This is a genomic window from Domibacillus sp. 8LH, from assembly GCF_038806185.1.
Taxonomy (GTDB): domain Bacteria; phylum Bacillota; class Bacilli; order Bacillales; family Domibacillaceae; genus Domibacillus; species Domibacillus indicus_A.
In genome coordinates this window covers 230,687-287,559 of sequence record NZ_JAVJNG010000001.1, presented here as the reverse complement: position 1 = coordinate 287,559, position 56,873 = coordinate 230,687, and the positions used below count along the sequence as shown (strand labels likewise).

The window sequence follows — 56,873 nt, the reverse complement described above, 5'->3', positions numbered from 1 at the left end:
CGTCTTTCTTTTTTCATATAGTAGTGAAAAAAGAAAGGAGCGGACTGATGAAAAAAAAGAGGCTATTCGCTTTCATCCTGCTCCTGGCACTTTCTGTTATGCCGACAGCTGCAAGAGCAGAACCATCTCTTTCTGCTCAAAGTGCCGTGCTGATGGACATGGAAAGCGGGCGGGTTTTAGCCCAAAAAGATGCACATGTGCGCCGGCCGATTGCGAGCATTACCAAAATTATGACCGCGCTGCTTGCAGTAGAATCTGGACGGCTGAATGAAACAGTGGCCATCAGCGATCGCGCCCGCCAAGTAGAAGGGTCTAGTCTGTACTTGGAAAAAGGGGACAAGTTGAAACTGGAGGAACTCGTATATGGATTAATGCTTCGTTCTGGAAATGATGCTGCCATTGCGATCAGTGAACACGTTGCCGGCACACCAGAAAAGTTTGCCGCTTTAATGAACAAAAAAGCGAAAGAGATCGGAATGAAGAACACTTCTTTTATGAATCCGCATGGACTTCACGATCCGGCCCACTATTCAACCGCTTATGATATGGCTCTTTTAACATCAGAAGCGATGAAAAACAGTACGTACCGGAAAATTGTTTCAACGGATTTGTACAAAACAAAAAGCAAGCCGATTCGTGTTTGGGAAAACAAGCACCGGCTTGTCCGGAGCGGAGGCATCATTACGGGAGGCAAAACGGGCTTTACGAAAAAGTCAGGCCGTACACTGGTCACAACAGCCAAAAAGGATGGCATGTCTTTAGCGGTCGTAACACTGAATGCACCGGATGACTGGCTTGACCATACTTCTCTTTTTGAGTATGGCTTCCATTCGTACAGCCAAACCATGATTGTCGGCAAAACGCCTTTCGCCGTTCCAGGGGAAAAACAGTTATATTATGCAAAAAAACAGGTCCGCTATCCCATGACACCTGACGAAAAAAAGTCTGCCTATATTCGGCTGGTCATAGGGTCTAGCCAAACTGGAAAAGCAGAGTTATGGATTGGGAACGAAAAACAAACATCGATCACGGTTTATAAAACAAAAGAACGGGCGGCCACATCTCTATGGGCAAAGCTGAAAAAGGAGCTGATGGCATGGTAAGCGTCGCTTTTGCTTTTTTAATCCTGGCCGGGTTTCTTTTTGCAGCCATTAACGGAACGATGGCCGAGGTGAATGAGGCCTTGTTCGCGTCCATGGGGCAATCCATTGAATTGGCGATTTCACTCGCCGGAATTCTTTTGTTTTGGACGGGCGTGATGAAAACAGCGGAAGCCGCTGGTATGGTAAAAGGACTGGCGGATGCAGTCCAGCCGCTTTTAGCCCGGCTTTTCCCGGAAATACCGGATGGACATGTTGTATTTGGCTATATTGCCTCGAATATGGCCGCCAATTTTTTTGGGCTCGGTAATGCAGCCACACCGATCGGTCTTAAAGCGATGCGGGAGCTGAAAAAGCTGAACGGGGACGAGGACAAAGCAAGCCGCTCGATGATTACCTTTTTAGCGCTTAATACAGCGGCGATTACACTTATCCCTACCACTGTGATCGCTATTGGAATGAAAAATGGAGCATCAGATCCAACGGATATTATTATACCGGCCCTGGCTGCGACCATTTTGTCTTTTTTCTTTGCCATTGTGCTTGACCGTTACTACGCTTTTAGAAGGAGACGATAATGGCTGTTTGGCTTGTGCCGGCTATTGTAGCAGTGGTAATTGGCGTAGGGATCTTTAAAAAAGTAAACATTTACGAAACACTGACAGACGGAGCAAAAGAAGGTATGCAGACATGGGTGTCCATCGTTCCGCATCTTGTCATTATGATGGCGGCTGTGACGATATTCCGCGCTTCCGGTGCTGCCGGTGAGCTGGCCTCATGGCTCGCGCCGCTGCTTTCGCTGGTCGGTATTCCAGCTGATGTGGTACCCCTGGCCCTTATGCGTCCGATTTCCGGCACGGCGACACTAGCCATGCTGGATCAGATTATGCAGGAGCATGGAGCAGATTCGTACATTGCAAAGCTGGCAGCGATTATGCAGGGCAGCACTGACACCACTCTTTATGTGCTGGCTGTCTACTTCGGGGCTGTCGGAATCAAGAAAACCGGTGATGCTTTGAAAATTGGCCTGCTTGCGGATGCGGCTGCGTTTTTCTTTTCTGTTCTTGCAGCAACCTGGCTCCTGTAGCCAGGTTTTTTTGCATTATACACACAGAACACAAGCCGCTTTTGCATAAAAGCTTTAGGAGTGTGGCAGTGTTAAAGCAAGGCAGGCAGCTTGTTGTCGAAGATTTGTTAGAGCTGAAAGAATTTTATTGTAACCGGATGGTATAACTTGCTTAAAGTCGTTTTTACTGCGTTTTTTTGTTTTCTTTTCCTTTTTGAATATTTGTGCCATAATGCTTAATGGACGAAAAGACAATTATAGAGGTGAAATAGATGGAACGATTGCAAAAAGTAATTGCGCAGGCGGGAATCGCATCGCGCAGAAAAGCGGAACAGCTTATTCTGGAAGGGAAAGTAACGGTTAACGGAAAGAAAGTAACCGAGCTCGGCACAAAAGTAGGATTAAACGATGATGTGCGGGTAGAAGGCGTGCCGCTTGAGCGGGAAAGAAAAGTGTATTACTTGTTTTATAAGCCGCGCGGTGTTATTTCAGCCGTAACAGATGATAAAGGAAGAAAAACGGTTGTGGACTTTTTCCCTGGAGTAGAGGAACGCATTTTTCCGGTGGGGCGTCTTGACTACGATACATCGGGGCTTTTGCTGCTCACAAATGATGGTGAATTTGCCAACTTAATGACGCACCCGCGCTATGAAATGGATAAAACCTATATTGCCAAAACAGAAGGCATCGTGCAGCGCCATTTATTAAAACGGCTTATGAGCGGTATCAAGTTAGAGGACGGAATGACGGCGCCGGCAAAAATAAAAGAGCTGTCAATTGACCGAAAGAAAAACCGTTCCCTGCTCGAAATTACCATTCACGAAGGGCGCAACCGGCAAGTACGCCGCATGTTTGAAGCGATCGGGCATCCGGTGCAAAAGCTTCGCCGGGATCGTTTTGCTCATCTGACGCTGCATGGCTTAAATGCGGGTGAATATCGCGAGCTGACGGCCCATGAGGTGAAACAGCTGCGTACGCTGGCTGAAACAGGTTCTCTCCGCTAAGTCATAAAAATGTCACATTTAAAGATTGAAGCCGTTTTCTTTTACAGCAAAAAATAATGATATAATAAGTGTAGTGTTTATTCCTGCCCGCGTAGTGGAACGGGCCTGGAGGCTGTCAAATGGAAAAAAAGAAAAAACGACTCGTTATACGAACCGCTATTTTAGCGGTTTTGGCTGGACTGGTTATGTATACGCTTTATACGAACTTAACGAAAGAATCCCGCGGCAGTCTGGAAGAAGGGGATGAAGCTCCGGATTTTGTACTGAGGGATGTAAACGGTCAGACGCATCAGCTTTCCGACTACGAAGGAAAAGGCGTGTTTTTGAACTTCTGGGGTACTTGGTGTGAACCGTGCAAAAAAGAAATGCCGTACATGGAAAAACTGGCAAAAGAGTATGAGGGCCAGGTAGAGATTTTAGCGGTAAATGTAGGCGAATCGGATTTTCAAGTTGAGAACTTCGCCAAGCAGTACGGTTTAACATTCCCAATCGCGATTGATGAGGGAAAAGAAGTGATGGATACGTACGGGGTTGACCCGCTTCCGACAACATTTATGATTAAGCCGGATGGCACGATTGATCAAATTGTCATCGGCGGCCTTGTTCAGGAAGATCAGCTGCGTGCACTGTTTGAACGGGTAAAACCATCATCGTAAAGGGAGTTTTTGTATGGGGAAAGTGAAGTGTGAATGCGGCCGTCTAAATCCGGCCGGTACGATTTTGTGTGAATCGTGCGGGCGTGCACTGACGGAAAAAGCAAAGCAGGACAAGCTTGTGGACATGCGCTATGAGGGAAGCGCACGCCGTTCACAAACCTATAACAAAACACTGATTGATAAAGTCTGGAATTTCTTTTCCTCCGTAAAAGTAGGCATCTGGATTATTGTGCTGCTGCTCGTAGCGGCTTCATTCGGCACGATCTTGCCGCAGGAGTTTTACATTCCATCCAACGTTTCTGCTGAGACCTATTATGAGGATGTATATGGCACATTCGGCAAGCTCTATTACATGATCGGTTTTCATGATTTATATAATTCCGTCTGGTTTAGCGCGCTTGTTGCCGCGCTCGGCGTGTCGCTTGTGATTGCCAGCCTCGACCGCGTGGTTCCCTTGTATCGTGCACTGAAAAACCAGCGCGTCGACCGGCATGAAACATTTATGAAAAAGCAGCGCCTTTTTGCCCAGCGGGAGGGTAAGCTTGAGCCTGCAGAGTGGGAAAAGATAAAAGAAGCCCTGATAAAAAAGAGATATAACGTCCGCACAGAAAACGGGGCTCTTTTAGCAGAGAAAAATCGCTTTACAAGATGGGGGCCTTATGTGAATCATGTTGGGCTCATTCTTTTTCTGCTTGGTGCGCTTCTTCGTTCGGTGCCCGGAATGTACGTAGATGAGCTGCTTTGGATTCGAGAAGGAGAAACCCTTCAAGTTCCCGGCACAAACGGAGAATATTATGTGGAAAATAACGGGTTTACTCTACAAAATTACAAAGCAGGGGAAGACCCGGAAGTATTTAATGAAGCGATTGACCGTGTTGGAACCGTTGCAAAAAATTATCAGACGGATGCCGTATTATACCGAAATAAAAACAATGAGCTGCCCGGGGCGGAGCCCGAGCTGACAAAGGTGCAGGAGGACTCAATCCAGGTCAACCAGCCAATGAAGTTCGGCCAGTTTGCCGTTTATCAAACGAGCTTTCGTCAGGATGAGATGAAGGCCATGCACTTTGCCCTTACAAACAAAGAAACGGGCGAAGAGTTCGGGGAAGTGGTCATTGATTTGTTTGACCAGCAGGCCGCGTATGATCTTGGCGGCGGATATAAAGTGGAACTGCTGGGCTATTATCCGGATTTTGATGGATTTACAAAAGAAGGAGAACCGACCTCAAAATCACCGCTGCCGAACAATCCGGCATTTTTATTTAATATGATTACACCAGAGACGCCAGATGGAGAAGTGAGCTTTGCCCAAATCCGTAATACAATGGAGCCGCTCGGTGAAACAACGTTTAAAATGGCGTTTAAGAGCTTGGACACCCGGGACGTTTCAGCCCTGACCATTCGCAAAGACTTAACGCTTCCTATTTTGGCGGCGGGCGGCATTGTTTTCATGATCGGTGTGATTCAAGGCTCGTATTGGAATCATCGCCGTCTGTGGATTCGGGAAAAGAATGGCCAGGTATATGCAGCTGGCCACACGAATAAAAACTGGCATGGCCTCAAACGGGAAATTCATTCGGTTTTGGAAGGGACAAGCGTTCCCGAGCCGGAAGACAGACAAAAGGAGTAAGGGGGCACACGTTGTATGGTCCATTTAGCGGATGCGAGCAGCACGCTGCTTGAAGCGGCTTTTTTCTTTTATTTAGCTGCAACCTTTCTTTTTGGCGGGGCGATCCGTCAAAAAGGTCTTCGTGAAGGGGGAGCGCTGAATCGGTGGGGCAGGCTTGGCATTATCGTAACCATCATTGGGTTCGCGGCACAGCTGGGATACTTTTTTACAAGATGGGCGGCGGCAGGCCATGCACCGGTCAGTAATTTATTTGAATTCACCACTTTCTTCGGGATGATGATTGTGGGTGCCTTTATTCTGCTTTTTTTTATTTACAAAACAACGGTGCTTGGTTTGTTTGCACTGCCAGTGGCGATTATTATTATTGCCTATGCCAGCATGTTTCCAAGAGAAATTAATCCTCTTATTCCAGCACTGCAAAGTCATTGGCTGGCGATTCACGTAACAACGGCAGCAGCGGGGCAGGGAATACTGGCCATCAGCTTTATTGCAGGGATGATCTTTCTCGTGAAAAATATTGATCAGACAACAAGCACGAAAAAAACAAAATGGCTGGAAGCTGTCATGTTTTTTATCGTTTCAGTGATTGGGTTTATTTTGCTTACCACCGGTTTTGCCATGGCGGATTACAAAGCAGAATTTGAGTATGTAAACAAGGAAGAGCAGGCAGCCAGGCAGGAATTTACCCTGCCGGCGCTTGTAGGGCCGAATGAAGGCACTCTTCTCACAAAAGAGAAAATGGAGCCGATCGCCCATGTGCCGGCGTTTATTAATGCGAAAAAGCTGAATACGGTGATTTGGTCGCTTGCCGGCGGTGTTGTCTTATATGTGCTGATTCGCTTGATCACCCGAAAACGGGTGGCTGCTTCTTTACAGCCGCTTGTTCGACAGGTAAGCTCGGATTTACTGGATGAAATCAGTTACCGGTCTGTTTTAATTGGTTTTCCGGTGTTTGCACTCGGTGCACTTATTTTCGCGATGATCTGGGCACAGATTGCCTGGACGCGCTTTTGGGGCTGGGACCCAAAAGAAGTATGGGCGCTTATTACCTTTTTGTTCTATGCTGCTTTTTTGCATTTGCGTTTGTCCAAAGGCTGGCATGGAGAGAAATCAGCCTGGCTTGCTGTTGTAGGCTTTGGCATTATTATGTTTAATCTTGTAGCGGTGAACCTTGTAATTGCAGGGCTTCACTCTTACGCATAAGAAATTTAGCCCTTGCCTTTGGCGGGGCTCTTTTTTTGTATTATAATAGTAGATAATGTGCGTATGGGAGGGAATGTTTTTTGGAAAAAGAAATGAGCATTTTAGTCGTAGATGATGAAGAGCGTATTCGCAGACTGCTGCGGATGTATCTTGAGCGAGAAAACTATACCATCGATGAAGCGGAAAATGGAGAAGAAGCGCTTGAAAAAGCACTTCAAAAAGACTATGACTGCATTTTGCTTGATCTGATGATGCCGGGTAAAGACGGCATTGAGGTATGCCGCGAGCTGCGTGTAACAAAAGCCACTCCGGTAATTATGCTGACGGCAAAAGGAGAAGAAGCAAACCGTGTTCAAGGCTTTGAGGTTGGCACGGATGATTATATTGTGAAGCCGTTCAGTCCCCGCGAAGTTGTGCTGCGGGTGAAAGCGCTCCTGCGCCGGTCCTCTCCAACCACTTATTTACATACGGACACAAAGTCAAAAGATTTGATTGTTTACAACCATTTAACGATCGATAACGATGCGCACCGGGTAACAGCCGATAATGCAGAAGTGAATTTAACGCCTAAAGAATATGAACTTCTTTATTTTCTGGCAAAAGCCCCGGATAAAGTATTCGACCGTGAGCATTTATTAAAGGAAGTATGGCATTATGAATTTTTTGGCGATTTAAGAACAGTCGACACCCACGTAAAGCGTCTGCGTGAAAAACTGAGTAAAGTCTCGGAAGAAGCAGCTAAAATGATTGTGACGGTTTGGGGCGTCGGATATAAATTCGAGGTTGGAAATGAATGAAGATATGGAGAAGCGTTGTCGGGAAGCTATGGATCACCATCCTGCTTCTCGTTTCCTTTGTACTGGCTTTTTTAACGATTTTACTGCTGGAGTTCTTCGAGACGTACAATATTGCCCAAGTAGAACAGCAGCTTGAAAATACGGCCGGAAAAATTGCCACGGTCATTCAAAATTACGGCGATGAAGAAACGAGGCTGGAAGTGGCCTGGGAGCTTGTAGATGAACCGGCCCATATTGTCATTGCCGAAAATGAACAAACCTTTCATTTTTCCCCGCTTGAAGAGGAAGAGTCCAGAATCAGCCAGAGCATCATTACGGACAACCCTAATCTGGCAGCTGTTTTCGACGGTGAGGAAAAAGTAAAAGCTGAAATTAATACAGCTGCGGGAGCGGACGGGGACCGCCGCTTTGAAAATTCCTTTATTGTCGGAGTGCCTTTTAAGCTGACAAATGGTGAGACAGGCGCGGTATTTATTTATCAGTCTCTTGAAGTGATGAAAGAAACGACGGAACAGACAACGAAGCTCATTTTGATTGCGGCTGGGATCGCCATTATTTTAACAACCGTGTTTGCGTTTTTTCTTTCCAGCCGTGTTACCGCACCGCTTCGTTCTATGCGTACAGCCGCTACCGAGCTGTCCCAGGGGCATTTTGATACGAAGGTTCCGATTTTAACAAATGATGAAATTGGAGCACTTGCGACTGCTTTTAACCGAATGGCTTACCAGCTGAAAGGAAACATTCATGCACTCAATCAAGAAAAAGAGCAGCTGTCGAGCATTTTAAGCTCCATGGCAGACGGTGTGATTACGCTCGATCAGGATGGAGCAGTGTTAATTAAGAACCCGCCAGCCCGGCAGTTTTTGCATGATTGGAATTTTGAAAAAAAAGCACTTGGAATCGAAGCGGAAACGCCGACACTGCTGCAAAATTTATTTCAAGAAGCGGTCAAAACGGAAACGGAGCAGGAAGGCGAATTAACGATGCAGGGCCGTTCCTATGTCATGATTGTCAGCCCGCTTTATAATGACGATTCGGTGCGCGGAGCGGTCACGGTTGTGCGGGATATGACAGAAGAACGCCGCCTGGACAAACTGCGTGAGGACTTTATTGCCAACGTATCTCATGAGCTTCGGACCCCTATTTCGATGATGCAGGGCTACAGCGAGGCCATTGTAGATGATATTGCCGCAACCGAAGAGGAAAAACGGGAAATCGCCCAAATTATTCATGAAGAATCGCTTCGAATGGGCCGTCTCGTCAATGAACTGCTTGATCTTGCCCGCATGCAGGCAGGGCATATTACGCTTCATAAAACGGATACAGTGCTCGAACCATTTTTACAGCGTGTCACCAACAAGTTCCAAGGACTTGCGAAAGAAAAAAATATCGCCCTTTCTGCACAAACGAATAAAGCAGAAACAAACGTAGCCATTGACGAAGACCGGATTGAGCAAGTGCTGACCAACTTGATTGACAACGCTCTTCGCCACACACCAGAGGGCGGACGGGTAACGGTTATGCATGAAATAAAGGAAAAGGTTCATCTTATTCAAGTTCAAGATTCCGGAGCGGGTATACCAGAGGAAGATCTGCCTTTTGTATTCGAGCGGTTTTACAAAGCCGATAAAGCCAGGACGCGCGGAAGAAGCGGGACGGGGCTTGGGCTGTCGATTGCCAAAAACATTGTTCAGGCCCACGGCGGGACAATTAAAGTACAAAGCCGGCTTGGACATGGCACTGTTTTCTTTTTTACCCTTCCAAGGCAGTCATAACTGCCTAAGCTGTGCTTTACGCCGTTTTCTCCATTTTCAAGCAAAGAAGAAAATGTCTGCGGTAATAAAAAATCCGGTTTCCATTTTAGGAACCGGATTTTTTATTTATTCGAATTTTAACGCGTCGCCTTCAAATGGCTCGTCGGCAATTTTAATTGAATCAGTCGGGCAGCCTTCGAACGCGTCCTGCATATCTTCTTCAAGAACGTCAGGGACAACAGCCGTTCCTTCATTATCGTCTAAAATAACGAATGCAATGCCTTCATCATCATAGTCATAGATATCAGGGGCTGCAGCTCCACAAGCGCCGCAAGCGATACATGTGTCTTTATCGACAATCGTATACTTCGCCAAAATGTAAACCTCCCATAAAATCAGTCAGTAAGCGTATGTGAAAACACTTCTATTGTTCATTTTAAGTCTGATTAATTTACTTTTCAATAAAAAACTTCCCATATCCTCCATGAAAGGGATTTCACACAGAAGGGAAAGCGAAAAGAAAAGACAGGAACGCATGTTTTGTGATACACTATCGCTGTATAGAAAGGTGGGAGACAAATTGGAATGTCTTGAAGCGGTGATGCTTTGTATGCTGAAAGAAGTAGAGGGAGAGCGAACAGCTTCGTCTGTTTTTCATTTGTTAAAAGGAAAAAAGTCGGCCCAGACTATTCAGGATGCCCATTTGTTTAAACTGGACAAATGGTTTCAAACCACACCGTTTCTTACCATGGAGCTGTTTGACCGGATAGTAGAAGGGCTCCAGGCATCCGGCAGTCTCCAGGGTGAGCGGCAGCGCCTGTTTGTCACAGCGGAAGGAACGAATAAAATGAGAGCCGCTTTTGAGAAGATGGGTGAATTTCCTCAGCTGTCAGGCTGGAAGCTGGCAGGCACTGCGCCTGTGTTTTTCAGCCGCCTCCAGCTGGCTGTTCAAGTTGTCTCACACCTTGCTTATAAAGATCGGACATATTATCCCATTACGCGCGACGAAGGCGTACAGCAATGGGTCAAACAATTTGTAAAAGAAAGCGGCTTTGAAAAAGGACAGCTTGCCGCCGAGCTTCACCGGGAAATCCGTTTTGTGCTGGAAGAGCAGCCGGAACACCCGGACTGTCTGCTGCTACGGTTTTCCGGATATATGCAAACAGGCAAAACGGTGCAGCAGACAGCGGACATCCTCGAAATGGAACCGACAGAATACTGGTTTCGCTTTTTACACAGCCTGCATGCTGTTGTACAGACTGTCATGGAAAAAGGCAGCCAGCTTCCTCTTTTAAAATATCTTTTAAGCGATATTACGGTATCCATCCCTTTAACTGAATCTGCACGGAAAACAGCCGCTTATTTACATAAAGGAAAGACCATTGAAGAAGTGGCGGCTGCAAGAAGATTGAAAAAAGCGACCATTGAAGATCATGTAGTAGAACTGGCTTTAAACGATCCTCACTTTTCCATTCGTCCATTTATTGATGAGCAAAAAGAAGCGGAAGTATTAAAAGCAGCCGGGTCAAGCGGCGTGCGCCAGCTCAAGCCGCTTAAAGATCAATTGCCAAATCATTCGTATTTTGAAATCCGGCTTGTTTTAGCGAAGGAAAGCGGGGGAACAATATGACCATTGATGAACATCTGCGCCAGACATTTGGTTTTTCTTCTTTCCGTCCCGGGCAGCGGGAAACAATTGAATCGCTGTTGAGCGGGCGTCATACCCTGAGCATGCTGCCTACCGGAACAGGTAAGTCGCTTTGTTATCAGCTTCCCGGGTATATGTTAAATGGCTCAGTTGTGATCGTTTCACCGCTTCTTTCTCTTATGCAGGATCAAGTGGAGCAATTAAAAGTAAGAGGAGAAAAGCGGGTGATTGCGCTAAATTCGTTTCTTCAGTATAAAGAAAAAAATGCGGCGCTCCTGCGGCTTGACCGTTACAAGTTTATTTTTTTATCACCGGAAATGCTGCAAATGCCGAATGTGATGCAGGCACTGCGTGCTCTTTCGATCGCTTTGTTTGTGATTGATGAAGCGCATTGTATTTCACAATGGGGATACGATTTTCGACCGGATTATAGTTTGCTCGGCAAGGCCCGCGCAGCGCTTGGCAGCCCGCTTACTCTTGCTTTGACAGCAACGGCTGACGAACGAGTCCGTGCGGATATTTGTGAAAAGCTTTGGCTCGATGATGTGGCAGAATGGGTTTTTTCTGTGAACCGGCCGAATATCGCACTTGAAATTGAAACGCTAGAAGAGCCGCTGCAAAAAAGAACCCGGCTGTTAGAATGGCTGCAGTTTTTGAAAACACCAGGCATCATCTATTTCTCGGGAAGAAGGGCTGCAGAAGAAGCGGCTTCCTACTTGAAACAGCATGGTATAAAACGGTCCGCTTTTTACCACGGCGGAATGGATGCAGGCGACCGCTTATTGATTCAGCATCAATTTTTAAACGGCGATGTAGATGTGGTATGTGCGACAAGCGCATTTGGAATGGGAATCAATAAAGATAATGTCCGTTTTGTTATTCACTATCACATGCCGTCACAAATAGAAGCTTATTTACAGGAGATTGGCCGGGCAGGACGGGACGGGGCTCCGGCGATTGCGATTCTTTTGTATGTACCCGGAGATGAGAAGCTGCACGAATTTATCGCAGAATCTGAATTTCCTGATGAAGGGCAGATCCGCCAGGTAACAGAATACGGCTTTCATCCGCGAGATGTACAACCGCCGCTTTCGGAAACGCAGGAACGCTTTTTGATCCACTATGCAAAAGCTGCGGATGAACGCGGCGCACCAAGAGGAGAATGGATCAGCAGAGCACGAATGACCCTCCTGGACAAAAAAGCGGCCAAGCGAAATGAGCTCAAGCAGTGGATTGAGTCAACAGAGTGCCGCCGTGCCGCTTACATGCGTATGTTTGATGAACAACCGATTGAGCAGCCGCAGTGCTGTGACCGCTGCGGGCTTGATCATGCGCCGTACAAAACGAGCGGCGGGAGCGAAGCATCCGAGGAGCGGCTTGACTGGCGGGAGCGGCTAAATAGTTTGTTGCCAGGATTTTAACCTATTACGTTATTGGAGCTGGTCGGGTATAATAGAAATAATTTCTTTTACGATGACCAATGGGAGGAACGATAATCATGAAGGACCCTTATCGTGAAATAGCAGAGCAGCATAAGCAGCCGCTTGAAAAAGTAAAAGAGCCTGTGTTGGCAGAAGGTGAAACACTGCAGCGCCCTGTAAAAGAAAAAGCTGAAAAAAGAAACCATTTTCCACTCATTACAGCGCTGCTCGTATTTTTTATTGCATCTCCTTTTTTAGCGGTGTATGCTTTCAAAGAAGAAAAGCCGGCAGTGAACCAAATCGTACACGAACAGCCGGATGATGCGCATCAGGAAACGGCTCAAAACGAGCAGTAACCAACAGAAGAGGACTGAAAAATGTTATGTGGAAACAATTAATGACAGGTGCCGCACTTCCAATAGCGGCAGCTGGTTTATATATGTGGAAGGAAGCATTCCGAAACGAAGTAAAAGAAACGGTTGTAACTGATGATCGATTTCCGGAAAAAGCGCCGCTCGCGCTTTTTTTTATTTCCGATATTCACCGCCGCCGTGTTCATCCTTCTATTATCTCAGCCGTTAAAGGCCGCGCGGATGCTGTCATTATTGGCGGCGATTTATGCGAAGGCGGTGTAAAAAAAGAGCGTATCCGTGAGAATATCAGGCGCCTGTCTTCCATTGCACCGGTTTATTTTGTGCCGGGCAATAATGATTACGAAGCAGGTATAGAGCAATTAACGGCTATGCTTGCCCGGTGGCAGGTAACAGTATTAAAAAACAGCTGGGCGGTACTGGCGGATGACGTATACCTGCTTGGAACGGACGATTTAAGCGAAGGAAAAAGCGACAAAGCGGCTCTTTTTCACAATGTTCCAGTCAGCGCATTTAAAATTATTGCGAGCCATAATCCCGCTTTTGTCCGAATCATTGAGCCAGAGGACCAGGTAGCGGTTTTGCTTAGCGGCCACACCCATGGCGGCCAGATTCGTTTAGGGCCGTGGGGGATGTATGAGAAAGGCCGCTGGAAAAACGCGGGTGGTATTCATATGCTTGTATCAAACGGATATGGAACGACCGGACTTCCGCTTCGGCTGGGCGCCAGGGCAGAAACACACCTTATTACGATTTGCCGGCCAGGGCAGACGACTTAAATTTTACGGGTCCCAAGCCGGCTCGTATAATGAATGTACAACCTATCCGTGAAAGGGAAGAGCTTTATGACTGAAGGGAAATACAATATAAAAGCGGTATCGACGTTAACCGGGATTCAGCCTGGTACTCTCCGCGCATGGGAGCGGCGTTATGCCATTTTGGAACCAGTCCGAAATGAAGCAGGGCACCGGCTTTATACGGAAGAACATATTCGAAAGCTGAAGTGGCTTTCGGAAAAAGTACAGCAGGGCCTTACAATCAGCCAGGCCGCCGCTCTTCTCGATCAGCATGAAGATACTCATACGAGTCTTCAGTATGTTGAAACAAGCCAGCATGAAGCGCTGTCTGAAGAGCTGCTTCAAGCGCTGCTTCGGTTCGATGAAGTTAAAGCACAGGAGCTAATCAACAAAGCTTTTGCGCTTTATACAATAGATAACGTAACCATTAATATTTTAGCTTCATTGCTCGTTCGAATTGGAACACTTTGGGAGGAAGGTAAGATTACGACTGCTCATGAACACTTTGCCACCTCTATTTTGCGTGCGCGTATCGGAATGGTCATGCATTCGTTTCCTCACAACGGAGTTCTGCCGAAAGTAGTGGCGGTCTGCGGGCCGGATGAGTGGCATGAGCTCGGCCTTCTCATCTTCACCCTGTTTGTCAGACGTCTGGGCTACGAAGTGGTTTATCTGGGAGCAAGCCTGAAAGAAGGCGATATCTTTACAGTGCTCCAAACAGTAAAGCCAAAATTCGTCTTTCTTTCTTGTACACTCCGCCAAAATTTGGAGCCGACGTTGCAGCTTGCGGAGGATATTAAAGAAACGTACCCTGACATGCATATTGGTGTTGGGGGTGCAGCAACGACAGGTCCTATTCCTGAGCATGCCGGCCAGTATATCGTCGGTACCACTCAAAGCCAATGGAGCGAGTGGATGAACAGCCGTCTATAAGCGGCTTAATTGAAATAAGCTGGCTTTTTTTCTACAATAGGATAGCAGAGAAAAAGAACGGGAGCGGATGAAATGAAAACCGAAGAATGTATTATTGTGGGCGGTGGGCCATGCGGGCTTGCAGCTGCGATAGCACTAAAGGAAATAGGCAAAAATCCGCTTGTAATTGAAAAAGGAAATGTTGTGAATGCTATTTATGGCTATCCAACCCATCAGACGTTTTTCAGTTCAAGTGAGAAGCTTGCGATTGGTGATGTGCCTTTTATTATTGAAGAGCGAAAGCCTCATCGAAACCAGGCACTTGTGTATTATCGGGAAGTCGTGAAACGGAAAGAGCTGCGGATCAACCGGTTCGAACAGGTTGAGCGTGTGGACAAACAAGAAAGCGGGCTTTTCCATGTATACACGTCTAAAGGATCATATGAAACACCTTATGTGGTGATTGCAACAGGATATTACGATCATCCTAATTATATGAATATCCCCGGAGAAGAAATGGAACACGTTTTTCATTACTTTAAAGAAGCCCACCCTTTCTTCGATACAGATACAGTCGTCATCGGCGGAAAAAATTCATCGGTAGACGCAGCACTTGAACTTCATAAAGCGGGAGCCAGAGTAACGGTTCTTTACCGGGGAAGCACGTATTCTCCAAGCATAAAGCCTTGGATTTTACCGGAATTCGAAGCACTCGTTCGAAATGGTGAGATTGGGATGGTTTTTGACGCGAACGTGAAAAAAATTGACCGGGAAACGCTGACGTATGAAGTGCGTGGTGACGAGCATACCATTAAAAGTGATTTTGTGTTTGCCATGACTGGGTATCATCCAGACCATGCCTTTTTAAAAAAAATGGGCGTCGAAATTGATGACATCACAGGCCGGCCTATTTATAATGAGGCAACCAAAGAAACAAATGTTGAAAATATCTTTATTGCGGGTGTGATTGCTGCCGGCAATAATGCGAATGAAATTTTTATTGAAAACGGCCGTTTTCACGGTGAGGAAATCTCGGCTGCCATTCGGAAAAAAGAGAAAGACGGGGCGTAACGCTCCGTCTTTTTTACAGAAATACGTGCTGCAGCTGCTCGCTATATCCTGCTGATAGAGCGGCAATTAGCTTTAATCGGGCTTTAGGGCCATTTAAGCCGCCGGCAAAAAAAGCACCCGCTTCTTTGAGAGCAGCTCCTCCGCCTTCATAGGAATAAACAGGCTGGACCATTCCACTTTCACATCTTGAAGTAATGACGACTGGAAATCCAGATCGAATCAGTGGAAGAAGTGCTTTAGCAGCTTCAGGAGGCACGTTCCCCTGTCCCATCGCTTCGATGACGACTCCATCACAACGGGCAGCCAGCTGCTCAATTAAAAAAGCATCCATTCCAGCATATGCTTTTAAAATGGGTACGCGGTAATGCAGCTCTTTTACCGCGTATGTTTTCTTTTTGAGCGGTGCAAAGAAAAAGTGGGGTCCGCTTTTTAGAACCGTACCAATGGTCCCGCTGCTAGGGCTTTGAAAGGAATCAAGGCTGCCTGAATTGGTTTTTGTAACAAATTCAGCACTGTGAATACTGTCATTCATCACAACCAGCACTCCTTTATCGCGCGCATCGCAGCTGGCCGCTGTTTTAACAGCAGCTATTAAATTGGGGATGCCGTCTGCACCTGCCTCATTGCTTGAGCGCATCGCACCTGTCAGCACAACAGGAATAGCCGTATTCAGCGTTAAGTGAAGAAAAAACGCGGTTTCTTCCATCGTGTCAGTGCCATGTGTGATCACGACGCCATCTGCATCGGATGCTTCGATTTCCTGTTTCAGCAGAAGCATCTTCTCTACATTCATGTGGGGAGAAGGGAGCTGGAATGGTTCTTTTACCGTATAACGTGCTTCAACCCCGGGGATATGGACCACTTCGGCAATAGGGTTGGCACCATCTGGAGCTACGCTTCCGGCTGCATTTTCTTTCATGGAAATCGTTCCGCCGGTATGCAGCAGTAAAATGTGTTTTTTCGACATGTTTTATGCTCCTTGTTTTCAATCTTTATGTCTCATGATACGATGGAAAAAACAGAAAGAAAAGAGGGAACATGGATGATCCCGATTCTTTCAGCAGGGATTGCACCTGGTCTTGCACTTTTAGTCTTTTTTTATTTGCGTGATCGCTATGAAACAGAACCGATCTCAATGGTTGCCAAAGCGTTTTTATACGGTATTGTGGTGACATTTCCGGTTATGTTTTTTCAATATGTGCTGATGGAGGAAAAAGTCGTCGATGAAGGCTTTATTCAGGCGTTCTGCGCGATTGCTATCCCGGAAGAGTTTATGAAATGGTTTATTTTGTATTTTCTTATTTATTCGCATACACATTTTGATGAGCCTTATGATGGGATTGTGTATGCAACGAGTGTTTCGCTTGGATTTGCTACGGCAGAAAATGTCCTGTATTTAATTGCGCATGGAGTAGAATATGCTTTTGTAAGAGCGCTCCTGCCTGTGTCAAGCCATGCGCTGTTTGGCGCGATTATGGGGTACTATATCAGCCGTGCCAAATTCGGAGACCGGCGTTTAGAAAAGAAAATGCTGGCTCTGGCTTTTTTCGTGCCGTTTCTGCTTCACGGGTTATTTGACTACATTTTGGTTATCGAAAGCACTTGGATTTATTATATGGTTCCGTTTATGCTGTTTTTGTGGTGGTTTGCCATGCAAAAAGTAAAAAAAGCACACATTCTGACAGATGCATACCATAAGCTGAAATTGTAAAAGAGGCTGCTCAACCGAGCGCCTCTTTTTTTCGTATAAAAAAGGAGGAGGATGACAAACTACTTGTATATTTCGATAGGATGGTGAACGAAATTGACAAAGTGGAAAAAGCAGATTGCAGTTTTTCTAACGCTTGTACTGCTGCTTGCATCCGGGCATGCAGGAGCGTTTTCAGGACAGGTGATTCAGCGCGGAGCTGAAGGGGACGATGTCATCGAATTGCAATCAAGGCTTCAATATACCGGTTATTACCGTGATCAAATTGACGGGGTATTTGGCTGGTCAACGTACTGGGCATTAAGAAACTTCCAGGAATCATTTGGCCTCCCGGTAGACGGGCTGGCAGGCACAGCTACGAAACGAAAACTTGAACAGGTGTCTAAATACGATGAACAGCATGTGAAAAGCCAAATGCGTAAAGGGAAAGCATTTACGTATTACGGTGGAGCCGAAACCTCGGCCCAATCAGTAAATACACCGACTGGGTTTTCCCAAAATGATATTCAGCTTATGGCGAATGCTGTTTACGGCGAAGCACGGGGAGAGCCTTATGAAGGTCAGGTAGCCGTTGCTGCGGTTATCTTAAACCGGATTGGCAGTGAATCCTTTCCTAATACTGCGTCGGGGGTTATTTTTGAGCCGGGCGCTTTTACGGCTGTAGCAGACGGGCAAATTTGGCTGACACCAAACCCGAGAGCGAAAGAAGCCGTATTGGACGCTATTAACGGATGGGATCCGACGGGCGAAGCACTTTATTATTTTAATCCAGACACCGCTACAAGTGACTGGATTTGGTCACGGCCGCAAATTAAGAAAATCGGGCAGCACATTTTTTGCGAATAGGAGGCGATCAACATGCGGACATTTATCACCGTCGCACTCGCTGTGCTCTTAGCTGTAACGGCAGTTTGGGGATACAGGCAGCACCAGGAAAAGGAAAGATTGGCGATCGAAGCGGAGAATGGATATCAGCAGGCATTTCACGAACTTGTGTACCAGGTAGATGTGATTCATGATCGAACGGGAGAAGCGCTGGCGATGAATTCGAAAGATAATTTAACACCTGCACTGACAGATGTATGGCGCCTTACCTCTGAAGCGCACAATGCCATCAGCCGCCTTCCACTCGGCTTTATGCCGTTTTCAAAAACCGAAGAATTTTTAGGGAAAAGCGGTGATTTCACCTATAACACAGCGGTGCGGGACTTAGATACCCAGCCGTTAACCGATAAAGAATATGAGCAGCTTGAGTCTCTTTATAAGCAGTCTGCCGATATTCAAAATGACCTTCGGGCCGTACAAATGAATGTGTTAGATAAAAATTTACGCTGGACAGATGTAGCCCATGCAGCGGCTGACGGAGATGAGCCAAGAGACAATACGGTTATCGATGGGTTTAATACAATTGAGAAAAAAGCATCCGAATTTTCCGAATCAGACACTTTCCGGGCGACTCAAATTGAAAAATCTGTTTCAGATGATGCGCTCAAAAAGCTGGAAGGCCCTATGATCACCGAAAAAGAAGCGGCTCAAAAAGCAAAGGACTATTTTCAGTTTGATGCGGAGGTTACGTCCGTAGACAGCAGTTTAAAAGGAGCTTCGGTTCCGTTTTATCATGTATCTGTTACAGGACAAGACGGTGAAGAAGCCAGCATGGATATTACCAAAAAAGGCGGTTATCCTTTAACGTTTACCGTAAATAGAAACCCGGGCAAAAGCCGAATAAGTTTGTATACTGCTTCTCAGAAAGTGGAAGATTTTTTAGCAAAGCACGGATTTGAAGGGATGGTCATGACGAACAGTGCGCAGTATGACCATACCGGTGTTTTTACCTACACTAAAAAAGTGAAAGACACGCTCGTTTACCCAGAATCTGTGACGATCAAGGTGGCGCTTGATACAGGTGCAGTTACGGGTCTTGAAGCACAAAACTATTGGAAAAATAAAAAAGAACGAAACATTAAGGAGCCTGCTTTAAGTGAAGAGGAAGCGAAAAAAGAGCTGCATCCGAAATTAACGGTAATGGAAACAAAAAAAGCGATTGTGACGAATGAAGAAATGAAGGATAAGATGTGTTATGAATTTTTAGCGGAGAATGGAACAGCTTCTTACCGGATCTTTATTAATGCAGAGAACGGAAAAGAAGAGCGGATCGAAAAACTATCAGAAGCGGAAGCTGCCTATAGGCAATAAGATCATATTGCATTTAGGTCTTAAATCCTTTATAATTTTTTCCAATAAGTGTTTTGGCCTACAAAACGCAGTAAGGAAAAAAGAGAGTGATATGCATGCTTCAGCCTGGTATCGTACTAACACTGGAACCATTTGAAGAAATAGATAAAAAAGAAGAGTATCGATGCAAAGTAGTCGATATAGAAGACGGAAAGCTGTTTATTGACTACCCGGTTAGTATTCAAACAAACCGGGCGGTTTTTTTGATGGAAGGAATGCAGCTTGCTGTCAGTTTCCTTGATCCGGCTGCTTCATCCGCTGTTTTTTTATTCCGTACCGAAGTGATCGCCCGGGTCAAAAAGAAAATTCCTATGCTTGTATTGCAGGACCCGGGTTTTAATCAATATGTACGCATACAACGCCGAAAGTTCGTACGGGTCCAAAAAGCGATTGATACAGCGGTCCAATTTGACGGAATGCCGCCTTTTTCTTCGCTGACGGAAGATATTAGTGCAGGCGGCGCAGCGATTGTACTGCCGAATTCTGTGCAGGCAGAGCCTGGGACAGAAGCCACCGTATACGGGGTGATCCCCTCTCAGCAGGCTGAACCCTTCTATTTTGAAGCGAAAGCAGAGCTGGTTCGTATCCGTCAGGATGAAAAAAGCGGACGCTGCATAGGTTCCTTCGAATTTAAAGACCTCCCTTATGCGGAGCAGCAAATATTAATGCGTTTCTGCTTTGAACAGCAGCTGCGGCTGCGCAGGAAAGGATTGGAATGATAAAGAGCCCATCGTTTGGGTTCTTTTTTGTGTCTAAACCAATCTGTGATAAAATGAATAAGAATTTTTGGATGAGGTGACGACATGGAAAAACAACTGCAAATTGCCATTGATGGCCCTGCTGCTGCAGGAAAAAGCACAGCTGCAAAAATCGTGGCAGAACGGCTTTCTTATATTTATATTGATACAGGCGCTATGTACAGAGCGATTACGCATAAAGCGCTTAAACATAACATAGATGTAGAAGACGGGGAAGCTCTCGGAAAGCTTCTTGCCGAGACGGCCATTTCACTTAAACAGGGAGAAAACGGCCAGATTGTCCTGGTGGATGGAGAAGATGTAACCGAAGTGATTCGGACAGACGAAGTAACAAACAATGTTTCGGCAGTGGCCCGTCACAGTGAAGTTCGGCGTGATATGACACGCCGCCAGCAGCAGTTAGCGGCCAGAGGCGGCGTTGTGATGGATGGGCGTGATATCGGTACGAGTGTGCTTCCGGAAGCAGATGTTAAGATTTTTCTGCTGGCTGGTGTGGATGAGCGGGCAAAGCGCCGCCATGCTGAAAATTTGAAAAAAGGATTTTCATCTGATTTGGAGAATTTAAAAAGAGAGATTGCCGCACGCGACAAAATGGATACAGAGAGGGAAGAGTCACCGCTTAAAAAAGCGGAAGGTGCGATTGAAATTGACACGACACATATGTCGATCGAAGAGGTAGCTGAGGCGATTATGGCTGCAGCAGGAGCGGGGGAGTAAAATGGTCACTTTTTATACATTCGCTAAAACAGTCGTAAAATCTATTTTAACCCCCGCCTACCGAATTCATGTTAAAGGTCATGAACATTTTCCGAAAGAAGGCGGGGTGCTTCTTTGTGCAAACCACATTGATAATCTTGATCCGCCGATTGTAGGCATTACTTCTAAACGTCCCGTTCGCTTTATGGGGAAAGAAGAATTGTTTAAAAAGAAGTGGATGGGGAAATTAATGAAAGAACTGAATGTTTTTCCGGTAAAACGCGGCATGAGTGACCGGGAAGCCATTCGAACTGGTTTGAAAATTTTAAAAGAAGGACAAGTTCTGGGCCTTTTCCCGGAAGGCACACGTTCGAAAAACGGCGAGTTAGGGAAAGGACTTGCCGGTGCGGGATTTTTCGCTCTTCGGACGGATGCAGCAGTTGTACCGTGTGCGATTATCGGCCCGTATAAACTAGGGAAGCCGCTGCAGGTTGTGTATGGACCGCCAATTGATATGGTTTCTCTTCGTGAGCGAAAAGCCTCAGCTGAAGAAGCAACGGAAGCGATAATGGAAGCCATCGCAAAATTAATAAAAGAGTATAAGGGCTGAGCTTCCAGCTTGACAAATTGGGCGGTTTGTAAGAAGTTAGAAGTAAGAATTTTTAAAATTGACGCAGTTTGTATTGAGGAGGATTACATATGACAGAGGATATGAACCAGGCAGAAGTGAATAACTACTCCGTTGGCGATAAAGTACGCGCTACGGTTGTGAAAGTCGAAGAAAAGCAGGTCCAGGTGGAAATTCCGGACAGCAAGAAAGACGGTATTATTCCCATCAGTGAACTGTCAAGCCTTCACGTAGAAAAAGCATCAGATGTCGTCAAAGAAGGCGACGAGCTTGAACTGCTTGTCACAAAAGAAGAAGATGATCTATATGTGTTGTCAAAACGCAAAGCCGATGCAGAAACTGCGTGGGACGACATGCAAAAACGATTTGAAGAAGGCACTATTTTTGAAGCGGAGATTAAAGAAGTTGTTAAAGGCGGCCTCGTCGTAGATCTTGGCATCCGTGGATTTATTCCGGCTTCACTCGTAGAGGATCACTTCGTTGAAGATTTCGAAGATTACAAAGGCCGCGTAATGAAACTTAAAATCGTCGAGCTTGAACAAGATAAAAACCGGTTAATTCTTTCACACCGGGCTGTATTGGATATTGAAAAAGCAGAAAATAAACAAAAAGTGCTTGAAAACATTCAAGCAGGTGATGTGATTGATGGAAAAGTACAGCGTTTAACTGATTTCGGCGCTTTTGTTGATATCGGCGGTGTTGATGGGCTTGTGCACATTTCCCAGCTTTCACATGAGCATGTAGAAAAACCATCCGATGTACTTACGGAAGGACAAGAAGTAAAAGTAAAAGTGCTGTCTATTGACCGCGACAGCGAGCGAATTTCTCTATCTATTAAAGAAACACTGCCTGGACCATGGGAAAACATCGCAGATCGTGCACCAATTGGATCAGAACATGAAGGCACAGTGAAACGCCTTGTTTCATATGGTGCGTTTGTAGAAGTGTTCCCAGGCGTAGAAGGTCTCGTTCATATTTCTCAAATCTCTAACCGCCACATTGGCACTCCTCATGAAGTATTGGAAGAAGGGCAGACTGTTAGAGTAAAAGTGCTGGATGCCAATGAGCAGGAGCATCGTTTATCGCTCAGCATGAAATCATTTGAAGAAGCAGAGCCGGAAGAAACGGTTGATTCCTATGAATTACCGGAAGAAAGCTCAGGCTTCCAAATTGGTGATATTTTAGGCGACCAGCTAAAAGATTTAAAATAAACAAGACGGTGATGACAACTTGAGCAGAGCGGAACGTAAGATTGACCATATTCATTATGCATTGTCAACGGGACAAAGCCGGCGGACAGGATTGGAGCATATTCAATTTGTTCACCAGAGCCTCCCGGGTTCCTCTGTCAAAGATATATCGCTATCAACGGAAATCGGCGGACTTCAGTGGAGTTCGCCGATTTTTGTGAATGCGATGACAGGCGGAGGCGGAGAAGTGACAGCGCGCATTAATACGCAGTTAGCAGAAGCAGCCGCAGCATGCAGCATCCCAATGGCTGTCGGTTCTCAAATGTCAGCGCTTCGCCATCCGGAAGAAAGAGCTACGTTTGAAGCCGCCCGGAAAGCCAATCCAAAGGGCATCATGATGGCGAATATCGGAGCGGAGGCATCAGTAGAAGAAGCTCGTGCTGTGTGTGAGATGATTGAAGCAGACATTCTTCAAATCCATTTAAATGTCGTTCAGGAACTTGCGATGCCTGAAGGAGATCGGGATTTTCGTGGAGCTGTTGACCGGATTGCTTCCATTTGTGAAACGGTAAAGGTACCGGTGATTGTAAAAGAAACCGGTTTCGGGATAAGCGCTGAAACGGCCCGGCTATTAAATGATCTTCCGTTGGCGGCAATTGATACAGCGGGGTTTGGCGGAACAAACTTTGCTGCTGTTGAAAATGAGCGGGCCGCACGCCCTCTTGCTTTTTTCAACAGCTGGGGCATTCCAACTGCTGTATCTATTGTTGAAACCCTTTCGGGGGCTCCAGGTCGTCCTGTTATCGCTTCAGGCGGTCTGCAATATGCTGATGATGTGGTGAAATCATTGGCACTGGGCGCTTCAGCAACCGGGTTGTCCGGCTTTCTGCTAAACGTATTGATGACAAGCGGACAGGAAGCCCTGGTAGAGCATATCGAACAAATGAAAGCAGATATAAAAATGATGATGTGCGCGCTCGGTGCCCGGTCCATTTCCCATCTCCACAGCGTTCCGCTTATCATATCAGGAGAAACGTGCCAATGGCTGCAGGCCCGCGGGTTAAAGCCGGAGCGATTTGCTCTCCGCGCGCCGGTGCCATTTGATTCATAACCAAAATATGATAAAATAAATTGTTGATTGAACCCCTTCTCATGGTAGAAGGGTTTTCTTTTGAACAAAATAAAGAAGTACTGAGAATAAATTGGGTGAACCATTGAAGGGAAAGATGTAATGATGAAACGGACTGTTGCGATCGTTGGAAGGCCAAACGTAGGTAAATCAACGATTTTTAACCGGATTGCCGGTGAGCGTATTTCCATTGTCGAAGATGTGCCGGGTGTAACCCGCGACCGTATCTACAGTTCAGGCGAGTGGCTGACGCATGAATTTAACTTGATTGATACAGGCGGTATTGACTTAGGTGACGAGCCTTTTCTAGACCAAATTCGCCAGCAGGCTGAAATTGCGATTGATGAAGCGGATGTGATTATTTTTATTGTAAATGGCCGTGAAGGTGTCACATCGGCAGACGAAGAAGTAGCCAAAATTTTATACCGGTCTAAAAAGCCGATTGTACTTGGTGTAAATAAAATTGATAACCCGGATATGCGGACGGATATTTATGATTTTTATTCACTTGGTTTTGGTGAGATTTTTCCGATTTCCGGTTCGCACGGTATTGGCCTTGGAGATTTGCTTGACGAAGTTGTCTCGCATTTTCCGACTGGAGAAGACAAACCGTACGAAGATGATGTCATTAAATTTTCATTAATTGGCCGTCCGAATGTAGGAAAGTCGTCTCTTACAAATGCGCTGCTCGGAGAAGACCGTGTTATTGTCAGTGATATTGCGGGCACGACGCGCGATGCGGTTGACTCTCCTTACACGTACAATGGCCAAAAGTATGTAATCATTGACACAGCCGGGATGAGAAAACGCGGTAAAGTGTATGAGACAACTGAAAAATACAGCGTACTGCGTGCGATGAGAGCAATCGAACGCTCTGACGTTGTGCTGGTCGTATTAGATGCTGAGGAAGGCATTCGTGAACAGGATAAGCACATTGCCGGCTACGCGCATGAAGCAGGACGGGCTGTTGTGATTGTTGTAAACAAATGGGATGCTGTTGAAAAAGATGAAAAAACAATGGGTGAATTTGAAGAAAACATCCGCAGTCATTTTCAATTTTTAGACTATGCACCTATCGTGTTTTTGTCTGCCAAGACGAAAAAACGAATTCATACACTGATGCCATATATTGACCGGGCGAGCGAAAGCCACTCAATGCGTGTTCAATCAAGTGTGTTGAATGATGTCATTACCGATGCTGTGGCGATGAACCCAGCACCGGCAGACAAAGGAAGACGGCTGCGCGTTTATTATGCAACACAGGTTTCGGTCAAGCCGCCAACGTTTGTTGTATTTGTGAACGAGCCGGAACTCATGCATTTCTCTTATCTCCGCTTTCTTGAAAACCGCATTCGTGATGCGTTCTCATTTGAAGGAACGCCGATTCACATTATTGCGCGCGCAAGAAAATAAGAAGGAAAGGCTGTGTTTCATATGACAGAAAAAATTGCAGTGCTGGGGGCAGGGAGCTGGGGAACAGCTCTTGCCCTTGTGCTTGCCGATAACGGTCTGGATGTGACCATGTGGGCAAAAAATAAAGAGCGGATAGTTGAATTGAATACACATCATACAAACAGCCGGTATTTGCCGGATATTTTACTGCCTGCCTCTATTCGCGGCACAACATCACTTGCTGAGGCGCTTGAAGGATGCAGTACGGTTGTGCTTGCTGTGCCAACAAAAGCGATCCGGGAAGTGGCACGTCAAATCGTTCAGACGGCTGCATCACCGGTTACCGTTGTCCATGTGTCTAAAGGAATTGAACCTGATTCACTGCTCCGCATTTCCGAAATGATTGAGCAGGAAATGCCTAAAAATGCACTGAAAGACGTAGTGGTACTGTCAGGGCCTTCCCATGCAGAAGAAGTAAGTCTGCGCCATCCAACAACCGTGGCGGTGTCTTCTCATTCGCTTGAAGCGGCTCAGCACATTCAGGACTTATTTATGAACCAGAACTTCCGGGTTTACACAAATCCAGACATGATTGGTGTAGAAATCGGCGGCGCATTAAAAAATATTATCGCGCTTGCAGCTGGAATTTCCGACGGACTCGGCTATGGAGACAATGCAAAAGCAGCACTTATTACCCGCGGATTGGCGGAAATTGCCCGGCTTGGCACAAAGATGGGAGCAAATCCGCTTACCTTCTCGGGCCTTGCCGGTATTGGCGATTTAATCGTCACATGCACAAGTGTTCATTCAAGAAACTGGCGGGCTGGAAATATGCTCGGCCAGGGCAAAAAGCTGGATGAAGTGCTCGAAAGTATGGGAATGGTTGTGGAAGGAGTCCGCACGACAAAAGCTGGTTATCAGCTTTCCCAAAAATACGATGTGCAAATGCCGATTACACAAGCACTCTATCATATTTTATTTAAAGAGCAGGATCCTAAAAAAGCCGTAGATGATTTAATGGCACGTGTAAAAAAACATGAACTGGAAGACTTAATCGATATTTTAGATACAAAGCGGGATTAGTGGAAAGGACGAACGCCCATGTCACCATCCATGCTGAAAATGTGGATTTCATTTGCCGGAATGGGGCTGATGATTGTCTCTATTTTTTCAATCTACATGAGCCGTTACAAGTTTCGTAACCGCTTTTTAAAAGGAATAACCGCACTTTTCGCTTATATATGCATGATTGTCGGCGGGCTTATTGTTGTTTATGTGGTTTTGAGCGGCCCGACCCGTTAATGAAGGGGTGAACCAGTAACCATGATAAGGAGAAACAGCCTGCTTCTTTTTTGGACGGCAGCGCTCTCTTTCATATTAAGCGGCTGCTTATATCCTGAGGAGAAGTTAAGCCAAAATGAACAGCCGTATGAAGACCAATTACGAGCCGTTCAAACGGCGGTTGATCAATTCCAAAGGGAAGAGGATGGCATTTTGCCGATTAAAACAAAGGAAAATAATCCCGATCTTTATGAAAAGTATCCGGTTGATTTTGGGAAAATCTCACCTCGTTTTATGGCGGAGCCGCCAGGGAATGCATTTGAAAGTGGAGGGATTTACCAGTATGTACTTGTAGATGTCGAAAAAAATCCAACCGTCAAACTGATTGATTTGCGCATAGCTGAACAAATTCGAAGCGTAAATATCCGCCTTCTTGCCCACAAGTATCCCCCCTTTAAAGAGACACTGGCCGATAATGTATATTCACTTGATTTTAAGGAACTTGGATTTGAAGAAGAGCCCTATGTAACAAGTCCTTATTCCGGACGGCAGCTTCCACTGGTCATAAGTGGTGACGGAACGCTTTATGTAGATTATGCGGCTGATTTGTATACAGTCCTTCAAAAATTGGACAAGCTTCCTGCGCCTGGCGAAGATATTCGCAGCCTGCTTATCCAGTCTTCTCCCATTGTACCGGCATTTTCACTGCCTTATACGGTCGATGAACAAGGAGAGCCTGTTTTTATGAATAAAAAGAAGCCTGCTTAACATGCAGGCTTGAGACTGTCGACAAAGTCGTCAGTCTTTTTTTATGAAAGGTTTTACTGCTCTGAAAGCGGGCAGAAGAGGAGACTTTTCGGAAAATATCACTTCTTAAAAAGAGCCGATAGGGTAAGCCGGCCGGCTTACCCATTTGTTTCGAAAAATCAGCAAAGAGGGTATCTACATATGCGCTTTTACCGCTTTGGTGATAGGGCAAGTGTGTATCTATTAAGTTGAGCAGTCTTGTTTAACCGCACAGGCGGCGGGTGTGCGGCGAAGACTCCTATGGGACGAGCGGGCTCAGCGTCTGCCCCATGGAAAGCAAAGCTGCACGCCCGCCGCCTTATCGGCTCCCATCCCAACTGTCCTCATTCTTTACATGAAAAAGAAACAAAAAGGCCCTTTGGCAATAGATTTTATTTGCCTACAATCTGAAGCCTGCTTAACATGCAGGCTTCTTTTTTTGCATACATTTAAAAAAACGCTCATACACTGTATGGCAGGCGGCGGACGAGCCGTTCGAAACGGGAGGGGGCTGCTGATGGAAAATACAGAAGTCATTAAGGATATTGCCGAGCGGACCGAAGGCGATATTTATTTAGGCGTTGTCGGTGCTGTCAGAACGGGGAAATCAACATTTATAAAGAAGTTTATGGAGCTTTTGGTGCTGCCGAACATGGACAGTGAATCGGAACGGCGCCGTGCACAGGATGAACTGCCGCAAAGCGCCTCCGGCAAAACCATTATGACGACAGAACCGAAATTTGTTCCGAGTCGTGCGGCGGCTGTGCAGGCGGGCGGTGTGCTCGTCAATATTCGGCTGGTAGACTGTGTAGGCTATGTTGTGCCGGAAGCAAAAGGATATGAAGATGAACACGGTCCACGGATGATCCAGACACCATGGCACGATGAACCAATTCCGTTCGATGAAGCAGCGGATATTGGAACGAGAAAGGTGATTGAAGAGCATTCGACGATTGGGGTAGTAGTCACAACAGACGGGTCATTCGGTGAACTGCGCCGCCACACTTATATTGAGGCGGAGGAACGGGCCGTTGCAGGATTAAAAGAAGTGGGCAAGCCTTTTATCTTGATTATAAACTCGGCCCGGCCTGAGAATTTGGAGACTTTAGAGCTGCAGCAGGAGCTGGCCGAAAAGTATGATATTCCGGTTCTCGCCATGTCGGTTGAATCGATGACAGAATCGAACGTGCTGCATGTTTTGCAGGAAGCTTTATTTGAATTCCCGGTCCATGAAGTGAACGTTCATCTTCCTTCTTGGATTATGGCGTTGGATGAATCGCATTGGCTTCGGGATAAATACAACGAAATGGTAAAAGAAACGGTCAAGGATATTAAAAGGCTCCGTGATGTGAACCGTGTTGTTGACCAGTTTGGCGGCGGTGAGTATATTGAGTCTGCGGTGTTGACAGGAATGGATATGGGGCAGGGAATTGCAGAAATCAACGTGAATGCGCCAAATGGCTTGTATGAAAAGATCGTCAACGAAATTATTGGGGAACCATTACGCGGCAAAGAGCATTTGCTGGAAATTATCCAAGATTATGCTCATATTAAGGAAGAATATGGGCAGGTAGAAGAAGCGCTGAGAATGGTCAAGCAGACCGGTTACGGGGTAGCGGTTCCATCCATCAACGAAATGCGCTTGGAAGAACCAAAAATTATTCGCCACGGCTCGCGTTATGGCGTGCGGATGAAAGCAGTGGCGCCATCTATTCACATGATTCAAGTAGATGTTGAATCGGAATTTTCACCGATCATCGGCTCAGAAAAACAAAGTGAAGAGCTCGTTCATCACGTGATGAAAGACTTCGAAGATGATCCGCTGTCCGTTTGGAACAGTGACATTTTCGGGCGTAATTTAAGCTCGATCGTCCGGGACGGTATTCAGTCGAAAGTATCCTTAATGCCTGATCATGCCCGAAGCAAGTTAAAAGATACGCTTGAAAAAATCATCAATGAAGGCTCAGGCGGAATGATTGCGATACTGCTTTAAAACGGGCTAGACTCTCAAAATGGGAGTCTTTTTTTGATGAAACCGGGGAAAATACCCGTTTAAGGTGGATTCTGCTTGATATGCCCGAACACATGTGATAATCTTTTAACAGAATTACGGTAAAACATTGATATAACAATGTTTATCGGGTCTCATGCGGGAGGAGGTGAATGGCATGAACAAAACTGACTTGATCAATGAAGTTGCAGAAACAGCAGAACTTTCTAAGAAAGACGCGACAAAAGCGGTTGATGCTCTTTTCGATGCCATCCAAGAAACATTGGCAAAAGGCGACAAAGTACAATTGATTGGTTTCGGTAACTTTGAGGTGCGTGAGCGTTCAGCACGTAAAGGACGTAATCCACAAACAGGTGAAGAAATCGAAATCGCTGCGAGCAAAGTACCGGCATTTAAACCGGGTAAAGCGCTTAAAGACGCGGTTAAATAAGTACATAGCCTACTCTGGCTAAAGCGGGACTGCCCCCATTGGGCAGTCTCTTTTTTTGAACACTTCACTTTGCCCAGAGTTGACCCGATATGCTAAGATGAAGTGCAGTACAAATAATATTACACATGCAATACATGTATACAGGAGTGGATAAAAATGGCTGAAGTAGATCACGCCAAAATTCAGCAGGCCGTACGCCTGATTTTAGAAGCGGTTGGTGAAAATCCGGACCGGGAAGGTCTTCAAGATACACCGAAACGGGTAGCGAAAATGTATGAAGAAGCATTTTCAGGTCTTCACGTGGATCCAAGATTTTATTTCGAGACTGTATTTGAAGAACAATATGAAGAGCTTGTTCTTGTAAAGGACATTCCTTTTTACTCGATGTGTGAGCATCATCTTGTGCCGTTTTTCGGCCATGCTCATGTAGCGTATATGCCAAAAGGCGGAAAAGTAACCGGCTTAAGCAAGCTGGCACGGGCTGTTGAATCGGTTGCCCGCCGTCCGCAGCTGCAGGAGCGGATTACAAATGAAGTAGCAGACGCAATTATGGACATGCTTCAGCCGCAAGGGGTAATGGTGATTGTGCAAGCGGAGCATATGTGCATGGCTATGCGCGGGGTGAAAAAGCCAGGCGCTAAAACGGTCACTACAGCCGCGCGTGGTTTGTACGAAAATGACGCCCAGCTTCGGACCGAGCTGCTTTCGCTCATTCGTTCGTCATGAGAACACGAGTGTGATATACTAAGTGTGCGTAATGAAAAGGAACGAAACGATTTGAAATGATTTGCGAGTGAGGGGTTTTCACAATGAAGGAGTGGCAGGAGCAACAGAGTACACTACTTGAAGAAATCAATCGGGCATGCCGGCAGCCTTTTTTAGATAAAGTGATCGGCAGGCCGGTTATAAACCCGCTTCGGGCATCTGCTTTAATGCTGGCATTTACAGACGAGGAAAGAAAAAGTGAGCAGGTGCAGAAGCTGATGCAGGCAGCTGTTCTCATTGGGCTGGCAATGGATGTACATGATGCCATTCCGTCTGTGACCAAAGAAATCACACAAAAAAACCAGCTGATCGTATTAGCGGGTGATTATTTTAGCGGGATGTATTACCGGACTCTTGCAGAAGCGGGCTGTGTCCACTGGGTAGGCGTTCTTGCAGGAGCGGTAAAAAGGGTGAATGAAGCGAAAACATCGCTTCATCGGCATCAGCTTGAAACAAAAGAAGCCATATTAGACGCTGTTGCAGTGATTGAAGGCGATATTATTGGCGCCGTGCACATCGAAAAGGGTACAGATGAAATAATGGATCGTGCCCTGCGGCAGCTTTTGACGGCAGACCGGCTTCTTCGTGAGAAAAATGAGCCCTTTATTCTTTTTGAAGCATTAAAACAACAATACGAGACAGACCAGCAGGTCATCGAGGTTATCGAGCAGCGGCTTAAAGAGATCCATGCGGATGTAACAAAGTGTATAGAAAGCATAGATTCCTATAAAGCGGCTGTCGTTGAAGCGGAGCGCAACCGCCTTTTTGGCAGCAGGCCGCTTCGGCTCGTGGAAGAAGGGTGACAAATGCAGCAATCTAAAGAAGAAAAAGTGCACAGTGTATTTCAAAAAATATACGGTAACTACGATAAAATGAATTCTATTATCAGCTTTCAGCAGCACAAGCGCTGGCGAAATGAAACAATGAAAATCATGAATGTGCCTAAAGGTGCAAAAGCGCTTGATGTATGCTGTGGAACAGGCGATTGGACAATAGCGCTGGCGGAAGCCGTTGGGCCGCATGGAGTGGTCAAGGGACTTGATTTTAGCGAAAATATGCTCGTTGTCGGCAGGCAGAAAATAGAGGCGGCCGGTTTGGAACAGGTAGAACTGATCCATGGCAACGCGATGGAGCTTCCGTTCGAAGACGATACGTTTGATTTTGTGACGATTGGTTTTGGTCTTCGTAATGTACCAGATTATATGCAGGTGCTTTCAGAGATGCGCCGTGTGTTAAAACCAGGTGGAATGGTCGTATGCCTCGAAACAAGCCAGCCGCAAATGCCTGTTTTTAAGGAAGGATACGAGCTGTATTTCCGCTTCATCATGCCGGCGGTTGGCCGTCTTTTCGCAAAAAGCTATGAGGAATATTCATGGCTGCAGGAATCAGCACGCCATTTTCCAGACATGAAAGAGCTTGCCCGTATGTTTCAGCAGGCCGGCTTTCAAAATGTGCGTTTTAAAGCTCACACAGGCGGTGTAGCTGCCACACATTACGGAAACAAATAATACTAGACCAAGAGCCGGGTGAAAAGAAATGAACATAAAACTAATTTATACGCGGTTAAAAGCGGATATCGATTTGATTGAGCAGGAGCTGGAACACGCCGTTCGTTCGTCATCGTCCATTCTGGAGGAGGCGTCTGTACATCTTCTTCAAGCAGGCGGAAAACGCATTCGCCCGGTAATGCTTCTGCTTGGCGCGAAGTTTGGTGATTACGATATTCATCGTGTGAAATATGCAGCTGCTTCTCTTGAATTGATTCACATGGCTTCACTTGTTCACGACGACGTTATTGATGATGCCGTTATCCGCCGAGGAGAGCACACGGTTAAAGCGGAGTGGGATAACCGGATCGCCATGTATGCCGGCAATTACATTTTTGCCGCTGCGCTTGACTCTATGACAAGAATTAAAGAAGTAGAGGCTCACCAGATTCTATCCCATACGATGACAGAGCTGTGTATCGGAGAAATCATTCAAATTCAGGATAAGTACCGGTATGATCAGCATCTGCGCGATTACCTTCGCCGCATCAAGAGAAAAACAGCTATTTTGATCGCAGCCAGCTGCCAGCTTGGCGCTATTGCGGCGGGCGCTCCGGCTTCGATCCACCGGAAGCTGTACGATTTCGGCTACAATGTAGGGATGTCTTTTCAAATTACCGATGATATTCTCGACTTTACAGCAAGTGAAAAAGAACTGGGCAAACCAGCCGGCGGTGACCTTCTTCAAGGAAACATTACGCTTCCTGTTTTGTATGCGATGCAGGATAGTGACATGCGTGCGCGCATTACTTCTATTCACGCTCATTCAAGCCGTGAAGAAATAGACGATATTATTGCCCGCTTAAAGCGCAGTGATGCGATTGAACAGTCTCATGCGTTAAGCAGAAGATATCTCGATCGGGCACTGGCTATTTTAACAGAACTACCGCCGGGCCGGCACCGGAATTCATTACGTGATATTGCCCATTTTATTGGCAAAAGAAAATATTAATTTTTTCCATGAAAGCGTTGTAAATTTACAAAAGAAGTGTTACGATTCATCTTGTCCGCATGTAAGCGGTATACATAACACAGGAGTGGTGAAAGATGGAGCAAACATACTTAATGGTAAAACCTGATGGAGTACAGCGTGGTTTGATTGGGGAAATTGTGTCGCGTTTTGAGAAAAAAGGCTTCCGCCTTGTGGCTGCAAAGCTGATGCATATATCACCTGAAACAGCTCAACAGCACTACGGGGAACATAAGGAACGCCCATTTTTCGGTGAATTAGTAGATTTTATTACTTCTGGACCTGTTTTTGCCATGGTGTGGGAAGGTGAAAATGTCATTGCGACTGCTCGTCAAATGATGGGGTCTACAAACCCGAAAGACGCAGCACCAGCAACGATTCGCGGTGATTTTGGCGTTATTGTAGGGAAAAATGTCATTCATGGTTCTGATTCTCCTGAAAGCGCTAAGCGTGAAATCAGCCTTTTCTTCCAAGAAAATGAGCTGACAGCGTACGAAAAATCAGGATCTGAATGGGTCTACTAATCATTCCTGGAGTTTTCAGCCGGCTGGGCTGGAAACTCTTTTTTTTTGTGAAATTTTTCCCACTTATTTTCCTGAGATCAGCTATAATAAAGAAAAAAGAAGCGAATCGACAGAAAGGAGGAGCACGATGGGGGATTACGAACAGTTTGTCGGCTCGATTAAGCGAAAAACAGGCATTGATCTTGGTTTATATAAAGAAGCACAAATGAAAAGAAGACTGACGTCTTTATACGAAAAAAAGGGGTATCCATCCTTTTCTTCGTTTTTTGACGCATTAAATTCAAATCAAACGATGATGAATGAATTTTTAGACCGGATGACCATCAATGTGTCAGAGTTTTACCGGAATGGTAAGCGATGGGAAGTGTTAGAGAAAAAAATTCTGCCGCGGCTGCTCAAGGAAAACAAGCGGCTGAAAGTATGGAGTGCGGCCTGCTCTACAGGAGAGGAGCCCTATACGCTTTCTATGATTTTGTCTGCTTATATGCCGCTTGCATCCGTGTCTGTTCAGGCGACAGATCTTGACGTAGATGTGATTCAAAAAGCAAAGCTGGGTCTTTATCCGGAAAGGTCGCTCGCTGAACTGCCGGAACCTATGAAGAGGAAGTATTTTCAGCAGGAAGGTGCTTTTTATAAAATTTCTGATGATATTAAACGGACGGTCACGTTTAAAAAACAAAATCTTTTGTCGGATCGATTTGAAAGCAGCTTCGACTTGATAGTCTGCCGGAATGTGATGATTTATTTTACAGAAGAAGCAAAAGACGAGCTGTACCGGAAATTTAATGCAGCACTTCGGCCTGGCGGTGTCCTGTTTGTCGGAAGCACGGAACAAATATTTAATCCGGAGCGGTACGGTTTTCAGGTAGAAGATACCTTTTTTTATAAAAAAGTATAAAGCCGGCATGCCGGCTTTTTTAAATTTGTCTCCATGCAGCGCAGAAATTGTGATAAAATTCTCAAAAACAGCCGTTTCGGCTGTTCCAATGAATTTTAAATATGATATAGTAGTACATAACCGCTTTAACGTATTGAAGGGAGCAGGAGAATGAGATATTTAACAGCTGGAGAATCACATGGACCACAATTAACGACGATTATCGAGGGGCTTCCGGCCGGTATGGAGCTTCTTGCAGAAGACATCAACCATGATTTGCTTCGTCGCCAGAAAGGGCATGGGCGCGGCCGCCGCATGCAGATAGAAAAAGATTTAGTAGCGATGAAATCAGGCGTCCGCCACGGCTATACACTTGGCTCGCCTGTCACGCTGGTTGTGGAAAATGATGATTGGAAGCACTGGACGAAGATCATGGGAATTGAACCACTTGAAAACGAGGAAACAGCGGAGGAGATCAAGCGGAAAATTACACGCCCTCGTCCTGGACATGCAGATTTAAATGGCGGTATCAAATACGGTCATCGGGATATGCGGAATGTGCTGGAACGCTCATCTGCCCGTGAAACAACGGTACGAGTAGCCGCGGGGGCAGCAGCCAAAAAGCTGTTAAAACTACTCGGTGTAGAAATTGCCTCACACGTTGTGGAAATTGGCGGCATTCGTGCTGAAAATGTACAATTTGAAACGATTGCTGAACTGCAGGAGCGCAGTGAAGCATCATCTGTCCGCTGCCTGGATGAAGAAGCAGCAGCAAAAATGATTGAAGCGATTGATAACGCGAAGAAAAACGGTGACTCAATCGGCGGTGTTGTGGAAGTGATTGCAGAAGGAATGCCGATCGGGGTTGGGAGCTATGTTCACTATGACCGCAAGCTTGATGCGAAGGTCGCAGCCGCGATTGTCAGCATTAACGCATTCAAAGGGGTAGAAATTGGCATTGGCTTTGAAGCAGCACGCAAATTCGGCAGCGAAGTGCATGACGAGATTGCCTGGAGTGAGCAGCAGGGCTTTTACCGGAAAACAAACCGTCTGGGCGGCTTTGAAGGCGGTATGACAAACGGGATGCCGGTCGTTGTCCGCGGGGTTATGAAGCCAATTCCAACCCTTTACAAGCCGCTTGAAAGTGTGGATATCGATACAAAAGAGCCATTTACAGCAAGCATTGAGCGTTCAGATGCCTGCGCTGTTCCTGCAGCGGCGGTTGTGGCAGAAGCAGCGGTTGCCTGGGAGCTGGCTAACGCTATTTTAGAACAGTTTAACAGTGATCGGATGGATCATTTAATCCGCCAGGTAAAGGAACATAAAGCGTATACAAGGGAGTTTTAATGATGAACCGTGTACTTGTTGAAACGACTCATAAAACCTACCCAGTCATCATTGGGGAAGGAGCGGTACAGGAAATCAGCCGCGTTATTCTGGATATGCCCAAAACACCAACCCGCATGTTTGTCATTGCCGATGAAGCCGTTTATGCGCTTCACGGCGAGGCACTGCGGGACGCACTGCCATCTTCGCTTGCAACAGACTGGCATTTCGTTCCGGCGGGCGAATCAGCCAAGTCCTTTTATGTTTTTGAACAATGCTTAACGGCTATGCTTGAAGCAGCGCTTGACCGCCGCTCGCTTGTGATCGCATTTGGCGGAGGCGCCTGCGGCGACCTGGCAGGTTTTTGCGCGGCGAGTTATATGCGTGGTATTCCATTTATTCAAGTTCCGACAACGATATTGGCGCATGACAGTGCTGTCGGAGGCAAAACGGCCATCAATCATCCACTCGGCAAAAATATGATTGGCGCGTTTCATCAGCCCGAAGCGGTGGTGTATGACACAGCTTTCTTAAAGTCGCTTTCTGAGAAGGAAACGAGAAGCGGTTTTGCGGAAGTGATCAAGCATGCTCTTATTGCGGATCGGGTACTGCTTGAAAACATTCAGCAGTCGGTGAAAAGCGTGGAAGATATAAAAGGCTCTTTTTTAGAGCATTGTCTGCAAAGAGGAATCGAAATTAAAAGTGCAATCGTAAAAGAAGATGAAAAAGAAACGGGCGTCCGGGCTTTTTTAAACTTTGGCCATACATACGGACATGCGGTAGAGGCGCTGTCCGGCTACGGAAAAACGGCGCACGGTGAGGCGGTTGCCTGCGGCATGATTTTTGCCCTTTATGCTTCACAGTTTAAAAATGACCTTTCCTTCGATACCGGTTCGTTTGCCGCATGGCTGAAGCGAATGGGATATCCGGTAAAAGCCGGTACGGTTTTTTCGTTTGAAGACATTTACGCTGTGATGGCCCGCGACAAAAAAGCATACGGCGGCACGGTCCGTTTTGTTTTGCTGAATGAAGTAGGCAAGCCGTACGTAACAGAAATGACAAAAGAAGAGCTTCAGCATATTGACGAGCATTTTCGAAAGGAGTCCGACACATGGTAAGAGGAATCCGTGGAGCCATTACGGTGTCAGTAAATGACAGCCGTTTAATGGAAGAAGCGACAAAACGTCTCATGGAAGAGATGATTGCACAAAATAACATTGATCCGGAAACCGTCTGCTCGGCGTTTTTATCTGCTACCAATGATTTAGATGCCATGTTTCCAGCCAAGGTACTGCGCGAGCAGAACGGGTGGGAATACGTTCCGGTTATGTGCATGCAGGAGCTGGCGATCAAAGGCGGTTTAGAACGCTGCATTCGAATTATGATGCACGTGAACACAGATGTGGCGCAAAAAGATATTCAGCACGTTTATTTAGAAGGAGCGTCCATCCTGCGTCCGGACTTGCAGCAATCAACAAACTGAAGGAGCGGAAAAAAATGAAATGGAAAAAACAAATACTTACATTAAAAGCATATCAGCCCGGCCGTACAACGGATGAAGTAAAAAAAGCATATGGCCTGCAGGACGTTGTCAAGCTTGCATCCAATGAAAACCCATTTGGCTCATCGGAACGAGTAGCGAAAAGTATCCGTGAATACGCGGAATCATTTGCGATTTATCCGGATGGTTATACAACGAGTCTTCGCAATGAGCTTGCTTCTTTCTTAAACGTAAGCGAAAAACAGCTGATTTTCGGAAATGGCTCGGATGAAATTATTTTAATGCTTTCCCGTGCCATGCTTGAGCCCGGAAAAAACACGGTTATGCCAACTCCTTCATTTCCGCAGTATCGCCATAATGCCATTGTAGAAGGTGCCGAAATACGGGAAGTAGAGCTTGTGAATGGCGCGCACGATTTGGACAAAATGGCTCAAGCTATTGATGAAAATACGGCTATTGTCTGGCTCTGCAGCCCGAACAATCCAACAGGTGTCCATATTACGGATGTACAGCTTCGCGGATTTTTAGACCGGGTATCGGAAGGCGTTTTGGTTGTGCTTGATGAAGCGTACTACGAATATGTAACAGCGTCTGATTACTATGACGCGCTTGAAATTATTAAAGAATATAAAAATGTGATTGTGTTGCGCACGTTTTCTAAAGTATACGGCTTAGCTGCTTTCCGTGTCGGCTATGGAATTGCAGACGAATCGCTTATCGCACAGCTTGATCCCGTTCGTGAACCATTTAATGTGAATTCGGTCGGACAAGTGGCAGCAGCAGCGGCTCTGTCGGATCAATCGTTTATTGAACAGTGCCGTACAGCAAACAAAGAAGGCTTAGAGCAGTTTTATGCGTTCTGCCGTGAAAATAATCTTGCGTTCCATCCATCAGAAGCAAACTTTATTTTGATCGATTTCAACTGTGACAGCAACGAGCTGTTTGAATACTTAATGTCAAAAGGATATATTGTCCGCTCGGGCGCTGCTCTTGGCATTCCGGGAACGGTGCGGGTTACAGTGGGATCAAAAGAACAAAATGAAGGTGTTATCGAGGCAATGAAAAGCTTTTTGGCTGAAACTGTAAAAAGATAGAAGGTGATGCGCCGATGAGAGGAAATATTTTTATTGCCGGTCTTGGCTTAATTGGCGGATCTCTTGCAAAAGCGATAAAAAAAGCCCATGAGCAGGCTCATATTATCGGATTTGATGTTCGAGAGTCCGAACTGGGTCTTGCAGAAGCACTTAACATTATAGATGAAAAGGCTTCTTCGTTTGAAGAAGGAGCCAAACGAGCGGACTTAATTATTTTAGCGGTGCCGGTTTTAAAAACGGAGGAAATGATTGAGATCCTCGCTGGACTCCCGCTAAAAGAAGGCGTGCTGGTAACGGATACAGGCAGCACAAAGAGCCGTATCATGGAGCGGGCCAAGCTTCTTGAAGAAAAAGAAGTTGTGTTTATCGGCGGCCACCCGATGGCAGGTTCTCATAAAAGCGGGGTCGCTGCTTCAAAAGAGCTGTTATTTGAAAATGCCTTTTACCTGCTGACGCCAGGGGGCGCCGCGAAAGAAAAACACGTTGCGATTTTAAGAAAATGGCTGGAAGGCACGCGGGCAAACATTTTAGAAGTAACAGCAGAAGAGCACGATAAAATGACAGGTGTAATCAGCCATTTTCCGCATATTATTGCCGCCTCGCTTGTGCACCAGGCTCAAAAATTCAATGAAGACAATCCGTTGATTGAGCGGCTGGCTGCCGGCGGTTTCCGGGATATTACCCGCATTGCTTCCTCAAACCCGGAAATGTGGAGGGATATTTCACTTCACAATAAAGAAATGCTCATATCGTTATTAACCAACTGGCGTGATGAGATGGATGGGGTTTTATCTCTTTTGGAAACAGAAAATGGAGAAAAGCTCTACCATTATTTTAGCGACGCGAAAAAATTTCGGGATGGCCTTCCGACTGCTTCAAAAGGAGCTATTCCTGCTTTCTATGAAATGTACGTAGATGTGCCGGATTATCCGGGCGTTATCTCTGAATTAACAGGCTATCTGGCGGATGAGCGCATCAGCATCACCAACATTCGAATTGTCGAAACACGTGAAGATGTGTTCGGTGTTTTGGTGATCAGCTTTCAAAGCGAAAGGGACCGCCTTCGCGCCAAGCAGTGCATTGAGCAGAAAACAACATATGATTTATTCTTAGCATAAGAGAGGGTCCAAAACATGAAACTGACGTTTACTAATCCGTCTCTTGGCGGGCGTATAGAAGTGCCGGGTGACAAGTCTATTTCTCACCGTTCCATTATGTTCGGAGCGCTCGCAGAAGGAAGAACAACAGTCCGCCACTTTTTAAAAGGGGAAGATTGCTTAAGCACGATTGACTGCTTCCGCAAGCTTGGCGTACAAATCGATGAAACAGATGATGAAATCATTGTCCACGGAAAAGGATGGGAAGGGCTGCAAGAGCCGTCTGCCATCCTAGATACAGGAAATTCAGGGACAACCACACGGTTAATGCTTGGTATTTTAGCCGGACGCCCATTCCATTCTGTGATGATTGGGGATGAGTCGATCGGCAAACGTCCAATGGACCGGGTAACAGTGCCTCTTGCAAACATGGGTGCGGATATCGCCGGACGCGACAATGGGCGTTTCACGCCGCTTTCCATTCGCGGCCGTAAGTTGAATACAGCCGAGTACCGCCTGCCAGTTGCGAGTGCACAGGTAAAATCAGCCGTTATCTTTGCAGCGCTCCAGGCAGATGGAGAATCGGTTATCATTGAACCGGAAGCAACGCGCGATCATACCGAAAAAATGATCGAGCAGTTTGGCGGCCAGATCCGCCGGGAGGGTGACCGGATTATCGTTCATGGCGGCCAGGCATTCCAAGGAACAGATGTGTATGTACCGGGAGATATTTCATCAGCTGCCTTTTTTATGGTAGCAGCAGCCATTACGCCGAATAGCGAAGTCGTGCTCGAAAATACCGGCTTGAACGAAACAAGAACGGGAATCATTGATGTAATGAAGCAAATGGGTGCAGATATAACGATTGAGAAAACGACGGAATCAGGTGAAGAAATGGGCACCATTACCGTGAGAACATCTCAATTAAAAGGAATCGAAATCGGCGGCTCTATTATTCCGCGGCTGATTGATGAAATTCCGATTATTGCCCTGCTTGCGACGCAGGCGGAAGGCGAAACGGTGATTCGCGATGCGGAAGAATTAAAAGTGAAAGAAACAAACCGTATTGACACCGTTGTAAATGAGCTGAAAAAGCTGGGAGCAGACATTGAAGCAACCGATGATGGAATGATTATTCGCGGAAAGTCTTCGCTTCACGGCGGGTCCGTTTCTTCACACGGAGATCATCGAATCGGTATGGTGATGGCCATCGCCTCTCTGCTGACAGATGGTGCTGTAGAACTTGAGAATCATGAAGCCATTGCCGTTTCATATCCTGAGTTTTTTAATCATTTGAATACACTGGTTAAAGGAGCGTCCTCTTTATGAGGGCGTTTTTCTGTTTTGGAAAGAAGGAATATAGCGGTCAAAGTAGAATACATGAAGTACAAGCCAAAAAGTTGCCCGATTGACCATCTTTGATTAAAATAAGGAATTAAGAAACGAAGACGGAGAAAGAAGAGGCGGTAAACATGAACAATGCGGAAAATATGATCGCACACCTGGAAAAGGGAGATATGGCAGGTGCATCTGCCCTATATGAAAAGGTGCTCGCCTCTAGTGATGCAGAAGAACAATTTATGCTGGGGGAGCAGCTGCTCCAGCTTGGCTTTTTAGATGAAGCAAGGCAGCTGTTTGAAGAGCTGCTGCGTTCTTTTCCGGGAGAAGGAGAGCTATCGCTGCTTTTGGCAGAGACGCTTGTAGAACTTGACCGTGAAGAAGAAGCGATGCTTATTTTAGACGAAATTGATGATAGTGACCCATTTTATACGCGATCACTGCTCGTGCTGGCCGATTTATATCAAATGCAGGGTCTGTATGAAGTCAGCGAGCAAAAGCTCCTGCAGGCACAACAGGCAGAACCGGACGAGCCTGTTATTAAGCTTGCACTTGGGGAGCTGTATTTAGAAGAAGGCAAGTTTTTAGAAGCCATTCGGCAGTACAAAGAACTTGAAGAAGCGGGCGTGGAGGAGATTGCCGGCATTTCGATTCAAAAGCGCCTGGCAGAAGCATACAGTGCCGGCGGTGCTTTTGAAGAAAGCCTGCCTCACTTCGAGCAGGCCCTTGATGATAAAATAGATATTGATACGTTGTTTATGTATGGTTTTACTGCTTTTCAAGCAGGCCAATACAAAACGGCTGCAGCGAAGTTAACAGAAGCAGCAGAGCTTGACCCTGATTATCATTCTGTTTACTTGTACTTAGCACGCGCGCATGAAATGGAAGAAGATTTAGAAGCGGCTCTTGAAGCGGCCCGTTCTGGAATTGCGCGGGATGCGTATCAAAAAGAATTGTTTTTGCTTGCAGGAAAGCTGGCTTTAAAACGGGGCCTTGAAGAAGAAGGGGAGGCTCATCTTCGTGAATCCCTTGCCCTGGACCCAGAATATACAGAGGCTGCCCTGGCACTGAATGCATTGCTGATGAAAAAGGAAGAATACGAAGGAGTGCTTGAAATTGCTTCGGTCTTCCGCGAAGCGGGCAGTGCAGAGCCTTTGCTGCTGTGGGACGCAGCCAGAGCTGCAGAGCGGCTGGAGGAGTACAAAGAAGCGGCAGAACTATATGAATACCTTTATCCAATTTTAAATGAAAATACAGAGTTTCTGGCCGAGTACGGCTATTTCTTGCTTGAGGACGGACATCGCCAGCAGGCGCTTTCTATTTTCCAAAAGTTAATGAAAGAAGAGCCGCTTAATGACGAATGGTCAGAACTTGTAGAACGCTTAAATACAGATACCTATTAAAAAAGGCAGAGGAGTGATGATGATGACTGCTCCGGTTTCCGTTCATGAGAAAAAGGATTTTATCCGCTGGTTTTTAAATCATTATCAGCTAAAGCGCAGAGAATCTGTCTGGATTTTAAACTATTTAATGAGCCATGACCAGCTTATGGAACATGTGCATTTTGTGGATGACGCCCAGTACTGTCCAAGAGGCATGATTATGTCATCTCATTGTGTGGACAGCGCACCGTTTCGCTTTTTTAAAGACAACATTATGACAACAGATGCAGAAAAGTCTTTTCATGATATTCGTTTAAATAAAGATGAAGATATCTTTATCGAATTAAAATTCAAAGACGCCCACTTGTCGCATCAATATGCGGCTGTACGGGTCGAAAATCCGTTTATGCCAAAACGGGTTCGGCTGACGGAAAAAGAAAAAGAGCTTGCCGAGCAATTTTTAAAATGGAGCGTGTACGATTTTCAGCGCGACCGCTTAAAAGAACAGATTGATGAGGCGCTCGACCGTGGAGACAAAGAAACCTTTTTCCGGCTGACCGACCAGCTCAATGAATTATTGGAACATACAAACGCATCCGACTGCTGACCGGATGCGTTTTTTCATAGCCTTGTATTTACAACCGGAAGAAAAGCGCTATATGATAAAAGAGGGTGATAAAATGAATTGGAATGGGAAAGATGCTGCACTCGTTGAGCAGCAAAAAAACTATATTGATACGGTTCTTATACCGCTTGTTCCGCTGGATTTTGGAACAGAGTTCAGGCAGTCAGCTGAGCAATATGAATTTATTGGACTTCTGGCTGATTTTCTTGAACGTCAGTTTAAAGGAAGGATCGTTGTAACACCGCCGTACGCTTATGTACCGGAAATGGCAGGTAACGCTGCTCTTTGGTCAGAAAGAGCACGCTCAGCAGCGTTTAAGCACGTTTTTTTTCTAACAGCAGATTCCATGTGGCGTACGAGGGAAAATGAACTGGGCGGCTCAGTCATTTTGGTTCCGTCTGTTCCCCTTGGTGACATGGAGGAGTCAGTTAAGCACTCGCTCATCTCCCACCAGGCAAAACAGCTTATTCAGACGGTTGTAGAGAAATGGCAGGATAATATTGAATAATTCAGAAAAATTTCACAATAAAAAAGCGTTTTCATCCCGAGGTTATTGACCTGCTATCCGGTATAGATTATCATAATAATGTCCTAGTTTATATTTATGTTCATATATTAGTCGACAACGGGCGACGCAAAGTGTATAAGGGGGAGGGAAAGTATGGGGAAACAACCTGTATCAAGACGTCAGTTTCTGAATTACACTCTCACTGGTGTAGGCGGTTTCATGGCGGCAGGTATGCTCATGCCGATGGTTCGTTTTGCGGTTGATCCGGTGCTTAAAGGGGAAGCGGCCGGCGATTTTCATCCTACACAACAAAGGGTAGCTGATTTAACAGATGTACCGGTACGCGTTGACTTTTCTTATGAGCAGACTGACGCATGGTATACATCGGAAGTCACAAGTACGGCCTGGGTTTACAAAAACGATAAAAACGAGGTGGTTGCATTGTCTCCAATATGCAAGCATCTTGGCTGCACGGTAAGCTGGGAAGGAAGCGGTCACAAAGACAAGTTTTTCTGTCCTTGCCATAACGGCATGTATGAAAAAAACGGAAAAAATGTCCCGAATACACCGCCGTTGAGACCGCTTGATGTCTATCCGACTGCGGAAAAAGACGGGCTCCTTCAGCTTGGCAAACCACAGGCAAACAATATCGTGTAGGGAGGCGTACAATATGCTCAATAAAATTTATGACTGGGTGGATGAACGTCTTGATATTACGCCGATGTGGCGCGATATTGCAGACCATGAAGTACCTGAGCACGTGAATCCGGCTCATCACTTCTCGGCATTTGTTTACTGCTTTGGCGGCTTGACGTTTTTTGTTACCGTCATTCAAATTCTGTCCGGAATGTTTTTAACCATGTACTATGTGCCGGATATTAAAAATGCATGGGAATCGGTTTACTATCTTCAAAATGAAGTCGCTTTTGGCGTAATTGTACGCGGTATGCATCACTGGGGTGCAAGTCTTGTTATTGTCATGATGTTTTTACATACACTGCGTGTTTTCTTCCAGGGAGCTTACAAAAAACCGCGTGAGTTAAACTGGATTGTCGGTGTTTTAATTTTCTTTGTGATGCTGGGTCTCGGTTTTACCGGATATTTGTTGCCTTGGGATATGAAAGCACTTTTTGCTACCAAGGTAGGCATTGAAATTGCCGCTTCCACGCCGCTGATCGGCCATGAATTAAAAGTGCTGCTTGCCGGACACCCCGATATTGTCGGTGCACAAACACTCACACGCTTTTTTGCTATTCATGTCTTTTTCCTGCCGGCTGCTTTGCTTGGCTTAATGGGTGCCCACTTTATCATGATCCGTAAGCAGGGGATTTCCGGTCCATTATAAAATCGGCCTTGCCCATTTCAGTCCAATTCAAAGGAGGGGAACGCAATGCATCGTGGAAAAGGAATGAAGTTTGTCGGAGACTCGCGGGTTCCTGCTGAACGAAAACCGAATATTCCGAAAGATTATTCAGAATATCCAGGCAAAACCGAGGCTTTCTGGCCGAACTTCCTTTTGAAAGAGTGGATGGTCGGTTCGGTGTTTTTAATAGGCTATTTATGCTTGACCATCGCTCACCCATCACCGCTTGAGCGTGTTGCAGATCCGACAGATACCGGCTACCTGCCGCTGCCAGACTGGTACTTCTTATTTTTATACCAGCTTTTAAAATACTCATATGCATCCGGACCTTATAACGTTATTGGTGCTTTTGTTATTCCGGGTCTTGCTTTTGGCGGGCTTATGCTGGCACCGTTTATTGATCGTGGTCCAAAGCGCCGCCCCATTGATCGCCCGTTTGCAACCGGCTTTATGCTTCTCTCTCTCGCTGCGGTCATTTTTCTAACCTGGGAAGCTGTAAATGCAGTAGACTGGAAAGCAAGAGAAGCGCAGGGGGCAATTGTAGAAGAAGCCGCTATCGACACAAACTCTGATGGGTTTAAAATTTATCAGGAAAATGGCTGTATCAACTGTCACGGTGATACATTGTCAGGAGGATCGGCGGCACCGTCTCTTGTCGGCACCGGGCTGACACCGGAAGAAGTCGCCGATATCGCGAAAAATGGGAAAGGTTCCATGCCGCCGGGAATGTATAAAGGAAATGAAGAAGACTTAAAGAAGCTGTCTGAATTTATTTCTACACTAGAAGCAAAATAAAACCAAATGAACGGGACTGTCCGGCTCGATGGGCAGTCCTTTTTTTCCATGGAGGCATATATATGCTGTTTTTTCTTTTATCAAACCGCCCATTTATGTGGGTGCTTTTTATCATTAATTTACTTGGAACGATTTATGGATACATATGGTACATGCCTCAGTTAGAGCAGACAGATCCTGTTTTTCTTCCGTTCGTGCCTGACAGTCCGACCGCGAGCTTGTTTTTTACAATCGCCTTATTCGGCCTTTTGATTGGCCGGAACTGGGGGCTTATGCAGGCGCTCGCTGTTATGACCTTATTTAAATACGGAATATGGGCCGTTGTGATGAATGGGCTGACGCTTTTTGTTACAGGAGATCTCTCCTGGCTTGGCTGGATGCTGGTCGCCTCACATTTGGGCATGGCTGTCCAGGGGCTGCTGTATGCACCATTTTTTCGGGTCCAGCCGATTCACCTGATTGCGGCTACGGTCTGGACTGTTCATAACGAAATGATTGATTATGTTTTTATGCAGTATCCTGTGTATTCACAGCTTGATTTATACATTCAAGAAATTGGTTATTTTACATTTTGGCTCAGTCTGCTCTCTATTTTCATCACATGGTGGGTGTGTGTACGTTCAAAGCGATTAATGTGGTGAGAAACGGCATCATTCCTTCATCTCCGCGCATATACTGAAAAAAGCAGATGGGCGGGGGGATGGAGAATGGACAAAGTTATCGCATTTATCTGGAGTTTCCTTCTCATATTTGTACCAGTCAGCGGAGCAGAAGAAATGAATCCTGAGAAAAAAGAAGACCTGATTCACGTTACTGCGCTCACGGGCGGGGTTATCATGGCAGCGCTCATATACACAGGCAGAAAAAAGTACAAAGGTATGAACGAAGAACGGAAAAACAAGCATAATCTTTGACGCCCGGGGGTATAAATCGTTAAAATAAAGATAAGACAAAATACGACAACATAACGGAGGTAGAGGGAGTTAGATGATTTGGATCATTTATTTTATCCTGTTGATTTTGCTGCCGCTTTGGGCGCAATTTAAGGTGAAAAGCACGTATAATAAGTATTCAAAAGTAGCCGTTTCAACGGGAATTACTGGTGCAGAAGCAGCACGCCGCATTTTGGACGATAATGGTCTGCAGCATGTAAAAGTAGTGGAATCACGCGGGTTTTTAAGTGACCATTACAATCCGATTACAAAAACAGTGAACCTGTCACCGAATAACTTTCACGGTCATTCCATTGCTGGAGCGGCTGTCGCGGCTCATGAGGTGGGACACGCTATTCAGGACAAAGTCGGCTATGCGTTTCTTCGCTTCCGCCACGCTCTTGTTCCAGTTGCGAATTTCAGCTCAAATATGTCATGGATTTTCATTATGATTGGCATTTTTGCCAGCGCTACGAATATGCTCCTGCTCGGGATTATTTTAATGGCTGCTGGTGTTCTATTTCAAGTTATCACACTGCCGGTAGAGTTTAATGCATCAAACCGGGCCATGGACCAAATTGTTGCTTCCGGCATTATCCGCAACAATGAGGAACGCCAGGCGCGCAAAGTGTTAAATGCGGCTGCCATGACTTATGTAGCAGCGGCTGCTGTAGCCGTTCTAGAGCTGCTTCGCCTCGTACTAATGTACACGGGAATGGCTCAAAACGACGATTAATCAAAAAGCACCGGGAATATCCCGGTGCTTTGAGAGTGTAGACAAAGTAAGAAAGCAGGCTGATTGAAAACGTCTGACTTTCTAGGAACGCCACCGGCTGGGAAGCGGAGTGACCTTTTTGGGGTCATGAGCATTCACAGCTGGCAAGTGACGTCGAAAGCGGGCGTTTGCCAACAGCCTGAAGCACCGGGAATTTCCCGGTGCTTTTTAACGTTCAATCGGCTGTTTGTTTTCATCAAGAGTAAAGCCTTCTCCAAATACATCATGCACAACTGTCACCGAAACAAATGCGTGTGGATCCACCGCATGAATAATATTCTTCAGCCGGACGATCTCATTTCGGCCTACCACGCAGTATAAAACATCGCGTTCCTGTTTTGTGAAAGAGCCATATCCTTTTAAAACCGTCACTCCGCGCTCCATTCGTTTGTTAATTTCGTCCGCAATTTCCTCATGAGCAGAAGAGATAATCATCGCGCCGCGCGCCGCGTATGCTCCTTCCTGCATAAAGTCAATGACACGTGCTGCGACAAAAACGGCAACGAGCGTGTACATCGCTTCCCGGTAATTGATGTATGTTAAAAAAGAAGCCGTGATCACGACCGCATCAAATAAAAACATGGTTTTGCCCATGCTTACCTGCCAATATTTATGTACAAGCCGCGCAATAATATCGACGCCTCCTGTTGTGCCTCCGTACCGAAACGTAATCCCAAGGCCCACGCCGATAAAAACCCCTGCAAACAGTGCGGCAAGAAACAGGTCATCCCGAAGTGGAATGTGAAATTGCCAGTTTTGAAATATCCATAAAAAGAAGGAAACGCTGAAGGTGCCAATCAGCGTATAATAAAAAGAGACACGGCCGAGCAGTTTCCACCCAATCAAAAAAATGGGGATGTTAAGAAGTAAGTTCGAGTAGGAAGGATCAATTTCAAATAAATTGTATAATAGCAGGGTAATGCCCGTAAAACCGCCCTCCGCTAAATTGTTCTGCATGTTAAAATGGACAAGCCCAAATGAAAAAATAGCTGAGCCAACCAAAATAAAAAATACATTTTTTAATTTAATGCCGCGTTTCATATACGTTCTCCTTTTTATTGGGATGAATAATAAGAAAAAATTGCACCTCCTCTATATAATATGTAACATATAAAAGAAAGAAAGTGGTGAAAAAAATGGATAAATCGATGCGTGATATGCAAAAAGAAGTAGACGGCTATATCGGCCAGTTTAAAGAGGGCTACTTCAGTCCGCTTGCCATGATGGCCCGCCTGACAGAAGAAATGGGCGAACTGGCCCGGGAAGTCAACCATTATTACGGAGAGAAACCAAAGAAAACATCCGAAGAAGAGAAAACGATCGAGGAAGAACTCGGGGATGTTTTGTTTGTAGCCATTTGTCTGGCAAATTCGCTCGAGATTGATTTGCAGACCGCACACGACCGGGTCATGCACAAATTCCAGACAAGAGACAAAGACCGCTGGACCAAAATTGAGGAGGAAAAGTAAAAATGAGCAGTATTCGTGTTATTATCGCGGGCCCGCGCGGCCGCATGGGAATGGAAGCAGTTAAAATGGTGATGAATACACCAGAATTTGAATTGGTGGCAGCCCTGGACCGAAAACATGCCGGGGAAACACTGGAGGATATCGGGTTTTCCGGCTCGAAAGCACCGATTTATACAGACGCAAAAGACTGCTTCTCAGAGAATCAAGCCGATGTATTGATTGATTTAACAACACCTGAATTCGGCTATGTACATACAAAAACAGCACTTGAGCACGGTATTCGTCCAGTGGTAGGGACAACGGGCTTTACCGATGAACAGCTGGAGGAACTAAAAGAGCTTTCTGCCTCAAAAGAGCTTGGATGCATTATTGCCCCTAACTTTGCCATTGGCGCCGTTCTGATGATGAAGTTTTCCCAGATGGCAGCGAAGTACTTTAGCGACGTAGAAATCATCGAGCTTCACCACGATAAAAAGCTTGATGCACCGTCTGGTACTGCCGTGAAAACAGCGCACATGATCAGCGAAGTGCGTGAACCGAAACGCCAGGGACATCCAGAAGAAAAAGAAACAATTCCAGGCGCACGCGGTGCCGAAATGGACGGCATGCATATTCATAGTGTCCGCCTGCCGGGCTTAATTGCACATCAGCAGGTGCTGTTTGGTGCGGATGGCGAGTCCTTAACAATCCGTCATGACTCTTACAACCGGGCATCCTTTATGTCTGGCGTAAAAGTATGCGTGGAAACGGTCATGAAAACAAAAACATTGGTGTATGGTCTCGAAAATATCTTGGATTAATGGGGGATTCTAATGAATATTGCACTGATTGCACATGATAAGAAAAAAGACGACTTGATCGAATTTGTAGACCTTCATAAAGAAGTGTTTAGTGCCCACACGCTTTTTGCAACGGGCACTACCGGCACGCGGGTAATGGAAAAAACAGGACTTGATGTGCATCGGTTTCAATCCGGGCCGCTTGGAGGAGACCAGGAAATCGGCGCCCGTATCGCACGGGGAGAAATGGATTTTGTTTTTTTCTTCCGGGATCCGCTTACGGCGCAGCCGCATGAGCCGGACGTGACCGCGCTTGTCCGTCTTTGTGATGTATATTCTGTTCCGCTTGCAACAAACCTTGGAACAGCACGCGTATTGATTGATGGTATTATTGAAGAACAGAGTGAATGATCGGCAGGAGAAAAATATGGGATTAAACATTGGTATTACATGCTATCCATCTGTGGGCGGGTCAGGCGTCGTGGCAACGGAGCTTGGCAAGCTTCTGGCTGAGCAGGGGCATACCATTCATTTTATTACATCGGCTGTTCCGTTTCGGCTTAATCGGGTATACCCAAATATCTTTTTTCATCAAGTGGAAGTCAATCAATATTCGGTTTTTCAGTACCCGCCTTATGATATTGCCCTCGCAAGCAAAATGGCTGAGGTGATTGAGCGTGAAAAGCTTGATATTTTACACGTTCATTATGCAATCCCGCACGCAGTTTGCGCTATTCTAGGCAAGCAGATGGCCAAGTCGAACGTAAAAATCGTGACCACGCTGCATGGAACGGATATTACGGTGCTTGGCACAGATTCGGCACTGGCACCAGCCATTAAATTCGGTATTGAACAATCGGATGCGGTCACAGCTGTTTCTCACTCGCTTGTAAAGCAGACAAAAGAGATGATCGCGCCGGATAAGCATATTGAAACCGTGTACAACTTTATTGATGAGCGTGTATACCGCCCCGTTGAGACGGCCCGCCATTTAAGGAAAGAGTTTGGCATCAAAGATGAGGAAAAAGTGGTGATTCATGTATCGAATTTCCGCGCCGTCAAACGAGTCACAGATGTAATAAAAGTATTTGCCAACATTGCTGAGCAAATGCCCGCAAAGCTTCTCCTTGTTGGAGATGGGCCGGAGATGACAGTTGTCTGCCGGCTGGCCGAATCACTTGGACTTGAAGGACAAGTGCTTTATCTTGGAAAGCAAAACAATTTAGCGGAATTATACACGATCAGCGATGTAAAGCTTCTTCTGTCAGAAAAAGAAAGCTTTGGACTCGTCGCTCTTGAGGCGATGGCATGCGGCGTGCCGTGTATTGGAACTAATGCAGGCGGCATTCCGGAAGTGATAGAGGACGGTGAAAACGGATTTGTCCGCCCCATTGGTGACATCGAAGCGATCAGCGGGGCAGCGATCGAATTGCTGACAAATGAAGCCTTATATGAACGGATGAAGCAGCGGTCAATGAAAACCGTTCAGGAGCAGTTTCATTCATCTGATATTGTAAAGCAATATGAACGTATTTATTACAGCTTGCTGGAGGAAGCCATTTATGATTGACCATCCTTTTTTTCGCCAGGCGCTGCCGGTTATTGCACGCCTGGAAGAAGCGGGCTTCGAAGCATTTTTTGTCGGCGGAGCGGTCCGGGACCTTTTTCTGGGCCGTCCTGTTCATGATGTGGATATTGCCACATCAGCAGTGCCGACTGAAGTAAAAGCAGTGTTTAGGAATACGGTTGACGTCGGTATTGATCATGGGACAATCCTCGTTTTGCATAACGGTATTGGATTCGAAGTGACCACATTTCGGACCGAATCCGACTATACTGATTTCAGGCGGCCAGACGAGGTTCGGTTTGTCCGCTCTCTGTATGAAGATTTAAAGCGCCGTGATTTTACGATGAATGCAATGGCGATGAATAAAAATGGCGAATGGATTGACCCCTTTGGCGGAAAAGAAGATATCCAAACGAGAAAAATCCGGACTGTAGGCCGTGCAGGCGAACGTTTTTCAGAGGATGCCCTCCGAATGATGCGTGCTGCCCGGTTCGTAAGTCAGTTGTCTTTTCATTTGGATGACGATACGAAGGAAGCGATGACCGAGCATGCGCCGCTGCTCGGTCACATCGCCGTTGAGCGGAAGCTGAACGAAATGGACAAACTGTTTAGCGGGTGCAATAAGCGCCAGGCGGTGGCTGTATTAATTGAAACAGGACTTTATCAATTTCTGCCGGGGCTGGATGGACAAAACGCCGCGCTTACCCGATTGGCAGGTATTCCGATTGAAGGGCTGACAGCAGATCAGGTTTGGACAGCGGCAGCTTACTTGTGTGCAGAGGAAGATCCGGTCCCATTTTTAACACAATGGCGGCTTCCGCAAAAAAGAATTAAAAGCATCGGCCGAAGTGTTCGAACGTTAATTCAGTTTTTAGCGAAAGGCGTTACCGATTGGCAGCTTTTTCAAGGCGGACTCCAGTCATCTGTTGACGCAGCGGCTGTAGGGTACGCACTGACCGGAGGAAAAGAGCTGGATGCCGGCAGTGCAGCCAGCCGTTTTGAATCGCTTCCGATAAAAAGCCGTCACGATCTCGCTATTACAGGAAATGATTTGATCCAATGGACGTCCAAGCCAAGGGGTCCATGGATAAAAGAAGTGCTTGAACGAACGGAGCGGGCTGTTATTGCACGCGACGTTCCAAACGAGCGAACGGAAATTGAAAGGTGGCTGCATGCATGCAATCTTCTGTAAAGCATAAGCTGCTCGAGGTGTTTTCAAAAGCAGACGGTGAGTTTGTATCCGGCCAGGCATTGGCAGATCACATTGGCTGTTCGCGAACCGCTGTCTGGAAGCATATTGAATCACTGCGGCAGGAAGGCTTTGAGCTTGAAGCAGTACGAAACAAGGGCTACCGTATTACAGGGAAGCCTGATAAAGTAAGCGAAAATGAATTGTTAATCGGTCTTCAAACGGACCAGCTCGGTAAACAAATTGTTTTTAAAGAAACAGTAGAATCTACACAGAAAGAAGCGCATAAAATCGCGGAAGAATCAGAGGAAGGAACGCTGATCATTGCGGAAGAGCAAACAGCAGGGCGCGGCCGCATGACCAGAGCGTGGCACTCTCCTAAAGGTACAGGAATTTGGATGAGTCTTATTTTAAAGCCAACCCTTCCGCCTGTGAAAGCGCCGCAGTTTACGTTGATTGCGGCTGTGGCCGTTGCAGAAGCTATTCAAGATGTAACGGGGCTCACGCCAGAAATCAAGTGGCCCAATGATCTTTTGATGAACGGGAAAAAAATAACCGGTATTTTAACAGAACTTCAAGCGGATGCTGACCGTATCCGTTCCATTATTATTGGGATTGGTATGAATGTAAACCAGCAGGCATTTCCGGCTGAGCTTGAAGACATTGCTACTTCACTCGCCATTGAAAAAGGAGAAACCATCTCCCGCGCTAAGCTTGTACAGGCTATACTTAAAAATATGGAAATCTACTATAAAGAGTATGTGGAAAACGGATTTGCATCGATCAAAGAAAAATGGGAATCGTTTGCCGTTTCGATTGGCCGTCATATTACGGCCCGAACCGTGAATGGCTCGATTCGAGGGAAGGCAATTGGGATTACAGAAGAAGGCGTATTAAAGCTGCAGGATGAAGAAGGCATCATTCACTCGATCTACTCAGCGGACATTGAAATTGAACGGTAGTCAAATGAGGGGATGCCTGTTATAATAATCGTGAACAAGGGCGGTATCATGCTTGAACTGCACCGCGTTCCGAAAGTGAAACGTATTTTATAACAAGACAAACACTGCCTTGATCCGAATGGACAGGGACAGAGGGTCGAAACATTATTCCGTTTACAGCGGGGTCCTTCTGCTTCTTTCCAGCAAAAGGACCCTTTTTTTATTGTTTCGTCTCCTCTGATCAAAAGGAGGAAACAGCGTGAAGCGAACAGCAGATTTTATTAAGATGAAAGCCGGTCAGGAAAAAATCGCGATGATTACAGCGTATGACTACCCGTCAGCCAAGCAGGCGGAAGCAGGCGGTTCAGACATTATTTTAGTCGGTGATTCTCTCGGCATGACCGTGCTTGGGTATGAATCCACGGTTTACGTGACAACTGAAGACATGGTTCATCATACAAAAGCTGTTAAGCGGGGCGCCCGCAATACATTTGTCGTAACAGATATGCCGTTTATGACTTACCACGTAAACAAAGAACAAACGTTAAATACAGCCCGTGCCATCATGCAGGACGGAGGTGCCGACGCCGTTAAACTTGAAGGGGCCGGCGAAGTTGTGGGGCGCGTCCGTGAATTAACGGCAGCCGGGGTGCCGGTATGCGCACATCTGGGGCTTACGCCGCAGTCCGTCGGTGTGCTCGGCGGCTATAAGGTCCAGGGCAAAACAGCTGAAGCCGCGCAGCAGCTGTTAGCCGATGCAAAAGCGATGGAGCAGGCCGGAGCGTTTATGCTGGTGCTTGAATGTGTACCGCACCAGGTGGCGCAGTCGGTTGCACAAGCGCTTCACATTCCGGTTATTGGCATTGGAGCGGGTGTGGAAACAGACGGGCAAGTGCTTGTGTATCATGACATCACACGTTACGGAGTGGACCGGACAGCTAAATTTGTGAAAAGTTATGCGGATTTTGACCAAGCTGGCATACAAGCTGTTTCTTCTTACGTAGCAGATGTGAAATCAGGTGCATTTCCAGCCAAAGAGCATACCTTTACGATGAAGGAAGAAGAGCTGGATCGTTTGTACGGAGGCGTCCATTCATGAAAATTGTTCGTACGATCTCCGGTTTAAAGAAAGAAATACGGGCGGCTCAATCGGCCGGACAGTCCATTGGTTTTGTGCCTACGATGGGTTTTTTGCATGAAGGCCACCTGACGCTTGCCCGACAGGCACGCACCCAAAATGACGTTGTGGTGATGTCTATTTTTGTCAACCCGCTTCAATTTGGGCCAAATGAAGATTTTGAGCGGTATCCCCGTGATGAAGAACGGGATAAACTGCTTGCAGGGGAAGCGGGCGTGGACCTTTTGTTTCTGCCGTCAGTAGAAGAAATGTATCCGGAAGAGCCGGCTGTGACACTGACCGTTCATAAACGGACGAATGCGCTGTGCGGTCTTTCACGAGAAGGCCATTTTGACGGAGTGGCAACGGTAGTCATGAAGCTGTTCCATTTAACCGAAGCAGACCGTGCTTATTTTGGGAAAAAAGATGCCCAGCAGCTTGCTGTAATTCATGGCTTAGTGGATGCGCTGAACGTACCAATCGAAATTATTGGTGTGGATACTGTGAGAGAGCCGGACGGCCTCGCAAAAAGTTCACGGAATGTATACCTGCTTCCGGAAGAACGGGAAAAAGCGCCAGCCATCTATAAAGCGCTTCAGCTGATCAAGCAGTCCGTTGAAGCAGGAGAAACCGATGTCGCTTCCTTAAAGCAAAAAGCGCGTTACGTATTGGAAGAAGAGGCAGGAGCAGTGATCGACTACCTTGAGATTTTATCTTATCCTGCCCTTGAGCCGATTGAGAAGGTCAACGAAACAATCATTGCGGCCGCAGCTGTGCAGTACAAGCAGGCGCGTTTAATTGATAATGTGATTTTACCAGTGAAAGGAAGTGCGCCATGTACCGCACAATGATGAACGGAAAAATCCACCGTGCAACGGTGACCGAGGCCAATTTAAACTATGTCGGCAGTATTACGATCGATGAGGATCTGCTTGATGCAGCAGGCATGCTGCCGAATGAGAAAGTGCAGATTGTCAACAACAATAACGGTGCACGTCTGGAAACATATATTATTCCGGGTGAGCGCGGCAGCGGCGTCGTTTGTTTAAACGGTGCAGCGGCACGTCTTGTTCAGCCCGGTGATACCGTTATTATTATTTCTTATGTGCTAGTAGCGGAAGAAAAAGTAAAAGAGCACAAACCAAAAGTGCTGATTATGGACGCTGATAACCGGATTGCCGACATGCTTCATCAAGAACCAGCTTCCACCATTATGTAAGGATATTGACCGCTGGTTATCCAGTGGTCTTTTTTTCTTTTCTCAAATTTGGCAACGGTGCTTTTGTCCTGCCAGCTTCCGTTGTTTCGGAGAAAAGCCGCCTGGCGGATGCTTTTGTTTGAATTGATGCCGATAAGCAGGCACCTTTTGCTCTTCTTATGGTAAACTGATAAAGAATTTACTTAAAGGTGTGTTTGCCGTGATCAATGATATACGATTTACCGTGGCAGATTTTGAAACAACGGGCCATTCTTACGCAAGCGGCGGCCGTATTATGCAGGCTGCTTTTGTTGCAGTTGAAAATGGCCGGATTGAAAGTCAGTTCAGCACGTATTTAAACCCGGAAATGCCAATTCCTCCGTTTATTCAGGAGTTGACTGGAATTGAGGATGAAGCGGTTCAGCAGGCGCCTTTTTTTCAGGAAGAAGCAGAGCGGTTTCGGGAATGGTTGGCCGATTCGGTTTTTGTGGCCCATAATGTTTTTTTTGACTTGCCTTTTTTAAACAGCGAACTGGAGGCGGCCGGTTATCCGCCTTTTACCGGTTCTTTTATTGATACAGTAGAGCTTGCAAAAATTGTCCTGCCTGGCTCGGACAGCTATAAACTGGGGGATTTATCCGATCAATTTCGTCTGAGCCACGGGCAGAAGCATCGAGCGGACAGCGATGCCCGTGCAACAGCGGAATTGTTTATTTACCTTGTCGACCGTCTGGAAGAGCTTCCGCTTGTCACAATTGAACAATTGCTGAAGCTGTCAACGGGGTTGAAAAGTGATATTCATTTGCTGCTGTCGCGTATCGCAGCGGAAAAAAAGCAGCGTGTAGAAATGCTGCCAGAGGAATGGACTGTGTACCGGGGACTTGCATTGCGCACAAAAAAACAGCCGGAAAAACGCAAAGCAGATGAGTCGATCTTGTTTCCTCAAACAGAGGAAGAAAAGTGGGAGCTGCTTGCAGGTGCTCCCGGCATGCAAAGACGTCACGGCCAGATGGAAATGATGGAGGCAGTGCAGCACTTTTTCCAAAACAAAGAACATACCGTCATTGAAGCCGGAACCGGAACCGGCAAGTCGCTCGCGTATTTGCTGCCGGCTATTTATGAAAGCCGGCGAAGCGGCCGGCCGGTTGTTGTATCCACTTATACGGTTCTGCTGCAGCATCAGCTGCTTGAACGGGAGCTTGCAAAGCTTGAAATCCTTCTGCCTTTTCATGTGAAAGCCGCCGTACTAAAGGGAAAGCGCCACTATCTGGATCTGTCCCGCTTTGTTCGGTCGCTGCGTGAAAAAGAGCGGAATTATGACCGGATTATCACAAAAATGCAAATGCTTGTCTGGCTGCTTCAAACTGAAACCGGTGACGGCGATGAATTAAATTTATCTTCAGGCGGCGCCCTATTTTGGAAAGAAGTATGCCAGGCAGACGATTATATGAATAAAGCAAAGCAGGCATGGAGAAAGCATGACTTTGCCCGGTATGCGAAGGAAGTAGCAGCCAGTGCAG

General features: G+C 46.3%; 63 protein-coding genes (1 of these 63 cut by a window edge). 60 read left to right on the top strand and 3 right to left on the bottom strand.

The window, feature by feature from the left end; translation table 11 throughout:
• The first annotated feature begins 47 nt into the window (after positions 1-47).
• From RG959_RS01475 to RG959_RS01435, 9 genes are all read left to right on the top strand, one after another.
• A complete protein-coding gene (locus tag RG959_RS01475) occupies positions 48-1,103 on the top strand; it encodes a D-alanyl-D-alanine carboxypeptidase family protein (RefSeq protein WP_342795685.1) in 1,056 nt (351 codons plus the stop codon).
• Positions 1,097-1,678 (top strand): nucleoside recognition domain-containing protein, encoded by a 582-nt coding sequence (locus RG959_RS01470; protein ID WP_342795961.1) that lies wholly within the window; start codon positions 1,097-1,099, stop codon positions 1,676-1,678. The genes RG959_RS01475 and RG959_RS01470 overlap by 7 nt, the downstream gene beginning before the upstream one ends.
• The gene (locus RG959_RS01465) at positions 1,678-2,187 is read left to right on the top strand and encodes a spore maturation protein (protein WP_242233576.1); all 510 of its coding nucleotides are present in this window, start codon (positions 1,678-1,680) and stop codon (positions 2,185-2,187) included. The genes RG959_RS01470 and RG959_RS01465 overlap by 1 nt, the downstream gene beginning before the upstream one ends.
• Positions 2,188-2,438: 251 nt before the next feature.
• Entirely contained in the window at positions 2,439-3,170 is a 732-nt protein-coding gene (locus RG959_RS01460; RefSeq protein WP_242233577.1) for a pseudouridine synthase, read from the top strand.
• Positions 3,171-3,289: 119 nt separating this feature from the next.
• Positions 3,290-3,826 carry a thiol-disulfide oxidoreductase ResA gene (resA, locus tag RG959_RS01455; RefSeq protein ID WP_309087662.1) on the top strand — a complete coding sequence of 179 codons (537 nt, stop codon included), beginning with the start codon at positions 3,290-3,292 and terminating at the stop codon, positions 3,824-3,826.
• Positions 3,827-3,839: 13 nt separating this feature from the next.
• On the top strand, positions 3,840-5,456 hold the full coding sequence (resB, locus tag RG959_RS01450) for a cytochrome c biogenesis protein ResB (RefSeq protein ID WP_342795684.1): 1,617 nt from the start codon (positions 3,840-3,842) through the stop codon (positions 5,454-5,456).
• Between the two features lie 15 nt (positions 5,457-5,471).
• Complete coding sequence (gene ccsB, locus RG959_RS01445) at positions 5,472-6,659, top strand: c-type cytochrome biogenesis protein CcsB (protein WP_342795683.1); 1,188 nt, start codon at positions 5,472-5,474, stop codon at positions 6,657-6,659.
• Between the two features lie 80 nt (positions 6,660-6,739).
• Positions 6,740-7,456, top strand: coding sequence for a response regulator transcription factor (locus RG959_RS01440; RefSeq protein WP_342795682.1), 717 nt, complete (start codon positions 6,740-6,742; stop codon positions 7,454-7,456).
• Entirely contained in the window at positions 7,453-9,231 is a 1,779-nt protein-coding gene (locus RG959_RS01435; RefSeq protein ID WP_342795681.1) for an ATP-binding protein, read from the top strand. The genes RG959_RS01440 and RG959_RS01435 overlap by 4 nt, the downstream gene beginning before the upstream one ends.
• A 105-nt stretch (positions 9,232-9,336) precedes the next feature.
• Here the strand turns inward: RG959_RS01435 and RG959_RS01430 are convergent, their stop codons facing one another.
• Positions 9,337-9,585, bottom strand: a complete 249-nt coding sequence (locus RG959_RS01430) for a ferredoxin (protein WP_242233583.1) — start codon at positions 9,583-9,585, stop codon at positions 9,337-9,339.
• A gap of 205 nt (positions 9,586-9,790) precedes the next feature.
• Here RG959_RS01430 and RG959_RS01425 point away from each other — a divergent pair, with 205 nt between their 5' ends.
• From RG959_RS01425 to RG959_RS01400, 6 genes are all read left to right on the top strand, one after another.
• Positions 9,791-10,840 (top strand): YpbB family protein, encoded by a 1,050-nt coding sequence (locus RG959_RS01425; protein WP_342795680.1) that lies wholly within the window; start codon positions 9,791-9,793, stop codon positions 10,838-10,840.
• Entirely contained in the window at positions 10,837-12,279 is a 1,443-nt protein-coding gene (locus RG959_RS01420) for a RecQ family ATP-dependent DNA helicase (RefSeq protein WP_342795679.1), read from the top strand. The genes RG959_RS01425 and RG959_RS01420 overlap by 4 nt, the downstream gene beginning before the upstream one ends.
• Before the next feature lie 77 nt (positions 12,280-12,356).
• A complete protein-coding gene (locus RG959_RS01415) occupies positions 12,357-12,635 on the top strand; it encodes a hypothetical protein (protein ID WP_309087676.1) in 279 nt (92 codons plus the stop codon).
• A gap of 26 nt (positions 12,636-12,661) precedes the next feature.
• A complete protein-coding gene (locus tag RG959_RS01410) occupies positions 12,662-13,429 on the top strand; it encodes a metallophosphoesterase (RefSeq protein ID WP_342795678.1) in 768 nt (255 codons plus the stop codon).
• Positions 13,430-13,495: 66 nt separating this feature from the next.
• On the top strand, positions 13,496-14,380 hold the full coding sequence (locus tag RG959_RS01405; protein WP_342795677.1) for a MerR family transcriptional regulator: 885 nt from the start codon (positions 13,496-13,498) through the stop codon (positions 14,378-14,380).
• 72 nt (positions 14,381-14,452) lie between these two features.
• The gene (locus tag RG959_RS01400; protein WP_342795676.1) at positions 14,453-15,430 is read left to right on the top strand and encodes a YpdA family putative bacillithiol disulfide reductase; all 978 of its coding nucleotides are present in this window, start codon (positions 14,453-14,455) and stop codon (positions 15,428-15,430) included.
• 13 nt (positions 15,431-15,443) lie between these two features.
• Here RG959_RS01400 and RG959_RS01395 read toward each other — a convergent pair whose 3' ends face one another.
• Positions 15,444-16,397: an asparaginase gene (locus RG959_RS01395; protein ID WP_342795675.1), complete on the bottom strand. Its 954-nt coding sequence runs from the start codon at positions 16,395-16,397 to the stop codon at positions 15,444-15,446.
• A 75-nt stretch (positions 16,398-16,472) separates the two neighbouring features.
• Here RG959_RS01395 and prsW point away from each other — a divergent pair, with 75 nt between their 5' ends.
• The 35 genes from prsW (at position 16,473) to RG959_RS01220 (ending at position 47,054) form a co-directional block, all read left to right on the top strand.
• Positions 16,473-17,141, top strand: coding sequence for a glutamic-type intramembrane protease PrsW (gene prsW / locus RG959_RS01390; protein ID WP_342795674.1), 669 nt, complete (start codon positions 16,473-16,475; stop codon positions 17,139-17,141).
• Between the two features lie 93 nt (positions 17,142-17,234).
• Positions 17,235-17,984 (top strand): spore cortex-lytic enzyme, encoded by a 750-nt coding sequence (gene sleB, locus RG959_RS01385; protein WP_483298838.1) that lies wholly within the window; start codon positions 17,235-17,237, stop codon positions 17,982-17,984.
• 12 nt (positions 17,985-17,996) lie between these two features.
• Positions 17,997-19,334 (top strand): germination protein YpeB, encoded by a 1,338-nt coding sequence (gene ypeB, locus RG959_RS01380; protein ID WP_342795673.1) that lies wholly within the window; start codon positions 17,997-17,999, stop codon positions 19,332-19,334.
• 95 nt (positions 19,335-19,429) lie between these two features.
• The gene (locus RG959_RS01375; protein ID WP_342795672.1) at positions 19,430-20,092 is read left to right on the top strand and encodes a flagellar brake protein; all 663 of its coding nucleotides are present in this window, start codon (positions 19,430-19,432) and stop codon (positions 20,090-20,092) included.
• An 84-nt stretch (positions 20,093-20,176) separates the two neighbouring features.
• Positions 20,177-20,848 (top strand): (d)CMP kinase, encoded by a 672-nt coding sequence (cmk, locus tag RG959_RS01370; protein ID WP_342795671.1) that lies wholly within the window; start codon positions 20,177-20,179, stop codon positions 20,846-20,848.
• A 1-nt stretch (position 20,849) separates the two neighbouring features.
• Positions 20,850-21,437, top strand: a complete 588-nt coding sequence (locus tag RG959_RS01365) for a lysophospholipid acyltransferase family protein (RefSeq protein WP_251270933.1) — start codon at positions 20,850-20,852, stop codon at positions 21,435-21,437.
• Positions 21,438-21,526: 89 nt separating this feature from the next.
• On the top strand, positions 21,527-22,666 hold the full coding sequence (gene rpsA, locus RG959_RS01360; protein WP_342795670.1) for a 30S ribosomal protein S1: 1,140 nt from the start codon (positions 21,527-21,529) through the stop codon (positions 22,664-22,666).
• Between the two features lie 19 nt (positions 22,667-22,685).
• The gene (gene fni, locus RG959_RS01355) at positions 22,686-23,756 is read left to right on the top strand and encodes a type 2 isopentenyl-diphosphate Delta-isomerase (protein ID WP_342795669.1); all 1,071 of its coding nucleotides are present in this window, start codon (positions 22,686-22,688) and stop codon (positions 23,754-23,756) included.
• A 120-nt stretch (positions 23,757-23,876) separates the two neighbouring features.
• On the top strand, positions 23,877-25,187 hold the full coding sequence (gene der / locus RG959_RS01350) for a ribosome biogenesis GTPase Der (protein ID WP_342795668.1): 1,311 nt from the start codon (positions 23,877-23,879) through the stop codon (positions 25,185-25,187).
• 21 nt (positions 25,188-25,208) lie between these two features.
• The gene (locus tag RG959_RS01345) at positions 25,209-26,249 is read left to right on the top strand and encodes an NAD(P)H-dependent glycerol-3-phosphate dehydrogenase (protein ID WP_342795667.1); all 1,041 of its coding nucleotides are present in this window, start codon (positions 25,209-25,211) and stop codon (positions 26,247-26,249) included.
• An 18-nt stretch (positions 26,250-26,267) separates the two neighbouring features.
• Positions 26,268-26,468 carry a DUF2768 domain-containing protein gene (locus RG959_RS01340; protein WP_242233600.1) on the top strand — a complete coding sequence of 67 codons (201 nt, stop codon included), beginning with the start codon at positions 26,268-26,270 and terminating at the stop codon, positions 26,466-26,468.
• Between the two features lie 21 nt (positions 26,469-26,489).
• The gene (locus RG959_RS01335; RefSeq protein ID WP_342795666.1) at positions 26,490-27,215 is read left to right on the top strand and encodes a hypothetical protein; all 726 of its coding nucleotides are present in this window, start codon (positions 26,490-26,492) and stop codon (positions 27,213-27,215) included.
• A 535-nt stretch (positions 27,216-27,750) separates the two neighbouring features.
• The gene (gene spoIVA, locus RG959_RS01330) at positions 27,751-29,226 is read left to right on the top strand and encodes a stage IV sporulation protein A (protein ID WP_242233602.1); all 1,476 of its coding nucleotides are present in this window, start codon (positions 27,751-27,753) and stop codon (positions 29,224-29,226) included.
• A 175-nt stretch (positions 29,227-29,401) separates the two neighbouring features.
• Complete coding sequence (locus RG959_RS01325) at positions 29,402-29,674, top strand: HU family DNA-binding protein (RefSeq protein ID WP_242233603.1); 273 nt, start codon at positions 29,402-29,404, stop codon at positions 29,672-29,674.
• Positions 29,675-29,830: 156 nt separating this feature from the next.
• Complete coding sequence (folE, locus tag RG959_RS01320; protein WP_242233604.1) at positions 29,831-30,400, top strand: GTP cyclohydrolase I FolE; 570 nt, start codon at positions 29,831-29,833, stop codon at positions 30,398-30,400.
• An 83-nt stretch (positions 30,401-30,483) separates the two neighbouring features.
• The gene (locus tag RG959_RS01315; protein WP_342795665.1) at positions 30,484-31,242 is read left to right on the top strand and encodes a heptaprenyl diphosphate synthase component 1; all 759 of its coding nucleotides are present in this window, start codon (positions 30,484-30,486) and stop codon (positions 31,240-31,242) included.
• A 3-nt stretch (positions 31,243-31,245) separates the two neighbouring features.
• Positions 31,246-31,947: a demethylmenaquinone methyltransferase gene (locus RG959_RS01310; protein WP_251270926.1), complete on the top strand. Its 702-nt coding sequence runs from the start codon at positions 31,246-31,248 to the stop codon at positions 31,945-31,947.
• A gap of 28 nt (positions 31,948-31,975) precedes the next feature.
• Positions 31,976-32,938 carry a heptaprenyl diphosphate synthase component II gene (gene hepT, locus RG959_RS01305; protein ID WP_342795664.1) on the top strand — a complete coding sequence of 321 codons (963 nt, stop codon included), beginning with the start codon at positions 31,976-31,978 and terminating at the stop codon, positions 32,936-32,938.
• Positions 32,939-33,033: 95 nt separating this feature from the next.
• Complete coding sequence (gene ndk, locus RG959_RS01300) at positions 33,034-33,480, top strand: nucleoside-diphosphate kinase (protein WP_309087713.1); 447 nt, start codon at positions 33,034-33,036, stop codon at positions 33,478-33,480.
• 127 nt (positions 33,481-33,607) lie between these two features.
• Complete coding sequence (locus RG959_RS01295; protein WP_342795663.1) at positions 33,608-34,378, top strand: CheR family methyltransferase; 771 nt, start codon at positions 33,608-33,610, stop codon at positions 34,376-34,378.
• A 150-nt stretch (positions 34,379-34,528) separates the two neighbouring features.
• Positions 34,529-35,704, top strand: a complete 1,176-nt coding sequence (gene aroC, locus RG959_RS01290) for a chorismate synthase (RefSeq protein WP_342795662.1) — start codon at positions 34,529-34,531, stop codon at positions 35,702-35,704.
• Complete coding sequence (gene aroB / locus RG959_RS01285; protein WP_342795661.1) at positions 35,704-36,801, top strand: 3-dehydroquinate synthase; 1,098 nt, start codon at positions 35,704-35,706, stop codon at positions 36,799-36,801. Before aroC ends, aroB begins: the two co-directional genes overlap by 1 nt.
• Positions 36,795-37,166, top strand: coding sequence for a chorismate mutase (gene aroH, locus RG959_RS01280; RefSeq protein ID WP_342795660.1), 372 nt, complete (start codon positions 36,795-36,797; stop codon positions 37,164-37,166). Before aroB ends, aroH begins: the two co-directional genes overlap by 7 nt.
• Positions 37,167-37,180: 14 nt before the next feature.
• Positions 37,181-38,278, top strand: a complete 1,098-nt coding sequence (gene hisC, locus RG959_RS01275; protein ID WP_342795659.1) for a histidinol-phosphate transaminase — start codon at positions 37,181-37,183, stop codon at positions 38,276-38,278.
• 14 nt (positions 38,279-38,292) lie between these two features.
• Positions 38,293-39,396: a prephenate dehydrogenase gene (locus tag RG959_RS01270; RefSeq protein WP_342795658.1), complete on the top strand. Its 1,104-nt coding sequence runs from the start codon at positions 38,293-38,295 to the stop codon at positions 39,394-39,396.
• Between the two features lie 15 nt (positions 39,397-39,411).
• The gene (gene aroA / locus RG959_RS01265; RefSeq protein WP_342795657.1) at positions 39,412-40,704 is read left to right on the top strand and encodes a 3-phosphoshikimate 1-carboxyvinyltransferase; all 1,293 of its coding nucleotides are present in this window, start codon (positions 39,412-39,414) and stop codon (positions 40,702-40,704) included.
• 143 nt (positions 40,705-40,847) lie between these two features.
• Complete coding sequence (locus RG959_RS01260; RefSeq protein ID WP_342795656.1) at positions 40,848-42,116, top strand: tetratricopeptide repeat protein; 1,269 nt, start codon at positions 40,848-40,850, stop codon at positions 42,114-42,116.
• A 22-nt stretch (positions 42,117-42,138) separates the two neighbouring features.
• Positions 42,139-42,702 carry a ReoY family proteolytic degradation factor gene (locus tag RG959_RS01255; protein ID WP_251270915.1) on the top strand — a complete coding sequence of 188 codons (564 nt, stop codon included), beginning with the start codon at positions 42,139-42,141 and terminating at the stop codon, positions 42,700-42,702.
• A gap of 73 nt (positions 42,703-42,775) precedes the next feature.
• Positions 42,776-43,228: a YpiF family protein gene (locus tag RG959_RS01250; protein ID WP_342795655.1), complete on the top strand. Its 453-nt coding sequence runs from the start codon at positions 42,776-42,778 to the stop codon at positions 43,226-43,228.
• 153 nt (positions 43,229-43,381) lie between these two features.
• A complete protein-coding gene (locus RG959_RS01245; RefSeq protein ID WP_342795654.1) occupies positions 43,382-43,885 on the top strand; it encodes a Rieske (2Fe-2S) protein in 504 nt (167 codons plus the stop codon).
• A 13-nt stretch (positions 43,886-43,898) separates the two neighbouring features.
• Entirely contained in the window at positions 43,899-44,573 is a 675-nt protein-coding gene (qcrB, locus tag RG959_RS01240) for a menaquinol-cytochrome c reductase cytochrome b subunit (protein ID WP_046173709.1), read from the top strand.
• A gap of 45 nt (positions 44,574-44,618) precedes the next feature.
• Positions 44,619-45,386: a menaquinol-cytochrome c reductase cytochrome b/c subunit gene (locus tag RG959_RS01235; protein ID WP_342795653.1), complete on the top strand. Its 768-nt coding sequence runs from the start codon at positions 44,619-44,621 to the stop codon at positions 45,384-45,386.
• 56 nt (positions 45,387-45,442) lie between these two features.
• Positions 45,443-46,027 (top strand): lipoprotein heptaprenylglyceryl N-acetyltransferase LhaT, encoded by a 585-nt coding sequence (gene lhaT / locus RG959_RS01230; RefSeq protein WP_483298843.1) that lies wholly within the window; start codon positions 45,443-45,445, stop codon positions 46,025-46,027.
• Between the two features lie 66 nt (positions 46,028-46,093).
• Positions 46,094-46,300, top strand: coding sequence for a sporulation protein YpjB (locus RG959_RS01225; protein ID WP_342795651.1), 207 nt, complete (start codon positions 46,094-46,096; stop codon positions 46,298-46,300).
• Positions 46,301-46,373: 73 nt separating this feature from the next.
• On the top strand, positions 46,374-47,054 hold the full coding sequence (locus tag RG959_RS01220; protein ID WP_342795650.1) for a zinc metallopeptidase: 681 nt from the start codon (positions 46,374-46,376) through the stop codon (positions 47,052-47,054).
• A 207-nt stretch (positions 47,055-47,261) separates the two neighbouring features.
• On the opposite strand, the gene RG959_RS01215 is transcribed toward RG959_RS01220, so the two are convergent.
• On the bottom strand, positions 47,262-48,134 hold the full coding sequence (locus RG959_RS01215) for a YitT family protein (RefSeq protein WP_342795649.1): 873 nt from the start codon (positions 48,132-48,134) through the stop codon (positions 47,262-47,264).
• A gap of 95 nt (positions 48,135-48,229) precedes the next feature.
• On the opposite strand from RG959_RS01215, the gene RG959_RS01210 reads away from it, so the two are divergent.
• The 10 genes from RG959_RS01210 to dinG form a co-directional block, all read left to right on the top strand.
• The gene (locus RG959_RS01210) at positions 48,230-48,562 is read left to right on the top strand and encodes a nucleotide pyrophosphohydrolase (protein ID WP_315695401.1); all 333 of its coding nucleotides are present in this window, start codon (positions 48,230-48,232) and stop codon (positions 48,560-48,562) included.
• 2 nt (positions 48,563-48,564) lie between these two features.
• On the top strand, positions 48,565-49,362 hold the full coding sequence (dapB, locus tag RG959_RS01205; RefSeq protein ID WP_342795648.1) for a 4-hydroxy-tetrahydrodipicolinate reductase: 798 nt from the start codon (positions 48,565-48,567) through the stop codon (positions 49,360-49,362).
• A 12-nt stretch (positions 49,363-49,374) separates the two neighbouring features.
• Positions 49,375-49,752 (top strand): methylglyoxal synthase, encoded by a 378-nt coding sequence (locus RG959_RS01200; RefSeq protein WP_342795647.1) that lies wholly within the window; start codon positions 49,375-49,377, stop codon positions 49,750-49,752.
• A 16-nt stretch (positions 49,753-49,768) separates the two neighbouring features.
• On the top strand, positions 49,769-50,911 hold the full coding sequence (gene bshA, locus RG959_RS01195) for an N-acetyl-alpha-D-glucosaminyl L-malate synthase BshA (RefSeq protein WP_342795646.1): 1,143 nt from the start codon (positions 49,769-49,771) through the stop codon (positions 50,909-50,911).
• Positions 50,904-52,100: a CCA tRNA nucleotidyltransferase gene (locus RG959_RS01190; RefSeq protein WP_342795645.1), complete on the top strand. Its 1,197-nt coding sequence runs from the start codon at positions 50,904-50,906 to the stop codon at positions 52,098-52,100. Before bshA ends, RG959_RS01190 begins: the two co-directional genes overlap by 8 nt.
• A complete protein-coding gene (locus RG959_RS01185) occupies positions 52,085-53,059 on the top strand; it encodes a biotin--[acetyl-CoA-carboxylase] ligase (RefSeq protein ID WP_342795644.1) in 975 nt (324 codons plus the stop codon). The genes RG959_RS01190 and RG959_RS01185 overlap by 16 nt, the downstream gene beginning before the upstream one ends.
• A 238-nt stretch (positions 53,060-53,297) precedes the next feature.
• Positions 53,298-54,137: a 3-methyl-2-oxobutanoate hydroxymethyltransferase gene (gene panB / locus RG959_RS01180; RefSeq protein WP_342795643.1), complete on the top strand. Its 840-nt coding sequence runs from the start codon at positions 53,298-53,300 to the stop codon at positions 54,135-54,137.
• A complete protein-coding gene (gene panC, locus RG959_RS01175) occupies positions 54,134-55,006 on the top strand; it encodes a pantoate--beta-alanine ligase (protein ID WP_342795642.1) in 873 nt (290 codons plus the stop codon). The genes panB and panC overlap by 4 nt, the downstream gene beginning before the upstream one ends.
• On the top strand, positions 54,991-55,374 hold the full coding sequence (gene panD / locus RG959_RS01170) for an aspartate 1-decarboxylase (RefSeq protein ID WP_242233633.1): 384 nt from the start codon (positions 54,991-54,993) through the stop codon (positions 55,372-55,374). The genes panC and panD overlap by 16 nt, the downstream gene beginning before the upstream one ends.
• Positions 55,375-55,573: 199 nt before the next feature.
• On the top strand, positions 55,574-56,873 hold the beginning of the coding sequence (dinG, locus tag RG959_RS01165) for an ATP-dependent DNA helicase DinG (protein ID WP_342795641.1). 1,505 nt of this gene lie beyond the right edge of the window; the window shows 1,300 of its 2,805 coding nt (coding positions 1-1,300); it begins with the start codon at positions 55,574-55,576; its stop codon lies beyond the right edge, outside the window.

Bases quoted from the DNA above. Each gene is read 5' to 3' on its own strand.
- RG959_RS01475 (WP_342795685.1), top strand. From the start codon at position 48: ATGAAAAAAAAGAGGCTATTCGCTTTCATCCTGCTCCTGGCACTTTCT.
- RG959_RS01470 (WP_342795961.1), top strand. From the start codon at position 1,097: ATGGTAAGCGTCGCTTTTGCTTTTTTAATCCTGGCCGGGTTTCTTTTT.
- RG959_RS01465 (WP_242233576.1), top strand. From the start codon at position 1,678: ATGGCTGTTTGGCTTGTGCCGGCTATTGTAGCAGTGGTAATTGGCGTA.
- RG959_RS01460 (WP_242233577.1), top strand. From the start codon at position 2,439: ATGGAACGATTGCAAAAAGTAATTGCGCAGGCGGGAATCGCATCGCGC.
- resA (WP_309087662.1), top strand. From the start codon at position 3,290: ATGGAAAAAAAGAAAAAACGACTCGTTATACGAACCGCTATTTTAGCG.
- resB (WP_342795684.1), top strand. From the start codon at position 3,840: ATGGGGAAAGTGAAGTGTGAATGCGGCCGTCTAAATCCGGCCGGTACG.
- ccsB (WP_342795683.1), top strand. From the start codon at position 5,472: ATGGTCCATTTAGCGGATGCGAGCAGCACGCTGCTTGAAGCGGCTTTT.
- RG959_RS01435 (WP_342795681.1), top strand. From the start codon at position 7,453: ATGAAGATATGGAGAAGCGTTGTCGGGAAGCTATGGATCACCATCCTG.
- RG959_RS01420 (WP_342795679.1), top strand. From the start codon at position 10,837: ATGACCATTGATGAACATCTGCGCCAGACATTTGGTTTTTCTTCTTTC.
- RG959_RS01415 (WP_309087676.1), top strand. From the start codon at position 12,357: ATGAAGGACCCTTATCGTGAAATAGCAGAGCAGCATAAGCAGCCGCTT.
- RG959_RS01410 (WP_342795678.1), top strand. From the start codon at position 12,662: ATGTGGAAACAATTAATGACAGGTGCCGCACTTCCAATAGCGGCAGCT.
- RG959_RS01405 (WP_342795677.1), top strand. From the start codon at position 13,496: ATGACTGAAGGGAAATACAATATAAAAGCGGTATCGACGTTAACCGGG.
- RG959_RS01400 (WP_342795676.1), top strand. From the start codon at position 14,453: ATGAAAACCGAAGAATGTATTATTGTGGGCGGTGGGCCATGCGGGCTT.
- RG959_RS01395 (WP_342795675.1), bottom strand. From the start codon at position 16,397: ATGTCGAAAAAACACATTTTACTGCTGCATACCGGCGGAACGATTTCC.
- prsW (WP_342795674.1), top strand. From the start codon at position 16,473: ATGATCCCGATTCTTTCAGCAGGGATTGCACCTGGTCTTGCACTTTTA.
- ypeB (WP_342795673.1), top strand. From the start codon at position 17,997: ATGCGGACATTTATCACCGTCGCACTCGCTGTGCTCTTAGCTGTAACG.
- RG959_RS01375 (WP_342795672.1), top strand. From the start codon at position 19,430: ATGCTTCAGCCTGGTATCGTACTAACACTGGAACCATTTGAAGAAATA.
- cmk (WP_342795671.1), top strand. From the start codon at position 20,177: ATGGAAAAACAACTGCAAATTGCCATTGATGGCCCTGCTGCTGCAGGA.
- RG959_RS01365 (WP_251270933.1), top strand. From the start codon at position 20,850: ATGGTCACTTTTTATACATTCGCTAAAACAGTCGTAAAATCTATTTTA.
- rpsA (WP_342795670.1), top strand. From the start codon at position 21,527: ATGACAGAGGATATGAACCAGGCAGAAGTGAATAACTACTCCGTTGGC.
- der (WP_342795668.1), top strand. From the start codon at position 23,877: ATGATGAAACGGACTGTTGCGATCGTTGGAAGGCCAAACGTAGGTAAA.
- RG959_RS01345 (WP_342795667.1), top strand. From the start codon at position 25,209: ATGACAGAAAAAATTGCAGTGCTGGGGGCAGGGAGCTGGGGAACAGCT.
- RG959_RS01340 (WP_242233600.1), top strand. From the start codon at position 26,268: ATGTCACCATCCATGCTGAAAATGTGGATTTCATTTGCCGGAATGGGG.
- RG959_RS01335 (WP_342795666.1), top strand. From the start codon at position 26,490: ATGATAAGGAGAAACAGCCTGCTTCTTTTTTGGACGGCAGCGCTCTCT.
- spoIVA (WP_242233602.1), top strand. From the start codon at position 27,751: ATGGAAAATACAGAAGTCATTAAGGATATTGCCGAGCGGACCGAAGGC.
- RG959_RS01325 (WP_242233603.1), top strand. From the start codon at position 29,402: ATGAACAAAACTGACTTGATCAATGAAGTTGCAGAAACAGCAGAACTT.
- folE (WP_242233604.1), top strand. From the start codon at position 29,831: ATGGCTGAAGTAGATCACGCCAAAATTCAGCAGGCCGTACGCCTGATT.
- RG959_RS01315 (WP_342795665.1), top strand. From the start codon at position 30,484: ATGAAGGAGTGGCAGGAGCAACAGAGTACACTACTTGAAGAAATCAAT.
- RG959_RS01310 (WP_251270926.1), top strand. From the start codon at position 31,246: ATGCAGCAATCTAAAGAAGAAAAAGTGCACAGTGTATTTCAAAAAATA.
- hepT (WP_342795664.1), top strand. From the start codon at position 31,976: ATGAACATAAAACTAATTTATACGCGGTTAAAAGCGGATATCGATTTG.
- ndk (WP_309087713.1), top strand. From the start codon at position 33,034: ATGGAGCAAACATACTTAATGGTAAAACCTGATGGAGTACAGCGTGGT.
- RG959_RS01295 (WP_342795663.1), top strand. From the start codon at position 33,608: ATGGGGGATTACGAACAGTTTGTCGGCTCGATTAAGCGAAAAACAGGC.
- aroC (WP_342795662.1), top strand. From the start codon at position 34,529: ATGAGATATTTAACAGCTGGAGAATCACATGGACCACAATTAACGACG.
- aroB (WP_342795661.1), top strand. From the start codon at position 35,704: ATGATGAACCGTGTACTTGTTGAAACGACTCATAAAACCTACCCAGTC.
- aroH (WP_342795660.1), top strand. From the start codon at position 36,795: ATGGTAAGAGGAATCCGTGGAGCCATTACGGTGTCAGTAAATGACAGC.
- hisC (WP_342795659.1), top strand. From the start codon at position 37,181: ATGAAATGGAAAAAACAAATACTTACATTAAAAGCATATCAGCCCGGC.
- RG959_RS01270 (WP_342795658.1), top strand. From the start codon at position 38,293: ATGAGAGGAAATATTTTTATTGCCGGTCTTGGCTTAATTGGCGGATCT.
- aroA (WP_342795657.1), top strand. From the start codon at position 39,412: ATGAAACTGACGTTTACTAATCCGTCTCTTGGCGGGCGTATAGAAGTG.
- RG959_RS01260 (WP_342795656.1), top strand. From the start codon at position 40,848: ATGAACAATGCGGAAAATATGATCGCACACCTGGAAAAGGGAGATATG.
- RG959_RS01255 (WP_251270915.1), top strand. From the start codon at position 42,139: ATGACTGCTCCGGTTTCCGTTCATGAGAAAAAGGATTTTATCCGCTGG.
- RG959_RS01250 (WP_342795655.1), top strand. From the start codon at position 42,776: ATGAATTGGAATGGGAAAGATGCTGCACTCGTTGAGCAGCAAAAAAAC.
- RG959_RS01245 (WP_342795654.1), top strand. From the start codon at position 43,382: ATGGGGAAACAACCTGTATCAAGACGTCAGTTTCTGAATTACACTCTC.
- qcrB (WP_046173709.1), top strand. From the start codon at position 43,899: ATGCTCAATAAAATTTATGACTGGGTGGATGAACGTCTTGATATTACG.
- RG959_RS01235 (WP_342795653.1), top strand. From the start codon at position 44,619: ATGCATCGTGGAAAAGGAATGAAGTTTGTCGGAGACTCGCGGGTTCCT.
- RG959_RS01225 (WP_342795651.1), top strand. From the start codon at position 46,094: ATGGACAAAGTTATCGCATTTATCTGGAGTTTCCTTCTCATATTTGTA.
- RG959_RS01220 (WP_342795650.1), top strand. From the start codon at position 46,374: ATGATTTGGATCATTTATTTTATCCTGTTGATTTTGCTGCCGCTTTGG.
- RG959_RS01215 (WP_342795649.1), bottom strand. From the start codon at position 48,134: ATGAAACGCGGCATTAAATTAAAAAATGTATTTTTTATTTTGGTTGGC.
- RG959_RS01210 (WP_315695401.1), top strand. From the start codon at position 48,230: ATGGATAAATCGATGCGTGATATGCAAAAAGAAGTAGACGGCTATATC.
- dapB (WP_342795648.1), top strand. From the start codon at position 48,565: ATGAGCAGTATTCGTGTTATTATCGCGGGCCCGCGCGGCCGCATGGGA.
- RG959_RS01200 (WP_342795647.1), top strand. From the start codon at position 49,375: ATGAATATTGCACTGATTGCACATGATAAGAAAAAAGACGACTTGATC.
- bshA (WP_342795646.1), top strand. From the start codon at position 49,769: ATGGGATTAAACATTGGTATTACATGCTATCCATCTGTGGGCGGGTCA.
- RG959_RS01190 (WP_342795645.1), top strand. From the start codon at position 50,904: ATGATTGACCATCCTTTTTTTCGCCAGGCGCTGCCGGTTATTGCACGC.
- RG959_RS01185 (WP_342795644.1), top strand. From the start codon at position 52,085: ATGCAATCTTCTGTAAAGCATAAGCTGCTCGAGGTGTTTTCAAAAGCA.
- panC (WP_342795642.1), top strand. From the start codon at position 54,134: ATGAAAATTGTTCGTACGATCTCCGGTTTAAAGAAAGAAATACGGGCG.
- panD (WP_242233633.1), top strand. From the start codon at position 54,991: ATGTACCGCACAATGATGAACGGAAAAATCCACCGTGCAACGGTGACC.